Here is a 57,671-nt window from a genome sequence, read left to right as displayed (position 1 = left end):
CTTAATTTTAAAGAACATAGTCAATGATTCTATTATTTTAAGAAAGGCTGATATGTTTGTTGCTCCAAGATCTGATTTGATTTATGTTGGAAGATTAGTTGAGCAAAAAAATCCTATCATGTTTTTAGAGATAGTTAAATTAATTACTAAAGTTTTTCCTAATGTTAAGGCTAATATACTTGGGGATGGTCCTTTAAGAGAAAAGACTGAGAAATTTATATGGAATAATGAGTTAACTGATAACATTGAGTTAATTGGATTTACTTCTAACCCATACCCTTATATTAAATCTTCCAAGATAGGTGTGTCTACTTCAAAATGGGAAGGGTTTGGTCTTAGCATTCTTGAAGAACAGCTACTAGGAAATCCTGTCGTTGCAACACCAGTTGGTGGTGTTGTAGACTTGGTAAATGAGGATGTTGGTATGTTATCAAATTCAATTAAAGAAATGTCTGCTGAAATTATTCAACTGTTAAGTAACGAAACCTATTTAGCTAAAAAATCATGTATGGCAAAAGAAAACGTAAAAACGAAAAATAGTATTTCTCATTTCCAATCTATTTTAAGAGAGGTATACGGTGTTGAAAATAAATATTACAGTACTCACAACAACATATAATCGTGTTGAGCTTTTACAAAAATTATATGATAGTTTAGGAAAACAGTCAGACCAAGATTTTCAGTGGCTTATTATTGATGATGGGAGTACAGACAATACTTTTGAAGTAATTAAAAAAATTTCAACAAAACAAAATGCCTTTAGAATTAACTATTTTAGAAAAGAAAATGGTGGTAAACATACAGCTCTGAATTATGCGCATAGTTACATAACTGGAGACGTCATTACTATTGTAGATAGTGATGATATTTTGGTTCCTGATGCTGTAGCCGCTATTAGGCATTACTGGGATTCCGTGTATAAGAATAAAGAGTATGCAACAGTTGTATTTGAGCGAGTAAATCAATCCGGAGTTAAACTTGGTGAGTTTCCTAAAAAAATTTATTCTGGATCTGACTTAGATTACAGAATAAAAAAAGCTATTGCGGGTGACTTTGCTGAAACCATCAGGGCATCTGTTTTTAAAAAATTTCCTTTTCCGGTATATAAAAATAAGGAAAAATTTTTTCCAGAAGGTTGGCTTTGGACAAATGTGGCTCTACTGTATAGTACAGTAAATATATCATATACAATTGTAGTTGGGGGCTATCAAGATGACGGATTGAGCAAACGCGGGAGACTAATGAGACTTCAATCTCCGGTGGGACTAATGAAATATTATAGACTACTTGAAAATGTTAAAGTTATATCACTAAAGTATAAGATTAAAAACGCACTAGCTTTCAATGTCTATAAGTTGTCTAATCAAAAATTTATACATACTTTGACCGGTAATGAAATTAAAACTGAGTTTGGACATGATACACTTACTGAAAGACTTTTGAAATTACCAGCAATTATTATTTATTACTATTGGAAAAAAAGATGAGGGAAAAATATTGATTTTTTATACTTCAATACTTTGTATTTCCGGAATATTCATGATAATCTCTGGAATTACAAATATCGGCGCAATCAAAAATATTTTTGCTAGTATAGTAATTATCTTATTAGCCTTGTTATCGGGAACAAGGTACCATTTAGGTGGTTACGATTACAGTAATTACGAGTATATGTTCCAGTTGGCGCCAACCTTGAACCATTTAAATCTAGTTAACTATGTTCAACAAAATGGGTTAATAGGAAGTGATGTTGGTTGGACATTCATTAATTCAACCATTAAAAGCATGGGATTCAATTTTTATGGACTAACTGTTTTTGTTGCAATATTTTTTTGGTTTACGCTATATTTTGTTTTAAAAAAATATATGACAAACATTAATATCTTTATTGTTATTGCTGTGTATAAATATTTATTAGATGTTTCTTTTATATATATGCGTCAATCAGTAGCAGTCGCAATATTCGCTTTATCTCTGAGATACATTTTAAATAAAAAAATTGTTCCATACATGTTGTTAATTATTTTTGCAGCAACTGTACATTTTTCTGCTGTAATTTTAATACCGATATATTGGATTAATAGAATAAAAATAACTCAAAAAAGATTATTATGGTACACAATGTTATTTGCTTTCAGTTTTATTTTAGTATTTCTACACGTAGATGTTATATCGATGTTTGGCTTTTTTTCGAATATAGTATCTGGTTCAGGTGCTCAGAAAATTTCAGAAGCTTCAAACGGAACGTTGTATGGCGAGGTGGGTATTTTATCAAGCATTCTTCATTTTATAGAATTTTTAATTGTTGATTTTTTCTTAATTAAAAATTTTAACAAGCTGAAATTGAATGATGAAAAACAATTACTAATGATTAGGCTCTTTATGCTTTTGCTTCCAATTTATTCTGTATTTGCCACATCACCAATTATGGTTCGTTATGGCTTTTATTTTTTATTTACATATCCTGTGATTATTGATTACTTAATTGTAAAAATTAGTATAATCAATAAAATATTTTGGTATTCTTTATTGGTATTTGTGTCGTTCGTTGGGATGTATAAGTTTGTAATTGGATTTGATAATGGGGCTGATTTTTATTATGACAGCTTTATTTTTCATAATGAGTCTATTCGTAGTAATTCAAACGAGTAGTGGACAGAAAGAGAAAACGAATGAGTAATGATATAAATAAAGGAGCATTTTTTTCTATTATTGTGCCCATGTTTAACTCAGAGAGATATATAGCCCATACTATTAATTCCATAGTTGAACAGAGCTACTCTGATTGGGAATTGATTTTAGTAGATGATGGATCAACTGACGATTCATTTAAGGTAGCACGAAAATCTACTGAAAATGTAGGTCACAAAGTGAAAATGTATTCAAAAAGTAACTCAGGCTTAGCTGAGACACGTAATTATGGTACTAAATATATACAAGGAAATTACATTCTATTTGTTGATTCTGATGATTATATTGATGTCGACCTATTATTTATTCTAAACGAATATATTGTTAAACGTAATCAACCAGATATTTTGGTGTTTGATTACGGGGAATTTGACGATGGATCTAATAAAGTTAAATTGGTTACCCATTTTGATAAACAACTAAAACGTTATGGAGAAGTCATTTGGAACAAATGTTTTAATGTGTCTTTTTACATAAAAAATAATTTTCAATTTAACAAAGGTATTACTTACGAAGATACCGCAATTATACATGTTATTATGGCTTTGGCAAAAAGTATTGTTAAAGTTGAAAAAGTAGGCTATTTTTATCGACGTGAGAGGATTGGATCCATCACTTCTAATAAATTAGATGAAGAAGTCGATAATAGAATGTTAGCTTTAGATAAATTTGAAGAAAATATACAAAAGTATACGCAAAATTCATATATACTGAATAAAAAATTGAATAGGATGAATTATTTTCTGAGTTTATCATGGATTTATTTGTTATTAGACTATCAAAATGTATCAAATCATGATGATTCATATAAAAAAATAGTTAAAAAGATAAAAAAATCTAAAATTAGATTAGGAATATTTAAGTCAAGGATAGCTAAAGATATTATTCTTTACCTAATAGTAATAATAAGTTTAGATTTAAAATTTGATTTTATAATAAAAAAAATTAGTAGAATGCGTAGTCTTGGACAATGAATATTATCTATTTCAATTCAGTGGGAGAAAAATCATGAAAGTTCTAAAAAACTTTTTTTATAATATGACTTATCAAGTTTTATTAATTATTCTCCCTCTGGTAACTATGCCCTACGTGTCCCGTGTTCTTGGACCAGACGGATTGGGAAAATATTCATATACTAATTCAATAATGTCCTATTTTGTTCTATTAGGGAGTTTAGGTATATCATTATACGGAAGTAGACAAGTTGCTTATGTTCAAGATAGCAAAGAAAATCGATCAAAAGTTTTTTGGGATGTTGCTATTTTAAAGATTGTTACAACAGTCATATCTATTTTATTATTAGCTTTTTTTTTAACAATTTACAACGAATATACGAGTTTGATAATCGCGCAGTCTTTAACACTTGTTGCCAATATGTTCGATGTATCTTGGTATTTTATAGGCATTGAAGATTTTAAGAAGACTATTACACGTAATGTTGCAGTAAAGATTATTTCTTTAGCACTTATATTCTCATTGGTACATACTAAAAGTGATTTAACTATCTATATTTTAATTATTACAGGCTCTACTTTAATTGGAAATTTCATATTGATACCTTTTTTAAAGGGGCAGATTTATTTTGTTGATGTAAACAAGCTCCATTTTTCAAAGCACGTAATGCCTATTTTACTGTTATTTATTCCACAACTAGCTACTCAAATTTATTTAGTTGTTAATAAAACAATGCTTGGACAAATGGATTCTATTAAATCGGTTGGTTTCTTTAGCTCATCAGATACTCTTGTACGTTTAGCACTAACCATTGTGTCTTCAATATCAGCTGTATTAATGCCTAGGATTGCTAACTTATTAGCAAAAGGAGATAAAAAGGGCGTAAATCATTATATGGATAAATCTTTTCAATTTATTAACTTTTTGTCATTTCCGTTAGTATTAGGCTTAATAGCAATTTCATCAAAATTTGTTCCTTTATTTTTAGGAAAAGGTTTTGGCGTTGTAAGTAATTTAATTATTCTTGAAAGCCCTATTATTATATTAATTTCTTGGAGTATCGCCATTACAAATCAATACTTAATCCCATCAGGTCTTAACAAAGAATATATCGGATCAACTTTTGCTGGAGCAATTAGTAATATAATACTAAACTTACTTTTTATCCGAAATTATGGGGTTTATGGTGCAATAATCTCAACTTTAATTAGTGAGTTGATAGTACTTGCATATTTACTTTTTGGCATAAAGAACAAGTTAAACGTTAAAAAAATGTTATTTTCTAATATACATAAGTATTTATTTAGCAGTTTGGTTATGTTTCTAATTATAATTCTGGTTGATATTTGGTTGCCAAAAACTATATGTGCAGTTATATTGGAAATAACTTTGGGAATTATTGTGTATATTATTGCTTTGTTTTTTGTTAAGGCAGATATTTTATTAAAATGGGAAGTTTTTTTTGATTGATGTATATTTAAATATAATCATTAGGCAATAAATATTAATTAGCACAACGGCTAGGTGTGTTAGAAGTTGATAGTAGTGATACAGCAATTTACATTGTATAAAAGTCAGCACAACTAAAACCTAATTATGCCGTGACAGGTTTTTGTTTTTATGATACTGGGGCTGTCGATATTGCAGTCAATGTGAATTCTTCTGAACGTGGTGGTCTGTATATCTAAGTTCTGATTTACTTGTTCGTGATTGGATTCATACATATGATCACGCAACAGCTGTTTGGGCAATTTTAACAAAAGGTAAAATTGGTGAAACTTATTTAGTTGGTGCTGACGGTGAAAAAGACAATATTTCTGTCTTGCACGCTATTTTAAAGGATATGAATAAGTCCGAAGATGATTTTGAGTTTGTCCAAGATCGTTCAGGCCATGATCTGCGTTATGCTATTGATGCCACAAAGATTCGTGAAGAACTAGGTTGGACGCCAAAATATACTGACTTGCAACAGGTTTAGCTGACACAATCAAATGGTATGAAGATAACCAATCATGGTGGCAAGCAGAAAAATCTGAAGTTGAAGATAAGTACGCGCAAAACAACCAGTAAAGACGATTAAAAACTCACATCATGTGAGTTTTTTGTCTATGAGGGAGAGAAGTAAAATGAAGTTTTTAATCACAGGTGCAAACGGCCAATTAGGTCAAGAATTACAAAAGTTATTGCGTGAACGTGAACTAGATTTTGTGGCTTTTGACTCGACACAATTAGATATTACAAGCCGTGAAGCAGTACTTGCAACTTTTGAATCAGTCAAGCCAGATGTTATATTACATGCTGCTGCATATACTAAAGTTGATTTGGCAGAAGATGACGGCCGTGAAGTGAATTGGCAAGTGAACGTTAATGGCACTAAAAATGTCGCTGATGCGGTTAAAAAAATTGGAGCTAAGGTAGTAGCTGTATCCACAGATTATGTCTTTGATGGCACCCAAAATAATGATTATGTTGAAACAGATCCGGTGAACCCGCAAAACGCATATGGCCGTGCTAAGTTAGCCGGTGAATTAGCAGTCACGGAAAGTGGCGCTGATGCTTATATTGTACGTACCAGTTGGGTATTTGGTGAGTTTGGGAATAACTTTGTCTATACAATGCAGCGATTAGCCACAACACATCCTAGGTTAACAGTTGTTAATGATCAATTAGGCCGACCAACTTGGACGCGAACATTAGCTGAATTCATGTTACATTTAGTTGATGTTAAGGCAACTTATGGTGTTTATCATCTGTCTAATACGGGGACAACAACATGGTTTGACTTTGCCCGTGAGATTTTGAAAAACACTGATGTTGAAATTGCACCAGTCACAAGTGCCGAGTTCCCGCAAAAGGCTTATCGGCCAAGACATTCTGTCATGAGCTTAGATAAAGCTGAATCCACTGGATTTGAAATTTTGAATTGGCGTGAAGCTTTGAATGCGTTTTTGATGGGACTGGACTAAAAAAGCCCTATCTGAATAGCATTAGTCGCGTGTCATGTGACTGCCCCCATCAGTAATAACAGTGTGTGGACACATCAAAAAAAGGCCTGACTAGGGCCTTTTTTTTGGGAAATTGTTTGAATGGCATAATAACAATTATATTAAACACTAATATTAATCAAAGTGGCGCCAATTTTTGTCTAGCAGTGTACGTGCTACGAATAGACCAAGGGGTAAAAACATCATAATTAAAGCAGCTTTGGTCATCCAAAGCGCGCCAACTGCTATCTGATTTGTGCCAATATTGTAAATTGCGCGATAAATATATAAGCCAGGAACCATAATAACGATTGCTGGGACCGTTAATGAAATTCTGGGATAGCCGTTGTAACGTGTGACAATTGAAGCAATTAATCCAGCAACAAGTGCACCAACAAATGCCGCTGCTGCTGGTGGAATGGTTGTCAAATCGACCAATTCTAAGCGTAAAGTATTGGCAAGTGCACCAATAAAGCCAGCCACAATAGCCATCCTTTGTGAACTATTAAACATAATGGAGAAACCATAGACACCGCAAAAACTGGCCGGTAATCTGAGTAAGCCAATAACGATGGGGGATAGTCCGAGTGGTAAAAAGTTTTCAGGTCGAAAATCAAAAAATAACGCGACTAACCAACCAACTAGGGTTGCAACCAGAGTAATCATGATAGCATAGGTTAATCTTTCTAAGCCGGAGCGCATATCTAATTTTGACATATCTAACATACTGGTAATAAAAGGGAAACCGGGGACAACAAACAACATTGCGCCAATATAACCTGCTTCATGTTGGACTAAGACATGAAGATAGGTTTCAAATATTTTGAAGGCAAACATATAGACTAAGCAGGCAATGGCAACACTGATAGCGACACCAACGAGCGTAGTAATCGTGTGTTTTCCTAGGGTTGCGCGGACAAAATTACCAATACCGGCACCGATAAAAGAACAGATCATTTCTGGTATGCCACCACCAAGTAGAAAAATAAAGGCACTACATGCAAGAGCAGCTGCTAAGCCAGCGACTATAGGCGAATATTGTTTGGGCTTGTTTTGAATGTCGTTGATTTTGTTGTGAACCTGTCGTACGGTTAACGTCGAAAAAGTATCGCCTATATGTTTGACAAAGTTTTCTAGTGTGTTTAATTTGTCAGTATTTACACCAGTATTAGGTAATGATAGTTGTTGTGTATAGCTATGACCATCACTAAAACAAGTATATGTTAAATTAATTAAACCAATATCAGCAGAACAACTGAGATCTAATTTTCTAGCTATTTTATTCATTGCGTCTCGAACGCGCCATGCACCAGTACCACATGACAACATTTGGATGCCAATACGACCAACAATTGAAGCACGTTCTGGCAAACTGGCGTCTTTAGCTGGTTGCTTATCGTTTTGAATCAGACTTTGCCAAGGAATTGCCATGTGATGAGATTGTGAAAGAGGTGTTTGCTGTTTAATAAATTTATCCATTATTGCTTCCAATTTAAATGATATTAAATACCAAGATAGTATGAGTGGCGCGTCAGTGTGCATGATAGAATCATTATAACCTTGATTTTATTTTAAACCTTGAACGCATTTAATGCTACTTTTTGGCAGAGATAAAACGAAAGCAACTGTATTAAATTGTGAAAACGTTTACATTGCTTTTATGATATAATTATAGATGAAATATAAATCGAAGCAGGCAGAACAATGGAGGAACTTATGAAAAGTGTCTATTTAGAAGAATTCATGAAGAACGTGACTCAGCAAAGCAAGCACATTGACCGGACTGTTAGTATCTATTTTAGATCTAACGATAATTTTTCGGAGAACAAGTCGCGTTTAAATCAAATTCAGAAAAAAATCAGTGTCGATATTAATATAAAGTCATTTGAAGATGCCATGGCAAAGGACCGCTTAACTGAAATGCGACAGGTAACATCAGCTATCTTTGTGATGGGAGACGAGGTACACGTCTACACGAGTCCACACTTGGAGATTGAAGACGATGAGATCGTCATTGACAAAACGCCTCGCTTAGAAAGACTAGAAGCCTTGAGTCTTAAGTTTCCAACCAATTTAATTCTTGATGTTGATTATGAGACAATTACTGTTTATCTAGTAGATGACCGTGGTATTCAAGACATAACCAAAGATTTTGGTGAGTTAACATTACAGAAGTATCTGGGCACTGAATTTCGTATAGGTGAGAGCAATCATGTATCTGTAGGCAACAAATCTGTGTCAGTACATGGACACAATCCAGCAAAAGAAATAAAGAAGAACGATCAGATAAGATTTTACCAAGCTGCCTCGCCAGATATTGTCAGCTATATTGATACTAACTTTAAAGGCATGCCGATTATATTGGGCGGTGCATCTCAGAACATGAGTATTTTTACAGATGCGATTGGAAAAAACCTAAAAGTTAAACTCATTGATAAAAAAATTGATGGTCATTTCAATGCAACAAATGATATTTACGAAGCCTATCAGAAACTTTTTAAATAATGAGATGGTAGTCACCATTTAAAGATACGAATAAATGATAAGAAACTTGAAGTGAACCGCTTAATTTGGGAAAATCTGAATTAAGCGGTTCTTTTTATGGGGAAAATATAGTATAACAATATTTTAGCTGTGATTTTATTGATGAGGCACAAAATTTATCCGTTAAAAATGTTAATACCCTAATTCATTACTTTGAAAAAAGCGTCAAAATTTTTTTAGTAGGTGATCCAAATCCAAAAAAAGCGCGACACAAAACAAACTATGCTACTTTGAAACAGTATTTCGATTATTTTGGCATGTGAATTTATAAAAAATAGATTAAACAATATAAAAACAGTTACTTCTTGAATGCCATTCAAAAAGTAACTGTTTTTATATTTTGTTCAGATGATTTTTTCAGTCAAGAAAACATCTTTTTTGTTGCTCTAAGCAACGTTTTAATGTCATGGTCATATTTAGGGGTTTTAACCAGTTTGCTCATAGGTACACCTGCGAAATGATAGGCTGCAATTTCACCAGAACGAACCGCACTTTGTTCTGTGAACACCATTTGATAGGGTTGTTCAACAAATTCTCCAGTGAAGGCTAAATTAGTCGAATGGTCCGGAATGACTTCCGGACGATCTATTTTAGCACGATTATTAAATAGCGCTGAAGCATAAGGCATATAGACAGGAATATTATTGACAACACTGTCTAAAATTTCTGATTCACGATCTTTAATATTGATTGGACCGGAGTCGACTTGAGATAAGTGTGAAATTAATTCTAACACCATTTCTTTCCCAGTTAATTCTAAGTAAGGTTTTCCAAAAAGCAAGCTATCTCTTCTAGGATACAAGAAGTATCCCCAAATAACCGTTTCGTTGGGCTGTTGGCTCGTAAAATGAGGTTGATGGTGAGCGACAATTGACATATCAACGTCAATTTGTCCTAATGGTGTTATGGGCGTTGTAGACAAGAATGAATTTAGTGCGTTACCAGGTAATTGTGTTGTGATACGTGTAATTTCGTTTAATAATAAATGATTTTTGGTTGTCAGTGTAAAGCTAACCCATTCACTTGCGTCGCGATCTGCAAAAAATTTATCAGGATTTCCGAGATTATAGAAGTGCTTTGTTGCTTGTTTCCATAAACTAGATGCCGCACCATAATCCATATTTTCTGGCGCCGGTGTGTTGTAATCACCAAGCGTTGCGGAATCTGTAATAGATCCATTTGTAAATAAAACGCCAGTATCATCATCAATTGACACGTGTTCTTTTTCGTTTGTGGTTGTATTAATCATTTTTAAACCAGTTACGGTAATTTCGTCCGTCATCGATGTTTCTTTAAACTCGAATGCTGTCACGCGACGATCTAAAATAATTTGGCAACCTTGTGCCTTTAAATAATTAATCAGGGGCAACATGATGCTTTCATATTGGTTATAACGTGTGCGATTAACACCAACTAGATGTTCAATTTGTGAAAATTCATAGATCATTTGATGCATATAACGGCGTAGTTCTTGTGCTGAACTTTGTGTGCGGAAAGCAAAAGTTGTTTCCCACATAAACCAAAAATTTGTTTCGAAAAAGTGTGGGTCGTTTTCAAAATATTGTGCAATAGTGATATTATCTAGTTTTGTCTCATTTTCATCAGGCATTAAAATTAACTGTGTTAACAACTGCCGATCCAAACGATTGAAACCTAATTTACTGGCATTGAGAATACCGTGGCCAGGTTGCAGAAGGCGTGCTTTATCAAATGTTGGGTGTTTGGCATCAAAATCCCGTGTATCTTCTGCAGCTGTCATACCAGTTTCAGTTGTTGATGGGATACGATTGAGTAAGTCCATCAAGTCGACATATGTCCGGTAATTTAGCATACGACCACCTCGAGCAATATAACCTTTGTTGTTTTCCAAGGGGTGATTTTTATTCCAGTAATCATCAGTGGCAGACTCAGTTGTGTCACCATCATTAGAACCATGCTGATCAAGCGAATAAAAAGTGATATTCTCACCTGACCAATGACCTTCTTGAATCAAATAAACGGCAGCTGCCATATTAGCTATGCCAGCACCGATCATTACAGCTTTCTTTTTGCGCATTAGAAATCTCCTATTCATAAAATAGTTCTGAGTTAACAAGCCACAAATGGGTCATATTAACTTTCAAATTTTTTATAATCTTCTGAATCGTCACACTTAAAAAGTGACAATTTCTTTGCCAAATAGCCACCAATGATGACTAGTGAACCAGTAACAAATAATAGTGTACCTAAAGATTTATTCATGAACTCAAACCGCCTTTCAAAAGCAAGTATTGGATGATTGATCGCAATTGATCAAGCCTCCTTAACATCTATTATAACGCTTTCATGTCACAATACCTGGTTTGCGCTTTCAATAGATAGTATAGACAAAAAGGTGCTTTTAACTTAAAAAAGCGATGGTTAATCTAAACATGCCTGTCGAAAATATGATAAGCTAGAGATGTAATATTGATGATATTGTCACTGTTTCAATGAGTTAATCGAGACGAAGCTGACTTAAACGAAATGGAGGAAGCGTACGCAATCGTGTGCGCAGTATAATTAAGTATGAAAATAGCAATTGCAGGATTTGGTGCGCTTGGCTCACGGTTAGGCGTGAAGCTACAAACAGCTGGGCACGAAGTGACTGGCATTGATGGTTGGCCAGCACATATTGCTGCAATCAATACGAACGGTTTAACAGTTGTGCACGATGATTTACCACCCAAAAAATACTTTGTACCAGTGGTAACCCCAAAAGAAGTTACCGGTGAATTTGATTTAATTATTTTATTGACAAAGACCCCGCAATTAGACCGAATGTTGACAGATATTGCCCCAATTATTACTCAGAAAACACAACTGTTGGTTTTATCTAATGGTTTGGGTAACATTGAGGTAATTGAAAAGCACGTCGCTCGAGATCAAATTTTAGCTGGTGTAACACTTTGGACGTCTTCACTTGTTAAGCCTGGTGAAATACATACAACTGGGACGGGTTCAATTAAATTACAAGCGATCGGACATGCTGATGCTATTTCTGTAGCAGCAGCCTTAAACAAAGCTGGTTTAAATGTTGAAATTACGCAAGACGTTTTAACCGCTATTTGGCATAAAGCAGGCATTAATTCAGTTTTGAATCCATTATCCGTATTATTAAATGCCAACATTTCAGAATTTGGTACAGCAGGCAATGGTATGGATTTGGCATTGCATATACTTGATGAAATTCAAAAAGTTGGTGCAACGCAAGGTGTTAAGGTTGATATCACTGGTATTATGAATGATTTAACTGATCTCTTAAAACCCGAAAATGCGGGAAATCATTATCCATCCATGTATCAAGACATTCAAAATGGGAAGCGCACTGAAATTGATTTCCTGAACGGCTTTTTTGCTAAAATTGGTCGTCAGGAACACATTGACACACCATTTAATGCGTTAGTAACGGCGCTTGTTCATGCTAAGGAAGACATTGAACGTGTTAAATTGGCTAAAAAGCAAGAAACCTTTGAAATTTAATTTAGATTATAGTATGATGTGAAAAACTAACTGTTTATAATTTGTAGAATAGGATTAATGGAGGATAAATATGACACAAAAATTTGAGTCCGCGGTTTTTGCTGGCGGTTGTTTCTGGTGCATGGTACAACCATTTGATTCATTACCAGGGATTGAGAAGGTGCGATCAGGTTATACAGGTGGACATACTGTTAATCCAACATATGAAGAAGTCAGTTCACATACCACGGGTCACACCGAAGCTGTTAAAATAGTGTTTGATCCGCAAAAGTTAACGTATGCTGAATTAGTATCAATTTATTGGGAACAAACTGACCCGACCGATGCTATGGGTCAGTTTCAAGATCGTGGCGACAGTTACCGACCAGTCATTTTTGTTGCAGATGATACACAACGTCAAATTGCTGAAAAGTCACGAGCAGCGCTTGCCGCTTCTGGTCGATTTGATAAACCTATTTTAACGACAATTGAGGATGCTAAACCCTTTTATGAGGCCGAGGAATATCATCAGGATTTTTACAAAAAAGATCCGACACGTGAGGCCTTAGAAATGTCGCAACGTTTGGCGTTTCAACAAAAAAATTGGCATAAAGATTAAGCAGCGAAAGCTGTTTTTTATGTTGTATTTGGATTGTGACTTCATTAGAGGCTGTTATATGGTAAAATGGATAAGTTATAGATGATCCACATACATCTAATTGATTAGGAGAATACATTGCATCCGAAGGGTTGTTTTTTGTCGGATGCAACGATCAAAATACCATGCAGCTTGAATTCCTAGGGACTGGCTCAGGCCAACCATCAAAATTTAGAAATGTTACTAGTATTGCCTTGCGTTTACTTGATGAACGTAATGCGGTATGGCTTTTTGATGTTGGTGAAGCCACACAACATCAAATCTTAAAAACAACCATACGGCCACGTAAAGTTGAAAAAATATTTATATCACATTTACATGGTGACCATATTTTTGGGCTACCAGGTTTTTTGAGTTCCCGTTCTTTTCAAGGCGCTAATAAAAATGAATCACTAACAATTTATGGCCCAAAAGGGGTTAAAGAATTTGTGCAAACAGCACTACGCGTTTCAGAAACACGTTTGTCATATCCTGTGGTATATATTGAAATCGTTGAAGGTGTTATTTTTGAAGACAAAACATTCCGTGTGATCGCTGCAAAGATGCGACATCGTATTGAAACTTGGGGATATCGTATTGAAGAAAAAGATCATCCAGGTGAATTACTTGTTGATAAATTACGGCATGAAGGCGTACCCTCAGGACCAATATTTGGACAACTAAAGGCTGGAAAAAAAGTAACGTTATCAGACGGCCGTCGGCTAGATGGTCATGATTACATTGGCGCGGCACAAAAAGGGCGCGTTGTGACGTTTATTTTAGATACACGACCCAATGACAATATTGGTATACTAGCTCACCATGCAGATGTACTTGTACATGAAAGTACTTATGGTGCTGGAGATGAGGAAGCAAAATTAGCCAAATCTCATGCGCATTCGACGAGTGTTAATGCAGCTATGGCAGCGCATAATGCACAGGTTGATAAACTGGTGTTGACGCATTTATCAGCAAGATATATTGGCCCAATGGTCAAAACATTAATTACTGATGTGCGTCGTATTTTTCCAAATACAATCGTTGCCAGAGATTTTGATGTGATCGATATCCCATTTAAAAAAGAGGTGTAAGGCTGATCTTACACATTAAAGAAGGTTACAATGAGTCAAAACAATTGGCAAATATTACCACAGCCAACAGAAAAGACAGTACGTCAACTTACAACAAAACTAAATATTGATCCATTAACTGCAACCGTTGTCGCTCAAAAAGGCTTTATAACACCTGAATCCGCCTTTCAATACTTACAACCAAGTATTGATCAGTTACATGATCCGATGCTATTACATGATATGGATAAAGCATTTGAACGGCTTACCGAAGCAGCATTTGGTGGTGAAAAAATAGTTGTCTATGGTGATTATGATTTAGATGGCATGACAAGTACCGCAGTCATGGTTGAGGCGCTCGAAGTGTTAGGTGCTGATGTGACTGCATATATACCTAATCGTTTTAAAGACGGGTACGGACCAAATATTGATGTTTACAAACGTTTAATAACTGAAGGCGCGCAAATTATTGTCACAGTTGATAATGGTGTTAGTGGTCATGAAGCAGTTGCCTATGCAATGAGTCAAGGCGTCGATGTTATTATTACTGATCATCATGAAATGCCGCCATCCTTACCTGAGGCCTATGCTATTGTTCATCCAAGACACCCAGACGGTCATTATCCATTCGATGATTTGTCAGGTGTTGGTGTGGCCTTTAAGGTCGCACAAGCGCTTTTAACAGACGGCCAATCAATTACAGATAAAAGTGAACTACCAACGGAAATGTTGGATTTGGTGGCTTTAGGCGAAATTGCTGATATGGTGTCGTTGACTGATGAAAATAGAACCCTAGTATCATGGGGTCTGAAACAAATAAATGATAATCCACGTCCAGGGTTAGTCGCGTTACTTAAAAATGCTGGGCAAATGGCGAATCAACCAATTATTTCAGAAACGGTGTCATTCAAAATTGCACCACGTTTGAATGCTGTTGGTCGTTTAGGCGATGCCCAGCTAGCACTTGATTTATTGTTAAGCCAAGACTCTGATGAGGCCATTGAAATTGCCTCACAAGTGGAGGCAATCAACGCGCAACGTCAAGAATTTGTAGAAGAAGTGTTTGGTGCTGCCAAACAAATTGCGTTATCGGATAAACATGCTAACGATCAAGTGCTTGTTGTTGCAGGTGAAAATTGGCATCAAGGCATCTTAGGTATAGTGGCAAGCCGATTGGTTGAATTATTGCACAAACCAGTGATTGTGTTGAGCTTAATAGATGGGATTTACAAAGGTTCTGGTCGCACTTACAATAATTTTGATTTGTATACATTGATGGGTCAATATCGTGCGCTTTATGACACGTTTGGTGGTCACGCAAGTGCACTAGGGTTGGCAATATCTCCGGAAAACTTGTCTAAATTACGTGAGCAACTAGCAGAATTACCAACACTTGATGTGCCTGAAATATCAGTAGCTGTTAATATGATGTTACCGGTATCTAAAATGGCAATATCTGTCTATGATGGGTTGACACTATTAGAACCTTTTGGGACAGGAAATGCACAACCAACTTTTGGTGTACAAGAACCAACGATTGAAAAAGCTGTCACAATGGGATCAACAAACCAACATCTTAAGTTAACACTCGCTAATCAAATCGAAGCAGTTGGTTTTAATCATCCTGAGTGGACAACAATTGTTGCTCATCCAGCCAATATATCGTTTGTCGCAACATTGGGATTGAATTATTTTCGTGGTAAGAAAAGATTACAATTATTATTGACAGACGTTTCTATGCCAGCCGTGGTTGAAAATGATGCACATAAGAAATTTTTTGGTCACGTTTATAAATTTATTTATGCGCATCAGGACTTGAATTTTGCACAAAATTTGGATAAAATAGCAGGGCAACTAAATATTACTAAAAATGATCTTAATATTATGGTACAAGTCTTTATTGAATTAGGTTTTGTAAAAGTGATTGATGGCGGCTTTGTAAAAGTGATGCCAAATGCACCACAAAAAGCATTGACAACGTCAAAAACCTATCATAAATTTCTAGCAAACCGTTAATGATTAAACAGAAAGCATGAGTGTTGGACATGGAAACGTGTTCGTTAGCATTGCGCAGCACTCTGAGAGAAAAATGACAGTAGATTTACATAATTATGTTGCAACAGTCGAGAATTTTCCAGAAGATGGTGTAAGTTTTCGTGATTTATCACCATTAATGGGTGACGGCGTTGCATATAAACAAACGATTGATGCAATCGCTAATTTTGCTAAAGATTTAAAAATTGATTTAATTGCAGGTCCTGAATCGCGCGGTTTTATCGTCGGGTCACCGTTAGCATATGCGTTGAATATTGGTTTTGTGCCAGCACGCAAGGGTGGTAAATTGCCACGTGCGGCTGTGAGTGCATCTTACTCCTTGGAATATGGCGGTGAAAATGTGCTTGAAATTCATAAGGATGCGATCAAGCCTGGTCAACGTGTACTCATTGTTGATGATTTGTTAGCTACTGGGGGTACAATCAATGCCACGCGTGAAATTATCGCGGAACTTGGTGGTGTTGTTGCTGGGGTTGCTTTTATTATTGAATTAAAAGATTTACAAGGTCGTGAAAAAATCATGCGCGCTGGGGATGTACCATTTCTAGCTTTGATGACATATTAAAAAAAGAAACAAGAAAAGGCTTCAAAGCTGTTAGATTTTGTCTAACAGCTTTGAAGCCTTTTCGTTAATCATTTGACTATAAAAACTTGATCATGAATAAAATCAAATTGTTTATGATGTTGGTTCAGAGTTTTTGAGACAGTGAGATCAGCAATTTGCCAGAATTTTTTTGAATTAGTTGCTTGATTTTTTTCACCAATAACAATAAAGTCACCGGTGAATTGCTTGTCACGTAGTGCTGTCAAAATAGCTGCATCACTAGTATCTGTATCTGGCGCCCAACTCATAATAACGACATCAAACGGTAAGGTTTTGACTGCTGTTAGTCCTGATACTTTGGTTACTTTTGTCCAAGGTCTTGGGGTTTGTATATCTTGTCCTTGCCAGGTAAAATTATCGGTTGCGATAATTTTATCACCGAGTGCGCGTAGTGCATAGGTCATAATTGCATTACCACACATAATTTCAAGTACCTGTCGACCCGCGATGAAATGATGTAAATCTGTTATCCAACTTTGGTTTGGTAAATGCCAAATACCAAAATCAGTAATCAGTGTTTGTCGAAATTCAGAGAGCAAGTCATCAACTGGCATGAGCCGTAAATCTTTTAGAATTTGTGACTCACTAAAAATAAGTGAGGGTAGTGGTGTCAAGGGGAGTTGCTTTTTTTTAAGGGCATGTAATGTTGAAAGAGCAGCTATTATTTTTTGATAAGCGACCGGTTGATTCTGAAATTCCGTCGCATAATTGGTTAATTCGCTAATCATCATTTGTGATAGCACGTTGACCTCCATAGCATAAATATGTTAAATGTGAACGCCTATTTTTTAATAAGCATAAGATTTTAGGCTCTGTAATAAACTGTCTGTATCAACTGTTGGTGTTAAGTGCGGTGCAAATGCGAGTACTAGATCATTAACAGAAAAATCAGTTAATACTTGGGTGTCGTTTTCTTGGGAAAACGTCAAGGCAATGGTTGCACATTTTTTTTGCATGATTTTTTCGGCAAACTTTTGATCTTTAATAATCGCTGAAATTGTTTCCTTATTAGCGCGATTAATTAAAAAATTAGCATGATTGATACCAATTTTATCCAGAAGCTGAGCAACAAGTGTGCTTGTATAATTTTTTTGATTAATGAGTAATTCGTGTTGTAATTGAACCAAAAAGGTGCGTGCTTTTTTATTACCTTCAAGTTGAGCAGCTTTAAAGTCTAAAATAACATTAAAAAGTATTTCGGAGCTATCGGAAATACGATGGCTTTTTGAGGGAGTCAGTGCGTGATTTTCTAAATTTGCGATGAAATCCATATTGATGAGTGGGACAAAATGCAAATGCGCGTGTTGCGCGATGTCGCTGGTTATGTTTGTTAAACATTGTTCCGTTGTCAGACAATGTGTTGAAAGTGGTTTTGAAAAATGATAAATATCAATCATGATTGGTCTCCGTTAAGTTTGTTTGATAGGTTTTTTAATATCCAAATTGTAATTCTACCCGTAAAATGATTACTTGTCGACTGATATGCTCAAATCAACACCAAATATGTGTTAAAATTAAGCGTATGATATTAGATCGTTATACGCAGGTTGTTTATAACGGCTTAAAAATATTTTATTTTTGAACATTAATACACACATGTATAATTGTCTTATGGTCAAGGCCATGCGACAATTATATCTAGAAAGAGGTGTCGGCATGGATTGGGATAGGTTTTTCGTTCCGTACCAGCAGACGGTAACAGAATTAAAAATTAAATTACGCGGTTTACGTGATCAGTTCGAAAAAGATGGTAAAAATTCACCCATCGAATTCGTTACAGGTCGTGTGAAAACGCAAGAATCAATTGAAGAAAAAATTATTCGTCGCCATTTGGATGAAACGCGTTTGTCCTTAGATTTGCAAGATATTGCTGGTGTGCGTATTATGACAAAATACGTCGAAGACGTTTATACAGTTGTTGAATTATTGCGTGGCAGAACAGATTTTCAAATATTAGAAGAACGTGATTATGTTACCAATGCTAAACCATCGGGGTATCGATCATACCATATTGTTATTGAATATCCGGTTCAAATGTATAGTGGTGAACGTAAAGTACTTGCCGAAATTCAAGTACGCACAATTGCTATGAATGTTTGGGCAACAATTGAGCATGACTTACGTTATAAACATGGGGATAATTTGCCAGCGCCTATGGTCGAGCAGCTAACAATTTTAGCAGATGATAATTTTGAATGGGATCAAAGAGTCAGTGAGATTCGGGCATCAGAATGAAAATAGCAATTTTTAACAATGATGCTGTGAGTTCGCAAGCAATTACAAAAAAATTAACGTTGGCTTTAAAAAAAAATAATATTGTGATTGATAATAATGAGCCTGATATCGTTGTCACTGTTGGTGGTGATGGCACACTTTTGGGTGCTTTTCAACATTACGTTGATCAAATTGATCATATAAGATTTGTGGGTTTACATACTGGGCACCTTGGATTTTATACTGATTGGTTGAGTACAGAACTTGATGAATTGGTTAATAGTCTCGTTAATGACAACAGTCAAAGCGTGAGTTATCCACTATTAGATATGACCGTAGTTTATGACAGTGGGGAGCACTATCATTTTTTGGCTTTGAACGAAGCAGCTATTAAGCAACCAACTGGTACACTGGTTGCTGATATTTATTTAGGTGATCAAATTTTTGAACGTTTTCGTGGTGATGGTATTTCTGTTGCAACACCAACGGGTTCAACTGCCTATAACAAGGCGAATGGCGGCGCAGTATTACATCCTAGTTTATCCGCTATACAAATGTCTGAAATTGCATCTATTAATAATCGTGTGTTTCGGACTTTGGGTTCACCATTGATAGTACCGCAAGGTCAAGAGATTATTATGAAACCAAAAAGTGACCATTTTTTGGTCATGTATGATCAAAGCGACATTAAAGTTAAAAGTATTACAGAATTACGGTTTCGTGTGGCCGATAAACAAGTGCATTTTGCAGCATATCGGCATGTTGATTTTTGGCAACGTGTGCATCGAGCATTTATTAGTGATATCGAATGACATATTCGGGCATTTTTGATGCTGTCCGTTTTAAAATAATGAAGGGAAGCGTTTGATAATTTATCGTTAAACGCATGACATAGTAATGCAATTTACATGGACATATTCTGGCAGTGAGCAGCGTAAGGTACGAACATTTTTACAGGCACATGGCGTTTCACATCGTATGTTTAGCCAAATGAAACATAATGGTGGCGCGATTTTAAAAAATGACAAGCAGGTGTATACCTCTGACTATTTAGATGATGGCGATCAAGTGACCATTATTATGCCAACAGAAAAGAGTAATGATCTTGTTGTGGCAGATTACAAACCTTTGACTACTATTTTTGAAAATGAGCATTGGTTGGTTGTTGATAAGCCTTATGGTCTCACAACCGTGCCTGGACATGCTGACAGGCTACACACGCTAGTTAATCAGGTAAAAGGTCACTTAGAAGAGATAAAAGCCGAGGATTTAGTACCACATGTTGTGACACGATTAGATCGAGATACATCTGGCATTGTATTATTAGCTAAGCATCGTTTTGCTCACGCAGTGATGGATCAGCAGTTACAAGAACATACGGTTGAAAAGTTTTATGTGGCTTATGTCAGTGGTATTTTGTCAGAAGATCATGGCGATATTCATGCTCCTATTGGGCGTATGGATGATGATTTTATTAAACGCGAAGTACGAGATGATGGGAAACCATCGCGTACAGAGTATTGGGTAGAACGCCGTTATGATGAAGGTGGTGTGCAACCGATGACACGCGTCAAAGTGCAATTGCATACAGGTCGGACACACCAAATTCGAGTTCACTTTCAGAATCTAGGGCACCCATTGGTTGGGGATAACTTGTACGGTGGACCACGATGGTATGGTTTAAAACGGCAGGCGTTACATGCGTATCATATGAAATTTTATGATCCCTTTATAGAAGCGTATCGAGAATTTAACACAACATTACCGGAAGATTTAAAAGGCTTACACGATTTGACATAATTGGTGAGCAGTTTGATAGTTCAGACAAATAAATAGGCAATCTATTTGTCCAGAAATTATAATGTCAAAACAGTGGGGTAACTATGGCAGATCAAATTGAACAACGCTATCAAACCATTCAATTTTTATCTGATCTACTGCATTCAGGTCAAGATACTGAATTTATTGAAAGTTTTGAGTCATTACACGATTTTGAAATGGCACAGGTTTATGCCGATTTACCAGAACAATTTCGATCAGTTGCATGGCGATTGTTATCCATTGATATTTTAGCACGTGTGTTTGATAATTTAGACATTGACGAAGTAGATATTGTCAAACTCTTGCAAGAATTACCACCACAACGTGGTGTGCTTGTTTTGCAGGAAATGTATGCCGATAATGAAGCTGATTTATTGCAAGAAATGCCAGCAAGACTTGTTGCGACGTATCTGAGCTTAATGTCAAAATCTGAAGCTGATACTGTTCGTAAATTAATTGATTATGATGAACAAACAGCTGGTTCCTTAATGTCTACTGAATATTTGGCAGTAGAAGAGGATTTGCATGTTGATGAAGTCATGCGCTTGGTTAAAAAACAAGCGCTAGAGGCAGAATCTATTAGCTATGTTTACGTATTAGATTTGCAAGAACATTTGGCTGGCGTTATTTCACTTCGTGATTTGTTAACGCATCCAGATGATTTAGCAGTTTCCGAAATTACAAATGATCGTATTATTAGTGTTAAAGCAGGTGATGATCAAGAAGATGTCGCTCAAATTGTTGCTGATTATAATTTCCTTTCAATTCCTGTAACCGATGACGACAATCGTTTGTTAGGTGTTATTACTGTTGATGATATTGTTGATGTTATTGATGAAGAGGCAGTTGAAGATTATTCTGGTTTGGCTGCCGTTAACGTGAGTCAAATTAATGATACACCATGGCATTCTGCGATTAAGCGAATACCATGGCTAATTGCCTTACTTGTGCTTGGTATGGCAACAGCAACACTGATTAGTTCATATGATCAATTAGTGCAGCAGGCTTCAATCTTAGCGGCCTTTATTTCACTCATTACTGGAACTGCTGGAAATGCCGGTACGCAAGCACTTGCATTGGCGGTTCGTCGTATTGCGGTTGGTAGTGACAATAGTGGTTGGAAAAATTTTGTTAGTGAAATTCTTGCTGGTATTATTGTTGGGATAGCCACTGGATGCTCTGTTTTTGTTATTGTGGCAATATGGAAACACAATAGTATACTGGGATTGGCAGTTGGACTTGCAATGACAATGGCCATTATAGTAGCCAATCTAGCTGGTTATTTAATTCCGGTTTTAATTGATAAAATGGGATTTGATCCAGCTGTTGCCAGCGGGCCATTTATTACAACACTATCTGATTTAACCTCTGTTTTGATTTATTTTAATGTTGCACAGTTGTTTATTTCTCATTTTGTTGGGAGTTGACTTTTTAATCAGAAATTAATCTTTGTTATGTTAAAATAAATGATATAAATTATTGTAGGAGTGAATTAATATGCCAACACGTGAACAAATGCGATCGGCTAATAAGGGAAAACAGAATAGACCAAAAAAGCACAGAATTCGTCATACAATTTTGCTAATTATTGGCTTGTTAGTGTTAATTGGGTTAGGTACGGGTGGTTATGCCTACTACAACATGAATCGAACGATTACAAAAATACAAAATCCATCGCAAACGACTAAAAAAGCGGATAAAATAACGGCCAATAAAAAACCAGTATCTTATTTACTATTAGGTACAGATACTGGTGAATTAGGCCGTGATTACAAAGGCCGTACAGATACGATGATTGTTATGACGGTTAACCCAAAAACTAATGTGACTACAATGACATCTATTGCACGCGATACGTTAGCTACTGTCAATGGACAACAAATGAAAATTAATGCAGCTTATGCTTATGGTACAGCTGACTCTGCCATGGCAGCAGTTGAAAACCTCTTAAACATTAAAATCAATGGTGGCTATATTTTAGTTAACATGGGTGGTTTGGTTAAAATGGTTGATGCTGTCGGTGGTGTTGATGTGACATCTCCATTGACCTTCACAACAGAGGGGGATGACACGCAAGCAGATTCTAAAAGCCAGTATTCATTCACGGCTAACCAAACATATCATATGGATGGCAATGAAGCACTAGCCTTTTCACGTATGCGACATGAAGATCCAAATGGCGATTATGGTCGTCAAATGCGTCAACAACTTATTCTGCGAGGCGTATTAAAAAATTCAGCAAGTGTTGGTAGTTTGTTTAATGATTCACTACTAAACACATTATCAAATAATGTTCAGACAGATGTATCAACATCATCGATGAAGAATTTAGCATTAAGTTACCGCTCAGCTCTTGGGAATATTAAACAAGATCAGATGCGTGGTACGACACAAAATATGGGATCATTGGGTTCAGTAGAAGTGATGAACCAAACAGAAATTGATCGGGTTCATGACGCTATTTCAGAACAAATGACAGAATAGTAAACTAACAAGTAGCGATACTTGTTTTTATTTGCAAAAAAATACAAAAAAAAGATACATATACACTGTTTTGATGTATATAGTCAGTAAAGTATTGAATAAATAAACATTAAGCGGTAATATAATTACATAGCATAAATACGGAGGAAAAAAAATGACAGAAAAATTAGTATTAGCATATTCAGGCGGTTTAGATACATCGGTGGCGATTCCTTGGTTAAAAAGTAAAGGTTATGAAATTATTGCTGTTGTTTTGAATGTTGGTCAACATGGCAAAGATATGGACATGATTCAAGCAAAGGCACTACAGGTTGGTGCTACTCAGTCAATCGTGATTGATGCACAGGCAGAATTTGCTGATCAATATGTGGCACCAGTAATTAAAGCTAACATGTTGTATGAAGGTGAATATCCAATGGTATCAGCATTATCACGACCATTGATTATTAAAAAACTTGTTGATATTGCGCATGAAAATGACGCTGTTGCCATTGCGCACGGCTCAACAGGTCATGGCAATGACCAAGTCCGTTTTGAGGCAGCAATTCATGCTTTGGATCCAGATATGAAAATTGAAGCACCCATTCGTGAATTTCAGTGGTCTCGTGAAGAAGAAATTGCCTATGCTGCTGAACACAATGTGCCCGTACCAGTCGGTTTGGAATCACCTTATTCTATTGATGAAAATCTTTGGGGTCGCGCTAATGAAGCTGGTATTTTGGAAAATCCTTGGAACCAGGCACCAGAAGGTGCGTATGCTTTAACAACACCAATTGAAAAAACACCAAATGAAGCAGAATTTATTGATGTGACGTTTGCCGCTGGTGTACCAGTTGCACTCGATGGTATTGATATGCCATTAGCTGATTTGATTATCAAATTAAACGAACTTGCTGGGGCGCATGGCATTGGTCGGATTGATCATATTGAAAACCGTTTAGTTGGTATTAAGTCACGTGAAATTTATGAAGCACCTGCTGCAGCCGTATTGATGACAGCACACAAGGATCTAGAAGACTTGACTTTAGAGCGTGATGTTGCTCATTTTAAACCAATGATAGAACAGCAATTAGCTAATTTGGTGTATGAAGCTAAATGGGTATCACCTTTGTTTGATAGTTTAATGGCATTTATAGATGAAACACAAAAGAATGTTAATGGTATTGTAAAAATGAAAATGTTCAAGGGCAATGCCATTGCTGTTGCACGTCAATCAGAACATAATTCATTATATGATGAAGATTTAGCAACTTATACGAGTGCCTCATCGTTTGATCAAGAAGCAGCAGTTGGCTTTATTAAGTTGTGGACATTAAGCAATACCGTTTATGAGCAAGTTAACCATGTCCATTCAGTAGATAAGAAGAATAAAATTAAGTAAAGAAAAGGCGTTTTCGCCGTACATAAGGGAGAGTAACTATGGCAACAACGAAATTATGGGGTGGTCGTTTCACTGCTAAAGCAGCTGAATGGGTAGATGAGTTTGGGGCATCAATTCATTTTGATCAACAAATGGCAGCAGAAGATCTTGAAGGATCAATTGCTCATGCTAAAATGTTAGGACAGCAAAGTATTATTGCTTCTAATGAATCAGAACAAATTGTTGCTGGTTTAAAAGCACTGCAACAAGATTTAATCGCTGGGAAATTAACATTTGATGTCAAAAATGAAGATATTCATATGAACATGGAATCTTTGTTAACTGAAAAAATTGGTGCAGTTGCTGGAAAGCTACATACGGCGCGCTCACGAAATGACCAAGTCGCAACTGATTTTCATTTGTGGGTTAAACATCGTTTGCCACATGTACTGGATGTAATAACTGATTTACAACAAGAATTACTAACATTAGCCACTAGGCACGCAGGGACAATTATGTCTGGGTATACGCATTTACAACACGCGCAACCAATAACATATGGTCATTATTTATTAGCCTATTTTGACATGTTCCAAAGAGATTATGATCGTTTTGAATTTAATCAGTTACATACTGATATCTTACCTTTAGGGGCAGCAGCCCTTGCGGGAACCACTTTTCCTATTGATCGTGAATTTGTTGCAGATGAATTAGGATTTGGTGATATTTACCATAACTCACTAGATGCGGTGTCAGATCGTGATTTTGCTTTAGAGTTTTTGTCAAATGCAGCAATTTTGATGATGCATCTATCACGAATGGCTGAAGAATTGATTCTCTGGTCGACATATGAATTCAACTATATTGAACTATCAGACGATTTTTCGACGGGCTCATCGATTATGCCTCAAAAGAAAAACGCTGATTTTGCGGAACTTGTTCGTGGTAAGACGGGACGAACTTATGGCGCTTTAATGGCTTTATTGACGACAATGAAATCATTGCCGCTTGCATATAATAAGGATATGCAAGAAGATAAAGAGCAAGTCTTTGACGTGATGGATACAGTGATTGCATCTATCAAAATATTTACCGGTATGTTAAATGGCTTAAAAGTCCATGAAGAACGCATGCTAGCTAGTACACAAGATGATTTTTCTAATGCCACAGAGTTAGCTGATTATTTAGCCACTAAGGGTGTCCCTTTTCGTGAAGCACATGCCATTGTCGGTCAACTTGTATTACAAGGTTTGCAGACACACACACCTTTACAAAAGACACCACTGGCCACTTTACAAGCAGCGGCACCGCAAATTGAGGATGATATTTATCACGTTTTGCAATCAGAAACAGCAGTTAATCGGCGCACGTCTATTGGTGGTACAGCAGTTGAAAATGTCAAAAAAGAAATTGCACGACATGAAAAAGAATTGGAGGCGCGTTAATGAATTCACATTTTCAAGGAAAATCATTTTTGAAGGAAAGTGATTTTACAAAAAAAGAATTAGAAACGCTGATTGATTTAGCGGCGCATTTTAAATACTTAAAGCAACATAATATACAACATCATTATCTTCAAGGTAAAAATATTGCGTTACTTTTTGAAAAGTCATCAACACGAACCCGTTCAAGTTTCACCGTAGCCGCTAATGATTTGGGTGCTCATGCCGAATTTTTAGGTAAAAATGATATTCAATTTGGTAAAAAAGAGTCATTAGAAGACACAGCAAAAGTATTTGGGCGTATGTATGACGGCATTGAATATCGTGGCTTTTCACAAAATGTGGTTGAAGGATTGGCAAAATATTCTGGTGTGCCGGTTTGGAATGGCTTAACAGATGAATGGCATCCAACACAAATGTTGGCCGATTTTTTAACAATTAAAGAACAGTTTAAACGATTAGAAGGCGTGACACTGGCTTATATGGGGGACGGTCGAAATAATGTGGCTAACTCTTTACTGGTTACCGGTGCCATTTTAGGCGTTAATGTGCATATTGTGGCACCTAAAAGTTTACAGCCAACAGCAGAGATTCAGTCATTGGCAGCACAAAAAGCAGCCATGTCTGGCGCAAATCTTTTGGTGACCGATGATGTTGCCAAAGGTGTTGCTGGGGTTGATGTACTTTATACAGACGTTTGGGCTTCTATGGGCGAAGAGGAGACATTTGAAGCGCGTATTAAACTGCTGACACCTTATCAAATTAACGGGCAGTTGGTAGCAATGACTCATAATGATGACGTCATTGTGCTACATGATTTACCAGCGTTTCATGACTTAAATACCACAATGTCACAGGAAATATATGATAGATTTGGTATTTCGGAGATGGAAATTACAGACGAAGTATTTCATGCAGCTTATGCACATCAATTTGAACAAGCAGAAAATAGATTACATACGATTAAAGCGGTAATGGCAGCAACATTAGGCAATATGTTTATACCAGAAACGTGAATAAAAAAAGATGACCAAAAGGTCATCTTTTTTTTATCGATCACTAATTTTGGTGACGCAGTATTTTAGCATGTTGATAATGAGAGTCTCTTATTTTCGATGTCTATTGACAGCGATGAACAAGATAAGTGATATCATAATCAAAATAGTTAAACCGCCAATGCCTTGTTTGGAACCGATTATCATACCATTTATTGGATTTTTATGCATGGCAGTCGTAATCACCTGGGCCACAATAGCTGTTGCCGTTGCGCCAACAAATTGTTGTGTCGTGTTTAAAATACTATTGCCATCAGCTGTTTCATTTGCAGGTAATGTTGCCAATGTCACAGTCATCAAGTTAGCATATGATAAACCAATACCAACCATCAATAACATATGGCTCAACATTAACGTCCAAAAATTAAGTCTAGGGAAGTAAAGGAACATGAGACCTAGCGCAACTGTCGATATAACGAGACCTAATAAAATGGGACGATACTGACCAATTCTGTCCAGCAATGAACCAGATACGGGTGCCAAAACCGCACTAATAAGCGCACCTGGAAACATAAATGCGCCCGCAGCAGCTGCACTCACGTGTAAATTTAATTGTAAATAATTTGGTAAAATAAACGATAAGCCTAACAAAATGGCTTGGTAGGTTAAGAAGCCATACATATAAAAATTAAAGCGATTATTTTGAAATAGTGTGAGTTGTAATAACTTTTGTTTTTGATTAATGATATAAAAAATAACGAGGGAAAAAATACCAACTATTGCCATTAAAAGTGACATTTTTTCAATTGATAATAGCACGAAACTTAAACCAAGTCCCAAAAAGATAAATGTTTTGAAAGGAAATTTTTCTGTCCGTTGTACTTTTTCGGATGGGATACTGTTTAGTCCAATGACTAAAGAAATGAGAATTAAAATAATTAAAAACCAGAATATTGATCGCCAACCCAATGTATTCAGTAAAACGCCGCCATATGTTGGGCCAATTGCTGGTGCAAGGGATGTGATCATACTGCCAATCCCCATCATCATGCCACGACTTTTAATTGGCGATTTAGTTAAAATAATATGAAACATTAAAGGTAATGCAATACCTGTACCGATTCCTTGCAATATACGGCCAACTAACAGTAGTGTGAGTGAAGGAGAAAAGCTGTCCAGAACTGTACCAAAGAGAAACAAAAAATTTGATAAAATAAATAATTCTTTAGTTGAAAAATTACGAATTAAAAATGCTGAAATTGGGACAATTATGGCAATCGCCAGTAAATAACCGGTGGTTACCCATTGTACGCCGTTGGCATTCGTACTGAACTCCGACATTAACTTAGGAAAGGTAACATTCATTGAAGTTTCAATTAAAACACCACTAAAGCTTAGAATACCTGCTGCAATAACGGCTGGAATAACGCGCCAATTTTTTGTTTTCATTGTGATTTTCTCCTTAACTAAATAAAAAGAGGTGTGACATTATCAAAAAATGATAATGTCACGCCTCTTTTGTCGGCACGAATTTAATCCGCGCTATCTGTACGAAACAACTTAAATAAATGTAACAGAAACGAAGCTAGTTTGTCAATAAGAAACTCAAATAAATGACGATTTTGATCAAAAAGAATATGATTATCACACGCGTACGCCAATAAATACAACAGTAATAACTCATGAGTTATGTTATTATTGTACTAGAATAAATTGGAGGTATCATGTTATGGATAATGATGAATTAGTTTTGCAGGATCTCGTTCGAATTAATACTACTGGAAAAAATGAAGTGGCGATTGCTAAATATTTGAAAAAGTTACTTGATGAGCATGATATTACCAATGAAATAATTGAATTCGACGATGGACGAGCAGGTCTCATTGCTGAAATTGGCAATGGACATGGCCCAATTTTAGCTTTTGATGGGCATGAAGATACAGTTGCTTTGGGAGATAAAACGCGTTGGCAAACAGACCCATTAAGTGGCATTAAAATTGGTGACAAAATATTTGGCAGAGGAATCACTGACATGAAATCAGGTTTAGCGGCCGGGGTGTTAGCGATGATTCGATTAAAGAGAAACGAACAGTTGTTAAATGGTACGTTTAAATTATATGCAACTGTTGGTGAAGAAACTGGTGAATTAGGTGCCAAGCAAATGGTTGAAGCTGGGTTGGCTAATCATATTGATGCATTATTAATTGGTGAACCTAGTGGCATACAGCTAGACTATATTAAATCACTACCAGTAGAACAATCGTTACCTGGCATTGTAATGGCAGAAAACATACATGACATCAGTGAGAAAAACAAAACAACTGAGCAACATTTTTTAGAAATTGCACACAAAGGTGCAATTTCTTATCGTATTACGAGTCAAGGTATTACGGCACATAGTTCAATGCCTGAACTTGGCGTCAATGCCATTGACGCTTTGTTAACATTTTATAATAAGCAACAAGAACTATTTAACGATATCTCTAAAATTCAAAACAAATTACTGGGCAAAACGACACCGGTTGTGACACAAATAGCTGGTGGAGAACAACCCAATACTGTACCTGGTTGTGCAACAATGGGTGTCTTTGTGAGGACAATTCCAGAAGTACCCCATGAAAAAATAGTATCAGAAGTTGAAAAAATCATTAATGAAATAAATGCTAGTGGGAAAGCTGTACTAAGTTTGACGATTAATTTTAAAAATCAGCCTGTTTACTCTAATCCGAATGGTAGATTAAGCCAAATTACAAAAAAAATTGGCGAAAAGTTAATACACCAATCATTACCATTTATTGGTGTTTCTGGCGGTACTGATGCTTCACAATTTATTAAGGCTAATCCAAATATGGAAGTTGTTATTTTTGGACCAGGAAACATTACAGCACACCAAGTTGATGAATTTGTTGATGCCGGTATGTATCATTCATTTATAGATATTTATGAATCAGTGGTACATCAATATTTGAAATAAGTGGCAGAGCCGACAAAGGGCCCCAAACAGTTAGTTTATAACTAACCATTTGAGGCCCTTATTTTTTCTAAATAAGAATAAAAGAAGCGGAGAAAAAATCAGTGTGACATTATTTAATTTTTAAACGAGAGACCAAATTTGCGTCTGGTGTCACATACATGGTTTGTTGTCCTTCAAAAATGACAAAACCAGGTTTTGAACCATTTGGTTTACGCAATTTGCCGGCTGGCAAATAATCAACTGGAATATTGGCGGAGTCACGTGCCTTACTAAAGTAACCAGCTAGCTTTGCAGCTTCGACTAGTGTTTCATCTGAAGGATTTGCTGAGTGAATAATAACATGGGAACCAGGTATTTTTTGAACATGAAGCCAAATATCACGACGATCAGCTTGTTTTAGAGACAGACGTTCGTTTTGTAAATTATTTTTACCGACTTCAATTAATGTACCGTCTGAACTTTCAAATTTATCTGGTTTTGAAACTTTTGGTTTTTGTTTGTTCTTTTTATTAGCACGAATATAACCACCGTTGGTTAATTCCAAGCGAATATCTTCAACGTCTTTTGGCGAAGCAACATCAAGTTGTGCGACAATGTTATTAAAATAGTCAATTTCAGCATCTGTCAAGGTCATTTGTTCATTCACATAGGCCACAGCTGTTCGTAATTTACGATATTTGGTAAAATATTTTTCAGCATTCTTCAAGCCATTTAATTTAGGATCTAGTGAGATTTTAAGTAAACGATTGTTATCATAGTAATTTTCAATTTCAATTGATGTCATGCCTTTTTTAACGAGATGAGGGTATGTAATCAACAAATCTCCCATAACTTTAAGGTCATCAGCGTTTGTTGCATCATCAAGTGTTCCCAGTAGTTTTTTTCGTTTTGAGTTGTTTTTTTTGAGTTCATTTTTGACAACACGAACTAGTGAACCAGCTTGTTGGTTGACACGTTCACGTTCTGCTTTTCCAATATAGTAAGCATCTAGCATATCACCAAGTGTATGAAAATGTTCACTAGTCGCATAATCTTGCAACCAGTCAAAAGCAGCATAACTTAGGGTGCCATTTTCGGCAGTGAAAAGTGTTGGCTTTAAATCATTAAAACGTGCTAACCAATTGTTAGCGTGTGCTAAATGATCACCATCTTGATTAATGGTTTGAGCCAAAACCTGAGCGGAATCACGACCAAATCCTTGGTATGTAGATTGAATAAACTTGGACCAGTCATCAAAAGGTGTATCCAAAATCATCGGTGCTAATGCTTCTAAGGCGCCTGTGATAAACGGATTCTTGAGATTTTGAGCTGGAGGCAACACGTACGTAGCACCAGGCATTAATGAGCGCACACGGTTTTGATCTGCGGGTACGTGTTTAATAAGTTCTAAAATGCGAGAATCAGTCTCACGAATTAAAAACAAATTAGAATGACGTCCCATCATTTCAAGGGTTAAACGAATTTGTTGTATATCTCCTAATTCGTTACGTGCATTGACATAGAAGTTGATGATACGGTCATTTTCTACTTGTTCAATCTTTTGTAGCTTAGCACCTTCTAAATAGCGTCGCAAAAACATGACAAAATTGGGGGCAGTTTGTGGATTTTCATATGGAATGTGTGTGATTTGCGTTCGTGCATAAGTCGGATGTGCACTTAAAAGAACAGGGTAGTTAACACTGTTATTGCGTACAACTAGGACAATTTCATTTGGATAAGGTTGGTGCACTTTTGTGATACGACCACCAACGATTAGTTCATTAAGTTCATGCACCAGTGCATGTGTGAAAAGGCCATCTAATGGCATATATAGTACCTCGCTTATTATTCTATTGTATCGTAACGCGGAAATAATAACATATAATTCAATCTGCTTATTAAAAAAGCCTTTAACTATATTGTTAAAGAGACCATTTCAAAATTAAATAATTTTAGATCCGTGCACTTCAGTGACACCGAGTGTATCAGCAATGGTTTGTGAATTGGCAACTGTAATACCACCACCAGGTAAGATTGTTAAATTCGCTGGTGCTGCGTTCACAAGCACTTGTAGATGCGGTAATAAGATCATAATTGGTGTGGTGAGATCACCACCGTGTGTCAAAATGCGACGAACATTATGATCTGATAACCAATACATAGCCTGTTGTTGTTGGTCTTGATCAATGGCATCAAATGCCATGTGCATAATAACTTGTAAATTTAATTCAGTAGCACGCATAATTAATGTAGACATGGCTTCTTTGTCTAAAAGACCGTCACGAACAACACCAAATGTCACAAATTGACCACCAAGATCAGCAATTTGTTGTAAACTATCTTGCATTTGTTGCAATTCAATGTCAGAATAGGCAAAATCACCACCACGAGGACGCACCATAATAATGACTGGCACATCGTCAATGGCAATCAGGGTATCAATGATTGTGCGCGTGTCTGGTGTGAGTCCACCTAAGTCTAACCGACTATTTAGTTCAATACGATTAGCGCCTTTTTGACGCATTTGTTTGGCAGTTTCGACAGAATCAACCGCTGCTTCTCTAATTGTAATTGTCATGTCACCATTTTACCATAAAATTGCAAACAAAAAACCTGTGCCACAATGGTACAGGTTTTCATGTGTGATTACTTCTTTTCTATAACTTGCTTACCGTTATAAACACCAGAAGGTGAGACACGGTGAGCTACACGGTACTCACCAGTTGTTTGATCCAACATAATGTTAGGAACATTCAAACCAATGTGTCCGCGGCGGTTACGTTTGTGAGACTTTGAGTTCTTGTTTGATGGGGTAGCCATAAATGGCACCTCCTTTCGTTTCAATTTATCAACTAGTCAAGTTTACCGAAATTTAACACTTTTGTCAATAGGTTTGTTAAAAACAATGTCAAGGTATTTTACTTGACATGTCGTTGTGCTAGCTGTGCCGTGATTTCTTTATGATGAAACCATGATGATTGGACAATAGCTAGAACATCATTTGCAAAATACATAAGATAAGTGACTAAAATAACCAAGGCAGAGGCGCCTAGTGCACCACCGGCCGCAACTGTCAAGCCCCACAAGGCAATTTGCATAATACCTTGTAGTAGCCAAGCAAACCAGCTTTCAGAAAAGCGAAAAGTTGTTAAGACAGCACCAACTAACCCAGTACCTAATACTAATGAATCTGATATTGGGCGTGGTGTATGGAGCACTTGAGTTTCAAATAGGTAAGCAGCAACAAAAGCGACAACAGCCACGATCGCAATAATAGTGTACCAAAACGATTTACCATGTTTTTCGCCGCGAATATCTGTTTCATGAATAAAGCGGACATGTTTGTCAGTATCTTTAACCCATGATGGCATGACTAAGACAGGTATGTCTAGCAAGATAACATAGGTTAATTGTAATACCGCGTCAGCCGGATTACTGTGTAACCACGCAACATAAATATAGATAGCGGCCGATAATAGACCAAAAAGGCCATTCATAGGCTTTGCCTCTTTTAAACCGAGGACAGTTGTCCAACCAAATGCTGCCGCAAAAAATGTGGCAAAAGTCATGCCACTAATTGGTGCACCCATGCCAAAACTAGTGTAGGCAATAATTAGTAAACCAATAATTAATAGTGTGTAAGATAATCGTGTCCAACCCTTGAATTGTTCAGCATACCAAAGGGGGTTGATCAATTGCCAGTGAGAAATTTGTTTAGATGAGGCGTTTTGCATAGTTTTATGTTTGCCAAGATTAAGGCACTCTGGATGGTCTGCAACTTGACAGTACTTTGAGAGAGCGGCTTGGCACCTTTCTTATTATAAGTGAACTATTAAATTAAATGAGTTTTCCCATATATTTATTTGGTGTAATATCAAAGAAATCATAATTTGCTAATTCAGCAGTTGATGTGACGTGAGCATCTGTACCAAATGATAGCATAAGGTTGATTGGATGTTGGTCTATATTACCAGAAAATACTGACACAATAGGCGTGTTTGAGGCTACCGAGTAACCTAATTCCATTGCCGTACCTGTGTCGGCATCTTCTGCCTCAAAAACCGCAACAGTGAGATCAGAATTATCAATTGCTTTGATGTCTGCTTTGTAAGTCATAGCGCCCCATTCAAAATCTGGTTCGCTATTGGCATCACCTAATGCCATACCACCATATTGATGCAACAGTGGCACGTGAATGTGTGCAATTGTTGGATTAGCACTGAGCTGAATAAAAGCATCCTTCAATAATGCTTCTTGTGTATCTGAGAACCAGCCCGCTGCCAAATAAATGTTTTTAGCCCCGGGTAGCTTTTTATCATTGTCAACATGACGATTGATTTCTTCAAGATCAGCAATAAGCTTTGTTTCGTTCATATGTTTTCTCCTTTGATTTGCAACATAATATAACTGTACAACAGATTATTTTGTAAGTGTTGTAATATCCAGTAAACGGACAAATTTTGTCTAAAATCTATTTTATCATGTATTTAAAAGACATTGTGTCGTTTGTATATTATGTTTGACATAAAAATTGTGGTACACTAATCTTATTCAAAAAAATTAAGTTAGGGGAACGTGTTTCTCGCAAGCCTTGTTTGGTTTGACGAAATACATCAATCATATGTTTTTAATAGATTTCATCCTCCATATTGATGCGCACATCGCTAGTCTGGTGACACAATTTGGACCATGGACTTACCTCATTTTATTTGCCATTATTTTTATAGAGACAGGGATTGTCATCATGCCATTTTTGCCTGGTGATTCATTACTTTTTGCCGCTGGCGCGGTTGCGGCAACACCAGCTGGCCTACATGCTGGTTTAAATCATTGGGTATTCATGGTCTTGTTCTTCGTTGCCGCAGTGACAGGCGATTCCTTGAATTTTTGGATTGGTCGTACGGGTGGCTACAAGCTTATTAGACATCCAGTTATTGGTCGTTTTATCAAGGAAACTCATATTCATGAAGCAGAGGCTTTCTTTGAAAAACGTGGGGCAGCAGCGATTATTATTGGTCGGTACATGCCCATTGTGCGGACATTTATTCCTTTTGTGGCTGGTATTAGTCAGTTTCCATATAGTCATTTTTTAAGAAATAATGTTATCGCCGCTTTTTCATGGAGTCTGATTGCAACAGGGGCAGGTTATTTATTTGGTAATATTCCCTTTGTCAGTGCACATTTTTCAGTGATTATTTTAGGAATTGCTTTAATCACACTGTTGCCAACAATTATTGGAATTATTCGGTCGGTGATTATTAGCCAACGTGCCAAAAAAATAACAAAATCAAAAAAATAAGGCTGCCTTTGAGGTGGCTTTTTTAGTATAATAAAGTTATGAATAATTTAAAAAAACTACAACAATTAACTGGCATATCTGCCGAAGAAATTAGCGATGCTTTGGACATTGATTTGGCCTTAGTTAAATCGTTTGAGAATGAAGAAAATATGCCAACGGTTGGTGAATTAGAGGCGTTAGTTGGTATCTTCTCTAGCCAACTTGATGCACAAGGCATTGAAACACAATCAGAAAAGCATCCAATACATATTCGTTTGTCATTGGATTATTTGATGAATCTTGGTATCACAACTTCTGACTGGATCACGCTCAAATGGGCATTTGAAGGAAAATGGCAAGGTGATAAGCTGGCTGTTGGTTTCTTCGATCAAGGTCAATTAACACGAGTTGTGACGTCTAGTATGGATTTTGTTACTGCTTTTGCTGGTTATTTAATCTTACAAACAGAAGGCGAGTTTGAACCATACATTGACGAATTTGATGATGACAAGGAATATGATTGGCGTTTGTTGCGTATAAATGAAGATCACTTCACAGATGTGACGCAAACAATAATTACAACGGACTTACCGGTGATAAGTTAATGATGGAAAATTTAATTTTGGCAACAGATGCCTACAAGCTAACACACCATTTACAGTATCCAACAAATATTACAAAACTCTATTCTTACGGTGAAGCACGTGTGGGTGGTCGTTTTGATACAGTCAGCTGGTTTGGCATGTCTATGATTTTGCATGATTATTTTCATAACCCGATTACAGACGCTATGATTGATGAAGCCGAGCAAGTATCTAAAATGACGTTTAACACATCGGCTTATTTTAATCGTGCAGTCTGGGAAAAAGTGCGCGATTTAGGCTATTTTCCGGTTAAAATTAAGGCATTACCTGAAGGGCTTGAAGTACCAACTGGTAATGCACTGTTCACAATTGAATCAACAGCTGACTGGTTTGCAACGAGTTTGAATGCGTTAGAGGTTGTGCTGATGCATGTTTGGTATCCAACGACGATTGCTACAAACTCTTTGTATATTAAAAAGCGTTTGCTACCATTGTTTGAAAAGTCAGGTACAATAGCTGGAATATCACTAGCTGTTAATGATTTTGGTTTACGTGGTGCGACATCGCTTGAATCCGGTAAACGTGGTGGTTCTGCGCATTTATTACATTTCCAAGGATCCGATAACATGGCTGCATCACAGTATTTTAATGATGTTTATGGTATTTCAGGGCGTGCTTTGTCAGTTTGGGCGACTGAACATTCAGTCGCAACTGCTTATGGTGTGGGTCAAGGCGAGTTTGACTACGTTAATGCGCAATTGGATCGTGCACCCGATAGTGCTATTTTGTCGATTGTGATTGATTCATATGATGCATTGAATTTTATTAAAAAAGTTATTGGCTCCCCAGAAATTAAAAATCGTATCATCAAACGCGCCGGACGAATTGTTTTACGACCTGACTCCGGTGATCCAGAAACGATTGATTTACAAGTATTATCATTATTAGAGGATATTTTTGGCACGACAACCAATGATAAAGGCTATAAGGTATTGCAACATAATGTTGGTGTGATTCAGGGGGATGGCATGAAAGCAGACACGATTGTGTCACTTTATGAAGCAATCATGCAAGACGGTTGGTCAGTAGACAACTTGGTCGTTGGTTCAGGCGGTGGTTTGTTACAAGAAGGCTTTACCCGAGACACTGAAAGATTTGCGATTAAAGCAGCCTATGCTGAGAATACCGCCGGTGACAAAATCGACATCCAAAAAAAGCCTAAAACTGATGTTGCAAAAACATCAAAAGCTGGACTACTTAAGGTTGTTTTACGTGATAAGAACATCGTGACTGTTTCTCAAAATGAACCTGGTCAAGACTTATTACAAACAGTATATGAAAACGGTAAGATACTATCTGTTAATGGCAATGATGTCATTGATCGAACACTTTTTTGAGGTATTGACATGAATTATCAATTTAAAAAAGAAGCTGCGTTAAAAGATGAAGTTGAAGTGACAATGCTTGATGTCAAGTCTGCTGCACAGGCCTACCGTGACCGTGAAAAACGAGATAAAAAACCAGACAGTGAGCCTGAAAATGATGTTGTGGGACATGGCCTTCGGGCGCTTGCAACCGAGTCTGCTATTGGTAAAGATGAACGTAAAATTAAAGTAGCTGCCTTGTTTAATGCTGGCATGACGAGTTACATTGATTTGTCCTTTGAAATGAATTTGGCAGAATCAACCATTCGACAGTACGGTAAAGAACTTGGTCTAACTTTTATTGATACAGAATACTAGATTAAAGGTTTGACATTTTTTACTCAATAAGTTATGATTACTACAATATAAAAATTTAATTTCACATAGAGGTCGCGATTGACATGAGTCGCTTGGTTAAACTGTTATAACAGTTTAACCAAGTAAAAGGGGATATCGCCGAAATGAATCGTCTTCAAAGGAGATATTTGTTGGGCTAATAGCTAATAACTATTAGACTGTCGTTAGAAATAACGGTGAGCTATGGAAACAGTCAAAATTGCTAAACACAAAAGCCTTTTGTCCGTGACCTAGTCTCGAACAAAAGGCTTTTTATGTGAAATAAAGGGGAATTGTTAGTTTGTGTACAATTGTTGACACAAATAGAACTTAGGAGAGTATATGAGCTACCCAGTAAATACGGCACAACATTTGACAATCGGTGAGGTTGACGCAATTGAATTAGCAAAAACTTATGGGACACCATTATATGTATACGATGTTACTAAAATTCGTCAAACTATGCGTGATTTTAAGGCTATTTTTGAAAAAGAACATGTTCCTTATGTCGTGAGTTACGCGTCTAAAGCATTTGCTACCAAAGCCATTTATCAAGTGGCACAGCAAGAAGGAATCCATGCTGATATTGTCTCCGGTGGTGAACTCTACACGGCATTAGCAGCTGGCTTTGATCCTAAACATCTAAGTTTTAATGGTAACAATAAAAGTTGGGAAGAACTCACCATGGCAGTTACCGAGGGTGTCGGAACAATTATTGTCGATAATTTCTTGGAATTACAATTATTGTCAGAAATTACTACTGAAAATGGTGTGAAACAAGATATATTATTGCGAATTTCACCAGGCATATCGGCCCATACACATGAATTCATTAGTACTGGGCAACAAGATTCTAAATTTGGATTTGATTTGTTAACGGGACAAGCTAAGGCAGCTTATGACATTGCTAAACAGAATGAAAATTTTAATCTGCGTGGACTCCATGCACACATCGGATCACAAATTTTTGATGTGACCGGTTTTGAAAAAAATGCTGCACTACTCGCAGAGACGGCTGAAAGTTGGGGATTTCAACCAGAAGTTATCAATGTTGGTGGTGGTTTTGGTATTCGTTACACGTCAGAAGATGAACCATTACCTGAAAGTGAGTATGCAGATGCGATTATCCGTACTTTGAAGGGTAAAGCAGCCGAGTATGATTGGAAAATGCCGGAAATTTGGATTGAGCCAGGGCGTTCAATTGTCGGTCCAGCAGGGCAAACACTTTATACGATTGGGTCAAGGAAGGATATTCCTGATTTACGTCACTACTTAGCAGTTGACGGTGGTATGGGGGATAATATTCGGCCAGCGTTGTATCAGGCAAATTATGACGCAATATTAGCCAATAACCCCAACGCATCAACCCAAGAAGTTGTGCGTGTGGCAGGTAAATATTGTGAATCAGGGGATGTGTTAGTATGGCAACAAGCGTTACCGAAAACCAAACCTGGCGATATTTTATCTGTTTTGGCAACTGGCGCGTACGGATATGCTATGGCGTCAAATTATAATCGTAATCCAAGACCAGCTGTCGTATTTGTTGAAAACGGCAAGCATCAATTAATTGTTACGCGTGAATCATATGCGCATTTAATAGCCTTGGATCATGATTATATGTTGAAAAAAAGCGATAAGTAATACGCTGTTTATAGGGCAGTAAAACTAAAACAAACAAAAGGGAACTAAGGACTCATGACAGAAATTCAAAATGATGCGCAACGATTGATCGATTTTATTGCCAATGCTAAAAAGGTGACACCGGTAAAGGTTACTTATAAAGGTGTTTTAGATGGTGAGATTCCAGCCAATGTGCAACAATTTGGTGGTGTCTCATTTGGTCAATTGATTGGTGATTGGTCTGACGTACAACCCCTGATTGCTAGTCTACCTAGTGAAAATGTTTATATTGAAAATGAGTCACGCAACTCGGCTGTACCTCTGCTTGATAAGTTGAACATTAATGCGCGTATTGAACCCGGTGCTATTATTCGTGAACAAGTTGAAATTGGAGATAATGCTGTCATTATGCTTGGAGCAGTCATTAATATTGGTGCTGAAATTGGCGCTAGCACAATGATTGATATGGGTGCAATACTGGGGGGGCGTGCAATTGTGGGCACCAATTCACATATTGGTGCGGGCGCTGTTTTGGCAGGTGTTATCGAACCAGCCTCTGCGCAACCAGTTCGTATTGGCAATAACGTCTTGGTTGGTGCTAATGCTGTGGTCATAGAAGGCGTTCAAGTAGGTGATGGCGCGGTTGTTGCAGCAGGTGCCATTGTGACAAAAGATGTGCCATCTAATACTGTTGTGGCCGGTGTGCCAGCCAAGGTGATTAAAAAAATTGATTCAAAAACACAGCAAAAGACTGCCTTAATTGACGCCTTACGAGGATTATAATGGCTGAGATAACTTTTGAAAATTTACAACAGTATCGTCGAGATTTGCATTTAATTCCTGAGCTGGCGTTGGTTGAATTCCAAACACATGCTTATTTAATGGACAAAATAAGAAGTTGGCAAAACGATACGATGACTATTCGTACAGTAGCAGAATTGCCAACCGCCATTTTGGTACGTTTTGAAGGTAGTGACCCAAAGCGAACGATTGGTTATCGCTCAGATATTGATGCTTTGCCAATCACAGAACAAACAGATCTGCCATTTCAGTCAATTCATGCCGGTGCCATGCATGCTTGTGGACATGATGTGCATATGAGTTTGGCTTTGGGAATGGTGCAATATTTTAGTCAGCACCAACCTAAGGATAATTTTATTGTGTTCTTTCAGCCGGCTGAAGAAGCAAAGAGCGGTGGCAAACTGGCTTATGATTTAGGACTTTTTGAAGATGAATGGCGTCCAGATGAATTTTATGGTATTCATGATCAACCAGATTTACCAGCAGGAAAATTGAGCACACTAGTTGGCACTTTATTTGCTGGCACTGCTGAATTGGTAGTTGATATTCATGGTCAAGGTGGGCACGCGGCTTATCCACATTTGGTTAAGGATCCTATTGTTGCAGCTGCGGAATTAATTATGCAGCTGCAGACTGTTGTTTCCCGTTCAGTTGATCCGATTAAAGGTGGCGTGGTTAGTATTGGGGTTATTAACGGTGGACAAGCTAATAATGTGATCCCTGATAATATCCATTTAGAAGGAACTGTCCGTAGTATGACACGTACTGACTTGGATATTATGCTAACCCGCGTTCGTCAAATTGCAGCGGGCGTTGCGTTGTCCAATGATATAACAATTGATGTTGTGTTAGAAAGTGGTAGTTACTTACCAGTTGAAAATAATCCAAAGTTGGCAAGTCAATTGATTGATTTCATGCAATCGCGTGATGATATTGCTTTTGAAATTGCACAGCCAGCGATGACTGGCGAAGATTTTGGTTATTTGTTACAACAAATTCCAGGGGTCATGTTATGGTTAGGTGTCAATGATAAGCACGCATTACACAGTCCTAAGTTAAATATAGATGAAGCTGCGTTATTACCTGGTTTTACAGCATTAAGGGATTTTATTGAATGGCGAATGAATCAGTAGATCAGCTATATTATTGCAGGTAAACAAATAAATATAATTCAGAGGAAAAAGCGATGTATGAGAACATTAATTTAATTACGGCTATTATTACGCCTTTTGATGAAGCAAATGAGATTGACTATTCAGCGTTAAAACAGGTGATTGATTATTTGTTATCTCATGGTACGCAAGGCCTTGTTATTGCTGGGACAACTGGTGAATCACCGACATTGACACACTCAGAAAAGTTAACATTGACGCAATACATTGCGGACTATGTTGGAGATAAAGTGCTATTGATAGCTAATGCTGGAACAAACAATACAGCAGAGTCTATCAAAAATGCGCGTGAATTGAGTGCTATTACTCACGTTGATGGTATTCTAGCTGTGACACCGTATTATAATAAACCAAGCCAGAGTGGTATGATCGCACATTTTACAGCAATTGCAGATGCATCTAATAAGCCAGTGATGCTATATAATATTCCAGGTCGTTCGGCAGTAGGACTTACTCTTGACAGTGTTGTAAAGTTAGCACAACACAAAAATATTAATGCAATTAAAGAGACAACTTCAGCGGAATTTATAGGTGCTGAAATTGAACGCACACAAACAGAAAACTTTGCTGTTTATACAGGTGAAGATGCACAAACACTAGCTGCTTATGCGCAAGGTGGTGCCGGAACTATTTCAGTTGCATCACACCTATACGGTGAGGAAATGACTGCTTTATTTGCTGCAATGAATACTAATAATTGGCGTGAAGCTGGTCGTATACAACGTTACCTCACACCACGTATGAACGCTTTATTTGCATTCCCATCACCATCACCGGTCAAAGCAAAATTAAGCGAAAAAGGTTTGGTTAAAAATATTGCAAGATTACCAATTTTGCCGTTGACAAAACAAGAAAATAAAACGCTTGATGAACTTTTGGAGACTAATTCATGACAAAAATAATTTTGGCTGGTGGTTTTGGTAAATTAGGCTTGGCCATTCAAGAAGGTTTAGCAGCAACCAATTATGAAATTGTCGGTATTTTAAGTGGCCATAACCATGAAAGTCAGTATCCGGTTTGGACAACACGTGATCAAATAACTGAAACAGCGGATATTTTTCTAGATGTTAGTACACCAGCTACTGTATTTGAAAACGCGCAGTGGGCTATAAAACATGATATGGCTATTGTTATTGGTGCCACTGGTTTGACTGAGGCGCAAGTGACACAATTACGTGATCAATCAGAACATGGTATTTTAATTGTACCTAACTTCAGCCTTTCCGCTGTATTGTTAATGCAGTTTGCACAACAAGCTGCGAAATATTTTCCTGATGTGGAAATTGTTGAGACGCACAATCCTAAAAAAATTGATGCACCCTCAGGAACTGCTGTACAAACTGCTAAATTGATTGCAAACGAACGGATTAATTCAGCACAAAAAACAAGTTATGGTGAGGCACGTGGGCAACGTGTTTCAGATATTCCTGTTCATGCGCTTCGCTTGCCAGGGTATATCGCACAACAAAGTGTTTATTTTGGTGGTATTGATGAACAATTAACATTAACACAAAGTACAACGAGTCGATTGGCGTTTGTACCAGGCGTTTTGCGCTCATTAGCTGGTGTTGAAAAAATAAATGATTTAAAGATTGGACTTGATAGTGTTTTATAGTAGTCAAAAAATCATTCATCTTTCCTTGGCAGCAAATACCTGACTATTTTCAGAGCCTTAATTTATAGTGGTGGAATCCACTTTTTTGTGCTCTTATTTTGATATATTGACAAGATTAAAGATAGTGATAACTGTTTTTAAAACATAAAGCTAATGATTAATAAAATCACCATGATGTTGGATATATTTATACCTTATCAACATTAAAATTAACTATAATTGGTAAAAAACAAAAAAATAGCTAGTTTTCATTAAAAAATTATAGAATACTTTCTTTCATCTTTGAATGATTAAATAGAAGATTAGAACCTCATGGGTAACAAGTCATCTGTTTTAATCTAGAATTTTTACAATGTGTGCGTCAACTTAATACACAGGTTACCAACAAAATAAGCACGTTGGTCTTTTTTTGCGTACAATAGAAATATGAAAACGATTACGAAAATTGCAACACAAAAAAAATCAGGACGTTACAGCATTGATTTAGATAAACAATTTGCGTTTGGTGTGTCTGAAAGTGTGTTAATTAAATATGGCTTGGCAAAAGGTCGTGAGCTTGATGATACGTTAATTGAACAAATCAAGCATGACGATGAAATTGCTAAAGCGTTTAATACGGCAATAAATTATTTAGGCCATGCTTTACGGACAATTAAACAAGTGAAACAAAAATTAACTGAAAAAGAGATTTCTGAAGATATACAGGCCCAGGCGATTGCACAGTTAAAAGAATTAGGGTATCTTGATGATGCCAATTATGCCATGCACTATGTGTCAACAAAGAAGTTAATTAGTCCTAAAGGGCCAAATACTATAAAAATGGATTTGAAGCAGGCCGGAATATTAGAAGACGATATTGAGGTGGCACTTGCGTCTTACACTTATGAAGAACAAATTGAAATTGCTCAAAAAATGGCGATTAAATTTGCCAATACTTACAAACGTGAGTCCACACGCGCTAAGCAACAAAAAATTATCCAAGCCTTAGCGAATAAAGGTTTTTCATTTGATATTGGTCAAACTGTTGTATCAGAACTTGATGTTGGGAATGATGATACAACTGAGTTAGATAATGTTAAAAGGCAAGCAGAAAAGCTCTGGCATCGTTATCGAAATGAGCCAGTGAGTCAACGACAGTATAAGACAAAAAGTCATCTTTATACCAAAGGTTATAATCGTGAAGTTATTGATATCATCATGCTAGCACTTGAAAGTGAGTCTTAATCATGCAGATTTATGATTCAAAAGTCATACAAATAAAGCTGTCGGCGGCAGAGCAACAAGCGGGTAAGATAGCACAAGAATTACAAAGTTTACAAAAAGCAGACAGCATTGATAATTATATGCAGCAGCAAATCAAGACATTGGAAAATCAACTGCCAAATTTAAAATTAATTATTATACAGTTAAAAAAACAGCTTATTTCTGCTAAAAAGTCTAACCAAAAAACAAACACGCAACATTTTGTGCGTAGTAATAACCATCGCAATGACTTGTAGTCTATCATTTGATCGTGAAATTTGATACAATTAAATAGAAATTCGGTGTCAGAAGAGTAGGTACGATCATGAGCTTTGATAAGTCGAATCGCGGGCCACGCGAGGGTGATTTCATCACGATCAAAAGTTACAAGCATGACGGCTCGTTGCATCGAACTTGGCGCGATACCATGGTTTTGAAAACCAGTGAAAATGCTATTATTGGATTAAATGATCATACTTTAGTAACGGAAGATGATGGTCGTCGCTGGGTGACTAGGGAACCGGCGATTGTTTACTTCCATAAGAAGTATTGGTTTAATATTATTGCAATGATACGTGATAATGGTGTGTCGTACTACTGTAATTTAGCATCACCTTATGTTCTAGATAAAGAGGCGCTAAAATATATTGACTACGATTTAGATGTTAAAGTTTTTCCAGATGGGGAAAAGCATTTACTTGATGCAGATGAATATGCTGCTCATAGTAAAAAATGGCATTACCCACCAGAAATCGATCAAATTTTGAAAGCACATGTCAAAATTTTAGTGGACTGGATTAATGAAGGCACAGGACCTTTTTCACAAGGTTATATTGATGTGTGGTATGCAAGATATCAGCATTTGATGCAGCAGCGGCTTAAAGATCGTCGTTGAAAAGAAAGGCACGCAAATATTTGTGTGCCTTTTTGTGTGATAAAATATAGAAAGAATAAACGATGTGTGAGATAATGTACTAATTTTTGGGCACATATGAAAAGAGGGTCAAATGGCACTAACAATTTATATGAATCATGCACGCACTGATCTACGGCATGCCTTATTACAAGATGTGCAGACGAAAACGCAACAAGATAAAACGTTAACAGTTTATTATATCGTACCAAATCATGTTAAGTTTGATAGTGAGGTCGATGTTCTAAGACAATTTGCAATAATAAATGGTCAAAATCCTAAAAAAGAATTATATGCACAAAGTCGCTTACAAGTATACTCATTGTCACGATTGGCGTGGGCGTTGTTAAAAAATTTGCCTGATATACAACCAAATATCATACAAAATACAGGTTTATTTATTATGGTATCAGATATATTGCGGGACTATGCAGGACAATTGCCCATTTTTGCGCGTATGCAATCTAAAAGTGGATTCATATCAGCACTAGTCAAACAGTTAGTAGAGTTACGTGCCAGTCATATTACACCACAAGATTTATTGCAAATTTTAAATGATACGAGTCATGATGCAACTTTTTTACACCAAACACTTGGCAGCAAGTTACGTGATTTAGCAATTGTTGCGGATGCCTTAGATAGAAAAATAGGGCAGGAATACATAACTGCGCAGGAAGTTTTGCCTTTTTTTGCTATGCAGTTAGCAAAATCATCCCTAAAAAATGTGGCATTTTATTTTGATGGTTTTAATGGCTTTACGAGTGCTGAGATGCAAGTGATCACGCAATTGGTTGCAAAATATCCGGTGTCAATTGCACTTTTAGGGCAGGCTGATAGATTAGGAAAACAACAAGATGGCGATGTCTTTAATAAACCGATGTATACAGCGCAACAACTCATACATACTGCTCAAACATGCGATCAAAAAGTGCAGATAAACGCGCCAAAACAGTTACGTCATCTAAGCCAAACAACAAAACAAGTTTTATTGGCTTGGGAAAGTTTAGGTGAATACCGCGCTTTTAATGGTGAAAAAGAGCATGTTAACTTACAGACATTTGCTGCCAAAAATACAATTGTTGAAATACAAGAAGTTGCGCGACGCGTTCGACGGTTACTAGTTAATGAACCTGAACTGCGCTTACGTGATATTTTAATTTTGGCGCGTGATTTAACACCATATACTGCACATATACCAGAAGTGATGGCACAATTTGACTTGCCTTACTTTCTAGATAATGATCAACCAATGGCTAATCATCCATTGGTTGAGTTACTATTGAATTTGTTATTACCTCAAAAAGATAGATTTCAATATCAAAATGTGATGGCTATTTTGAAAACAAGTTTGTTACGTCCTTACTTGGATGGTGTATTAGTTCCTGAAAAAGAATTTTTCGATGTGATGGGTTATTTTGACAATTATCTTTACGCAAATCGACCGTATGAAACAACTTGGCGTAATTTAGATAAACCATTTGAACTATTCACAGTTGTTGATCAAGTAGACGAGGATGATGTAACAATTACTTCAGATGACAGTATAGTCAATCGACGAATTGAAACCATGCGTCGATTTATATTGTCAGCATTTGACGATTTACAACGACAATTGGATCAAGCAAAAACAATGCGGCAAGCAGCGACAAATTTGGTATTGTGGCTGGAAAAATACCATGTTGTCGATGCTATTTTAGAGCAACGTGATGTCTTACTTGCGGCAGGTGAATTAACACGTTCACGTCAAGGGGAACAGGTTTGGCAACTATTTATTCAAACACTTGATGATATTGTAGCAATCAATGGTGAACAAACATTTGATCTGACAGTATTTAAAGAAGTATTGCGCACTGGTTTTTCTGCGGCAAAATTTTCTGGAATTCCTAATAATTTGGACCAATTGACAATATCTGAAGCAGGTATTGTTCAAAGCAATCATTATAAACAACTTTTTTTTATTGGTGGTACACGCACAAATTTACCAGCACAAACAAAAACAAATGCGTTAATTAATGATGCTGAAAGATTAATTGTACAACCAGCTTTGCAAGAAGCTGGCACAGCAAAGTATTTACAGAATACAGCACAACAACAAATGGCAGAAGAAAACCTACTATTTTATGGTGCCTTGGCTACAACAACAAGTGGGATAACATTCTCATATCCTATTTTAGATGCAACTGGTAAAATATCAGAAATATCGCCTTTTTTCAAAAGATTAACAGATACTTTTGATATTACGATTGAAAAAATTAGTAATGTCCCACATAGCAGTGTTGATTTGTTAAAGCATTATATTGGTACACCTAGAGCGACGTTGTCTGAATTAGTGAAAATCATACCAACACAACAAACAACAGCAGCTTTTAAAGCAGTTCAAAATGCTATTAGTCAGCAACAAAAAGAGCGTTTGATACGTGTTTTACAGGCGCCAAACTATCGCAATACGATTCAGACTTTAAAACCGGAATTTGTGCAGGCGCTATTTGGTGAACAATTAAATGTTTCCATATCTCAACTAGAAAGTTATTATAATAATCCCTTAGGCTATTTTTTGCAATATGGTTTGAAATTAAAAGAACGTGTGACCAATGAGTTGAACGTGTCCCAAACAGGCACACTTTATCATGCAGTGCTTGAAGGTGTCCTGCAGCGATTAATTCAAGAAAATATTAGCTTACGAGATATAAAAACATCAGCCTTGATAGTGTTATTACAGCAAGAGCTGGCTTCTCAACTCATGTTACCAGAATATAACTTGTTACAAGAAAACGGTAAAATGCGTGCGATACGAGATTATTTGCAAAAAGTGAGTGAAACATTGTTAACCAATTTGCAGCGTGCTGCTCGTGTTAATATTGCGCGACCTAGTGCCGTCGAAAAATTATTTGGCTTTCCGGATAAAAATGCGTTACCAGCTTTAAAATTTTCTCGAGGAAATTTTAATATGCAAGTACGTGGTAAAATTGATCGTTTTGATATTCAAGATAACACACAAGTATTTGGTACAATTATTGATTATAAATCGAGTGGGAAACAATTTGATTGGGGACAAGCATTTGATGGGCTACAAATGCAATTATTAACATACTGGCAGGCAGCGCAAATGAATGCTGAAGCACTTGGTGTCGAAGCCATTGGAGGTGCATTTTTTGCACAAATAGCCCCACAAAAGCGACTGATATCAGATTTCAAAGGCGATGTTAGTGCACTTTTAGATGGGCAAGTGAGACCAGATATTTTTAAATATCGCGGTCTATTTGTTTCAGAAGAAGATTATATCGATAGTTTAGATAATTTATCTGACAGTAACAGCTCACAATTTTATCAACTCAAGAAGAAAAATGATGGCGAACTTTACGCCAATAGTGACTTTGTAGCTGCGCAAGATTTTGCATTATTATTAAAACGTAATACTGATAATATTATGTTTGCCGGAGAGAGAATATTGGCGGGTCTTTTTCCTTTAAAACCTACGGCAGCAAGCTTACAGTACACACCATATGTTGATATTTTACGGTTTGATCGATCATTAGGTGATACTTATCGACCAGAAGCACCTAAAGGCAAGGCCAATATTTTAAAAATTTTACAGGAGGCAGATGATAATGGCGACAACATTTACAATTAATCAGCAACGTGCAGTTGAAGAAACAGGTCATAATATTTTAGTTGCAGCCTCAGCTGGTTCTGGTAAAACAACTGTTTTAATTGAGCGTCTCATTCAAAAAATTTTATCTGGAACCAGTGTTGAAAAATTTTTAATTGTGACCTTTACTAATGCAGCGGCTAAGGAAATGCGAGAACGTTTGGAGACAGCGCTTGAAAAACGTATGCAAACGGCTGATAACCAGACGAAACGTTTTTTACAAGAACAACTGTTGTTACTACCGGCGGCTAATATTTCAACAATAGATGCCTATGCATTACGTTTAATTGAAAACTATTATCATGTGATTGGCTTAGATCCACAGTTTCGCCTACTTTCAGATACTGCGGAACGCGATCTATTGCGCCAAGATGTGTTAGACGAAGTATTTGCGTCATTTTATGAAGAATCTCACGAAAATCATGCAGATTTTTTGGCGCTGGTCACTAATTTCAGCAGTCCAAGTGATGATACGCAATTGAAACAAATTGTTTTAAAATTAGCAGATTTTGCAGAAGCACGACCAGATGGTGACGCGTGGTTGCAACATTTAAATGATAATGAGATGTCAAAAAATAGTGATATCACACAGTCAACTATGTATCAAAATGACGTGTTGCCAATTGTATCTGATATGATTAACCACCTTTTAGATTCAGCAACGGCTGCACAATCTTTAGTTGAGGGCATACCCGAGTTTAAAAAAACACAAGCAGGGTTCATTACCATTATTGACTATTTGCAGCGCATTCAGCTAGATTTGATGGATGTAACATGGGATAACTTACGTGACAAAGTGATTCAAATGCCAAAAATAAGTATTGAAACTCGGGCAAGCAAGGGGATAAAAGACGAACCAGACATGTTGTCTATTTTAGCTCAGGTGACAGCGGTTAAAAATAAAATTGTTGGTTCCAAATCTGATTTAAACCAATTAATAGACTCATTTTTTAGATTTGATCAAGCGAATTGGCAAAAAATACAATGCGCAACGGACGAATTAGTGCACACACTCATTGTCGTTACACAAACTTTTCGTGTAGCCTTTGCGCAATCTAAGCGGGAAACCAAACTGGTTGATTTCCCGGATTTAGGTGCGTTAGCATTACAAATATTAGCCGATGAGCCAACACGAAAAACAGTTAATGGACAATTTATTGAAATATTAGTTGATGAGTATCAAGATATCAACCAGTTACAAGAAACACTACTATCTCAAGTATCAAACGGGAAAAATATGTACATGGTTGGGGATGTCAAGCAGAGCATTTACGGCTTCCGTCAAGCAGATCCCACGTTGTTTACAAGCAAGTATAAGCAATTTGCCACGACAGAAAATGACGATAGTCGAATTGAATTAGCTGATAATTTTAGATCACAAAACAACGTGACACGAATGACAAATTTGCTATTTACGCAATTAATGGATGAAAAATTAGGGGATATTGCGTATGCTGGTGAGGCGAAATTAGTTCCAAAAGCGACGTATCCAACTGCAGTACCGGCGGTATTTGATATTGACATCATAACAAAACAGGATTCGAATCTTGTAGTGAACGATCAAGAAGAGACACAGGTATTTGAAAAACGCCAAGCACAGTATGCACACTTGGCTGATAAAATTTTGAAGTTACGGGAAACAATGCTATTTGATCGTAAAATGACGCCAGCAGGTATGCGGCCTGTGAATTATGCTGATATCGCAATTTTAACCCGATCAAAATCTGGTTATATAGACTTAGTGGCTACTTTGCGAGAAGCAGGTATTCCTGTCCAAGTGGAATCTGTGGGTAATTATTTTCAAACCATGGAAGTTTATTTAATTCTTGATGTTTTACGTGTGATTGATAATCCACATCAAGATATACCATTGGCTGCTGTACTACGTTCACCACTATTTGATTTTACAGAAAATGATCTTGCAGCTGTGCGTTTAGCAGATCAGAAGCATGATTATTGGTCAGCATTACAAAAATTTTCTAAAAACGATACACATAGTAAAAAAGTTATCGCTTTGTTTGATAAATGGCATTTACTGGCTATTCAAAATGATTTGGTCACTTTAATTTGGACCATATTTGATGATACTGCCTGGCTGGATTATGTTGCAGGTATGCCTGGTGGGACACAGCGGCAGGCTAACTTGCATGCTTTGTATGAATATGCACGCACTTATCAAAACAATACGAATGCTGGGCTGTTTAGATTTGTGCGTTATATCGAACAGTTGCAAGAAAATGATGGTCAATTAGGTGAAGCGCCACAAGAATCTGATGTACAAGCAGTTCGTCTGATGACGATTCACGCCTCAAAAGGACTAGAATTTCCAATCGTAATTTTACCAGAATTTGATAAGGCATTTAATACAAAAGATTTGACTGGTAAGGTCTTACTTCAAAAAGATGCAGGCATTGGTATTGATTACTTACAACCTGACGCGTTGGTGTCTATGCCAACCTTACAAAAATTGACAGTGCAACAAGCTATTAAACGGCAAAGTTGGTCGGAAGAAATGCGGTTGCTTTATGTAGCATTGACACGTGCTGAACAACAAATATATGTCATTGGCACGGTTGCAATTGATGAGAATGGGCAAAACAAACAGCTATCTGACCTATGGCAACGTGCTAAAAACACTGTCGGACAATTTTTAAATGAGGATTTACGTTTGACGGCCAAATCTTATTTGGCATGGTTAATCATTAGTTTAGCACGTACTAAAAATGATGTCCTTGAAAATTGGTTAGGTGATGGCGATGCACCACGTTTATTAGGTTCAGAAACGGCACTGGATGCCGAATTAACTGTGAATTTTATATCTGAAAACGACATTGTTTTACAACAATCATCAGATACATTCAGTGCTGATGAAAAGACAATAAACGCATCCTATGATGCAAATGACTATGTGCAAGCTCAAAAAATTTTGGCTTATGATTATGAAAACAAAGCTGCCAGTAACACAGCGGCTTACCAATCTGTTACTGAAATGAAACGCTTGTTTGAAGATCCAGATCGTCTTAACTTGAAGACCTTAGACATCAATGAAGATGGTGATTTCAAACCTGCTAATGAATTGGTTAACCAAAGTTTAATGCTACCGGGATTTATGACCGATGGCTCGCATAAACCATCAAGTGCTGCAATTGGTATAGCGACACATCTATTATTACAACTCATTGATTTTAAGCAAATACAAACACAGCAAACAATAGAAAAATTACGTGATAATTTAGTCAATAGTAAACGCATCTTGCCACAAGTTGCAGCATTAATTAATATTGAACAATTAATGGCTTTTTTAAACACATCATTCGCTAAGCGTTTGAAACAGCATGCAGATACATTGCAGCGAGAAGCGACATTTGCGATGATTATGCCAGCTAATCGTATTTACCATACATTGACTGATGATGCCCCGGTATTAGTTCATGGTATTATTGACGGCTATTTTATTGATGAAACAACACAATCAATTACTATTTTTGATTATAAGACAGACTTTATTAGGCATGATCGTGTGATAGAAGAGTTACAAAAAATGCAAACGCGGTACCAAGGACAGCTAAGACTATATCGGCAAGCCTTGCAGCAAGAATTTCCAACATATACTTTTCATGACCCACAAATTATAGCCTTAAGTGTTGGTCAAGTTATCAGTGTGACATCACCTCATGTGACTGGATAGATGCAGTCAGACCGTTTGATTTATCTTTCTTGTCAAGAATAGTGTAAAATAAAGACTATGTTATTAACTCTGAAACAACAATTTAAAAATACACCAGTGACAATTAGTATTTTTGTCTTAACTGTCCTTGTTTTTTTCGCCGAATTTCTTATTGGACGGGGACAAACCGATAATGGCAGCCTGCTAGTCGCTTTTGGTGCAAAATGGGGACCATATATTAAAGCGTATGATCAATATTGGCGACTAGTGACGCCAATATTTTTACATGCGGGAGTTATGCATATACTGACCAATATGCTGACGTTATGGTTCATTGGTCCCATTGCTGAAGAAACATTTGGGAGTCGTAAGTTTTTAGGATTGTATTTATTTGGCGGTATTGTCGGTAATATTATGTCTTATTTATTTGCACCCTTGACAGTTTCCGTCGGTGCCTCTTCGGCACTTTTTGGCATGTTTGGTGGATTGATATTATATGCTATACAGTTTAAGCACGACCCTCGTATCCGTGCGCAAGGCACAATGATGGGACTTTTTGTCGTTCTAAATTTAATGTCTGGTTTTTTTTCAACAGGTATTGATATGTGGGGACATATTGGTGGTCTAATCGGTGGCATGATGTTTGCTGTTATGTTTGGTTTCTATGGCCGTTCTGGAAAATATCCAATGGCTTGGCGACTGACAGTGGCTGTGGTAACGGTTTTGATACTTGCACTCGCTTTGATTGCAAAAGGAGGCGTTTCATGAAAAGTTTTTATGACATACTAACCTATTTAAAAACGTTTGGGGTTTATATTCATGTTGGCAAACGGCTGTGGGATATTGAGATAGCTGCATTAGAGGTTGATAATTTAAAAAAAGCAGACGTTATTGATAATAAAAAATATGCCGTAATGAAGTTAATATTGGCACATGAACATCGGTTGGAAGAAGAAAATCCAAGTGATTAATTCTGATAAACAATTGTTTACTGAAAGTTATGAAAACGCTTGCAATTTGCAGGCGTTTTCTGTTAAAATGAGTTGGTAATCAACTTACTAGGAGGAAACGTGTGCTGTACCGTTTGATAGAGATTTAATCTCGTCTATGGCGGTACGTTGCACTTTTAAGATAATGGCTAAAGATAAATTAATCGGTGTTGACCTTGGTGGCACAACAATTAAGTTTGCTATTTTGACTGAAGCTGGCGAAATTCAACAAAAATGGTCAATTAAAACGAATGTTTTTGATGATGGTGTACATATTGTACCAGATATTATTGAATCAATTAATCATCACCTTGACTTATATCAATTAGATCCAAAACGTGTGATTGGTATTGGTATGGGCACACCTGGGACGGTAAACCGGACAACTGGCACTGTGACTGGGGCTTATAACTTAAATTGGAAGACAGAACAAAGTGTTAAAGCAGACATTGAATCTGGTACTGGGTTTTCGTTGACACTGGACAATGACGCTAACGCTGCAGCACTTGGTGAGGCTTGGAGAGGTGCTGGTAATAATGATGACGAAGTATCATTTATCACACTTGGTACCGGTGTTGGTGGGGGCTTAGTGTCCAATGGCCAACTGATTCATGGAACTGCCGGTGCAGGGGGTGAAATTGGGCATGTTGTTGTTGAGCCCAATGGTTACTTGTGTACTTGTGGGAACAAAGGTTGCTTGGAACAATATACTTCGGCGACTGGTGTTGTACACTTAGCACAAGATTTTTCTGAAGAGTATGTTGGTTCATCAAAGCTAAAACAATTAATTGCCGATGGGGATGAAGTCACTTCAAAAATTGTGTTTGATTTAGCAAAAGATGGTGATTTTTTGGCTAATAAGGTCATTGATAAAGTGGCATATTACTTAGGCTATGCTACAGCAGCTATGTCTAACATATTAAATCCATCAGCCGTTGTTATCGGTGGTGGTGTGGCCGCAGCGGGTGAGTTTTTACGTGCCCGTGTAGAAAAAAATTGGCAAACATTTGCATTTCCAACAGTCAGAAGTACAACACGTGTTAAATTAGCCGAATTAGGTAATGATGCTGGCGTCATTGGCGCAGCATCATTGGCACGTGTTAACACTAATTAAATAAGTAGGATTAGTAACAACCACCTGGTTGTTTTTTTTTGACGCGTTTTTTAATAAATAACATTTTATCAGCTAAAAAAGGTATAATGTAAGGTATTGTTAATTAAATAATAAGCTATAATCGACTTGTTTTACAGAAAGAAGATACAACATGATTACTTTAAAATCACCAAGAGAAATAGAAGCAATGCGCCAATCCGGCGCAATTATTGCTGGTATGCATCATATGTTACAAGACTTAATTAAACCTGGGATTGATACATGGGAAATTGAAACAAAATCACGTGACTATATTGAAAGTCATGGTGCCGTACCTTCACAAGTTGGATTTGAAGGCTTTAAATATGCAACAACAATTAGTGTTAATAATGAAGTAGCTCATGGCTTGCCTCGTAAAGGGTTACATTTAAAAAATGGTGATTTGGTCAAAGTAGATACAGTTGTTGCGCTTAAAGGCGCTGTGTCGGATTCAGCATGGTCTTATGCTGTGGGCGAAGTAACGCCTGAAATACAAAAGTTAATGGCTGTGACAAAAAAGGCCATGTATTTAGGAATTGATCAAGCAGTTATTGGTAATCGCATTGGCGATATTGGCAATGCAATTCAGCAATATACTGAAGTTGAAAATCATTATGGTGATGTACGCCAATATATTGGTCACGGTGTTGGGCCAACAATGCATGAAGAGCCACAAGTACCACATTATGGTAAACCAGGCCATGGCATTCGTTTACGCGAAGGCATGGTTATCACTATTGAACCAATGATTAATATTGGCGGCTGGGAAGTTGATACTGATGATACGGCTGAAGATGGTTGGACTGTTACAACTAGTGATGGCTCATGGTCAGCGCAATATGAACATACACTAGCAATTACAAAAGAAGGACCAAAAATACTAACAAGTCAAGATGCAAAATTCGATGCAAAATATTTGTAAAAGTAGGTTAAAAATTTGAAAATCAAGCCAAAACACAAATCATATTTAATTACTAAACGACTCATTGATGTGGCTTTTGCGTTACTTGGATTAATTGTGTTATCTCCCATATTTGTGATCGTATTTGTGATTTTAAAAATAGATAGTCCAAAATCATCGGCATTATTTGAACAACAACGGATTGGTAAAAATGGTAAACCGTTTCACATTTATAAATTCCGATCAATGGTGCCAAATGCTGAGGAAATTTTAAAAGCAGATAAGGTATTATACGAAAAATATGTTACTAGTGGCTATAAACTGCCAACAAAAGAAGACCCACGAATTACAAAACTAGGTTCCTTTTTGCGTCGTTCAACAATTGATGAATTACCACAATTTTGGAATATGTTGATTGGTGATATGAGTTTAGTAGGGCCACGTCCGATCGTTGCTGAAGAGTTAAAAGAATACGGTGATCAAAAGGATATATTTTTGTCAGTTAGACCTGGTGCATTGGGTCTATGGCAAGCTAGTGGCCGGTCACTAATTGAGTATCCAGAACGGACACAGATAGAATTAGAATATGTTGCAAATGCAGGTTTTTTTTATGATATTAGTATTGTATTTAGAAACGTGATTGCAATTTTTAAATCTAAAGGGGCCTATTAACTGATGAAAGAATTAAATAAGTCAACGCTGCTTTCATACAAAAAATAGGTAACGCTAAAATAAAATATAGTCTCTACTAGCTAATTCGATATTGTAGAGCTAGATGATTTGGTAAAAAATTATGGTTGATAAAATTCAAATCTTGGTAGCAGCACACAAAAAAGCACCAATGCCTCAAAAAGAATGTATGTATACACCGATTCAAGTTGGATCAGCACTTGCTTCTGAAAGATTTGCTGGATTTTTATTCGATGATAATGGAGTCAATATTTCTGCTAAAAATCCATATTTCAATGAATTGACGGCTTTATACTGGGCAAGACATAATTCTGATGCAGACGTTATTGGACTTGTACATTATCGCCGGTTTTTTTCAATTTCGAAGAAAAAAAGTTTAAGTGCAATTTTGTCTGAGCCGGATTTACGTGAGTTGTTAAAAACAACCACTGTTATCGTACCTAAAAAGCGACGATACTGGATTGAAAGTAGTCAGTCACATTACCGTCATGCACATCATGGTGAATCATTAGATGTGTTACGTGCTGTAATTGCAACACGTCAACCAGAATATTTAGATGTTTACGATCGAAATATGGCACGTAGCTGGGCACATATGTTCAATATGTTTATTATGAAGCGAAATGAATTTGACGCGTATATGGACTGGTTGTTTGATATACTATTTGCAGTTGAAGTGCAAATACAAGATGATGTTGTGCAGTGGGATAACTATGAACAAAGAGTTTACGGATTTTTAAGTGAGCGTTTGTTGGATGTTTGGTTGGATAAAAATCATATCAATTATCAAGAAGTTCCCGTGATTTTTATGGAAAGACAAAATTGGCTGCTTAAAGGGGGAAAATTTTTGGCACGAAAGATTGGCATAGGACGAATTGTATAAAGAGTTGGGAAATGTTTTCATAAAAAATGAATTTCATGTTAAATCGCATATAGTTTGAGGTTAAACCAATATTGTATATTTTTAACATTTTTTGGTATTGTTCATTCAGAGTCGCGCATAATTTGGGATAGTAAATAATTTAATTATTTTTAATGAAATAAATTTTTTAATAGTTTAGTTTACTGAAGTTAACTGTTTTTAGCTTTAACGTTTTATACTCAGCAACAGCATAATATACACGTAAATGTTTTTCTAAAAAGAAAGAAGAAATAATGAGTAGAAATACTTTTTTAAAAATTATAATGATACCATTTGTTTTAATTACTATTATGATCATTAAGGAAACAACAGTTTCTGCTAATATAAATAATCAAGAAATTGTTAATGAACACGGTGCACTGTTAAGTCAACTGGTTTATGGTGATAGTAATACATTTGTGAGCAATGATGTTCAAAATGGATTTATAAATAACAATAGTCAAGTATA

At 36.6% G+C, this 57,671-nt stretch carries 52 protein-coding genes, 2 pseudogenes and 1 riboswitch (1 of these 55 running past the window's edge); of the genes and pseudogenes, 43 read left to right on the top strand and 11 right to left on the bottom strand.

Annotated elements, in window-relative coordinates:
- From EUI_RS0106245 to rfbD, 7 genes and pseudogenes are all read left to right on the top strand, one after another.
- Window positions 1–619 carry the 3' portion of a glycosyltransferase gene (locus tag EUI_RS0106245; RefSeq protein WP_010016855.1) on the top strand. 500 nt of this gene lie to the left of the window's left edge, so 619 of the gene's 1,119 nt are visible here — the last part of the coding sequence; its start codon lies beyond the left edge, outside the window; the stop codon is at window positions 617–619.
- Complete coding sequence (locus EUI_RS0106240) at window positions 579–1,487, top strand: glycosyltransferase family 2 protein (protein WP_010016854.1); 909 nt, start codon at window positions 579–581, stop codon at window positions 1,485–1,487. Before EUI_RS0106245 ends, EUI_RS0106240 begins: the two co-directional genes overlap by 41 nt.
- A gap of 10 nt (window positions 1,488–1,497) precedes the next feature.
- On the top strand, window positions 1,498–2,652 hold the full coding sequence (locus tag EUI_RS0106235; RefSeq protein WP_013231430.1) for an EpsG family protein: 1,155 nt from the start codon (window positions 1,498–1,500) through the stop codon (window positions 2,650–2,652).
- A gap of 20 nt (window positions 2,653–2,672) precedes the next feature.
- Window positions 2,673–3,665 carry a glycosyltransferase family A protein gene (locus EUI_RS0106230; protein WP_010016850.1) on the top strand — a complete coding sequence of 331 codons (993 nt, stop codon included), beginning with the start codon at window positions 2,673–2,675 and terminating at the stop codon, window positions 3,663–3,665.
- 34 nt (window positions 3,666–3,699) lie between these two features.
- The gene (locus tag EUI_RS0106225) at window positions 3,700–5,115 is read left to right on the top strand and encodes a flippase (protein WP_010016849.1); all 1,416 of its coding nucleotides are present in this window, start codon (window positions 3,700–3,702) and stop codon (window positions 5,113–5,115) included.
- Between the two features lie 232 nt (window positions 5,116–5,347).
- A pseudogene (locus EUI_RS10110) lies at window positions 5,348–5,715 on the top strand (GDP-mannose 4,6-dehydratase); the annotation flags it as partial.
- Between the two features lie 56 nt (window positions 5,716–5,771).
- Window positions 5,772–6,611, top strand: coding sequence for a dTDP-4-dehydrorhamnose reductase (gene rfbD / locus EUI_RS0106215; RefSeq protein WP_010016847.1), 840 nt, complete (start codon window positions 5,772–5,774; stop codon window positions 6,609–6,611).
- A 153-nt stretch (window positions 6,612–6,764) separates the two neighbouring features.
- Here rfbD and EUI_RS0106210 read toward each other — a convergent pair whose 3' ends face one another.
- On the bottom strand, window positions 6,765–8,108 hold the full coding sequence (locus EUI_RS0106210; RefSeq protein ID WP_010016846.1) for a threonine/serine exporter family protein: 1,344 nt from the start codon (window positions 8,106–8,108) through the stop codon (window positions 6,765–6,767).
- Window positions 8,109–8,345: 237 nt separating this feature from the next.
- Between EUI_RS0106210 and EUI_RS0106205 the strand changes: the two genes are divergently transcribed.
- A complete protein-coding gene (locus EUI_RS0106205; protein ID WP_010016844.1) occupies window positions 8,346–9,134 on the top strand; it encodes a baeRF6 domain-containing protein in 789 nt (262 codons plus the stop codon).
- 400 nt (window positions 9,135–9,534) lie between these two features.
- Here the strand turns inward: EUI_RS0106205 and EUI_RS0106200 are convergent, their stop codons facing one another.
- Together EUI_RS0106200 and EUI_RS10905 are read right to left on the bottom strand one after the other, a co-directional pair.
- Window positions 9,535–11,229, bottom strand: coding sequence for an oleate hydratase (locus EUI_RS0106200; RefSeq protein WP_010016842.1), 1,695 nt, complete (start codon window positions 11,227–11,229; stop codon window positions 9,535–9,537).
- Window positions 11,230–11,285: 56 nt separating this feature from the next.
- The gene (locus EUI_RS10905) at window positions 11,286–11,414 is read right to left on the bottom strand and encodes a hypothetical protein (protein WP_010016841.1); all 129 of its coding nucleotides are present in this window, start codon (window positions 11,412–11,414) and stop codon (window positions 11,286–11,288) included.
- Window positions 11,415–11,720: 306 nt separating this feature from the next.
- Here EUI_RS10905 and EUI_RS0106190 point away from each other — a divergent pair, with 306 nt between their 5' ends.
- The 5 genes from EUI_RS0106190 to EUI_RS0106170 all read left to right on the top strand — a co-directional run bounded on the left by EUI_RS0106190 (window position 11,721) and on the right by EUI_RS0106170 (window position 16,980).
- Window positions 11,721–12,674, top strand: coding sequence for a ketopantoate reductase family protein (locus tag EUI_RS0106190; RefSeq protein WP_010016840.1), 954 nt, complete (start codon window positions 11,721–11,723; stop codon window positions 12,672–12,674).
- A gap of 70 nt (window positions 12,675–12,744) precedes the next feature.
- On the top strand, window positions 12,745–13,272 hold the full coding sequence (gene msrA / locus EUI_RS0106185; RefSeq protein ID WP_010016838.1) for a peptide-methionine (S)-S-oxide reductase MsrA: 528 nt from the start codon (window positions 12,745–12,747) through the stop codon (window positions 13,270–13,272).
- A gap of 164 nt (window positions 13,273–13,436) precedes the next feature.
- On the top strand, window positions 13,437–14,381 hold the full coding sequence (gene rnz / locus EUI_RS0106180; RefSeq protein WP_010016836.1) for a ribonuclease Z: 945 nt from the start codon (window positions 13,437–13,439) through the stop codon (window positions 14,379–14,381).
- A 30-nt stretch (window positions 14,382–14,411) separates the two neighbouring features.
- Window positions 14,412–16,376 (top strand): single-stranded-DNA-specific exonuclease RecJ, encoded by a 1,965-nt coding sequence (gene recJ, locus EUI_RS0106175; protein WP_010016835.1) that lies wholly within the window; start codon window positions 14,412–14,414, stop codon window positions 16,374–16,376.
- Window positions 16,377–16,449: 73 nt separating this feature from the next.
- The gene (locus EUI_RS0106170; RefSeq protein ID WP_010016834.1) at window positions 16,450–16,980 is read left to right on the top strand and encodes an adenine phosphoribosyltransferase; all 531 of its coding nucleotides are present in this window, start codon (window positions 16,450–16,452) and stop codon (window positions 16,978–16,980) included.
- Between the two features lie 68 nt (window positions 16,981–17,048).
- Here the strand turns inward: EUI_RS0106170 and EUI_RS0106165 are convergent, their stop codons facing one another.
- Together EUI_RS0106165 and EUI_RS0106160 are read right to left on the bottom strand one after the other, a co-directional pair.
- Window positions 17,049–17,762, bottom strand: a complete 714-nt coding sequence (locus EUI_RS0106165; RefSeq protein WP_010016833.1) for a methyltransferase domain-containing protein — start codon at window positions 17,760–17,762, stop codon at window positions 17,049–17,051.
- Window positions 17,763–17,807: 45 nt separating this feature from the next.
- A complete protein-coding gene (locus EUI_RS0106160) occupies window positions 17,808–18,416 on the bottom strand; it encodes a DsbA family protein (protein ID WP_010016831.1) in 609 nt (202 codons plus the stop codon).
- A 259-nt stretch (window positions 18,417–18,675) separates the two neighbouring features.
- Here EUI_RS0106160 and EUI_RS0106155 point away from each other — a divergent pair, with 259 nt between their 5' ends.
- The 8 genes from EUI_RS0106155 (at window position 18,676) to argF (ending at window position 27,356) form a co-directional block, all read left to right on the top strand.
- The gene (locus tag EUI_RS0106155) at window positions 18,676–19,254 is read left to right on the top strand and encodes a GTP pyrophosphokinase (protein ID WP_010016830.1); all 579 of its coding nucleotides are present in this window, start codon (window positions 18,676–18,678) and stop codon (window positions 19,252–19,254) included.
- On the top strand, window positions 19,251–20,045 hold the full coding sequence (locus EUI_RS0106150) for an NAD kinase (RefSeq protein WP_010016829.1): 795 nt from the start codon (window positions 19,251–19,253) through the stop codon (window positions 20,043–20,045). The genes EUI_RS0106155 and EUI_RS0106150 overlap by 4 nt, the downstream gene beginning before the upstream one ends.
- An 85-nt stretch (window positions 20,046–20,130) precedes the next feature.
- The gene (locus tag EUI_RS0106145; protein WP_010016828.1) at window positions 20,131–21,033 is read left to right on the top strand and encodes an RluA family pseudouridine synthase; all 903 of its coding nucleotides are present in this window, start codon (window positions 20,131–20,133) and stop codon (window positions 21,031–21,033) included.
- An 83-nt stretch (window positions 21,034–21,116) separates the two neighbouring features.
- Window positions 21,117–22,481 (top strand): magnesium transporter, encoded by a 1,365-nt coding sequence (mgtE, locus tag EUI_RS0106140; protein ID WP_010016826.1) that lies wholly within the window; start codon window positions 21,117–21,119, stop codon window positions 22,479–22,481.
- Window positions 22,482–22,551: 70 nt separating this feature from the next.
- Window positions 22,552–23,538, top strand: coding sequence for an LCP family protein (locus tag EUI_RS0106135; RefSeq protein WP_010016825.1), 987 nt, complete (start codon window positions 22,552–22,554; stop codon window positions 23,536–23,538).
- 154 nt (window positions 23,539–23,692) lie between these two features.
- Window positions 23,693–24,919, top strand: a complete 1,227-nt coding sequence (locus EUI_RS0106130) for an argininosuccinate synthase (RefSeq protein WP_010016824.1) — start codon at window positions 23,693–23,695, stop codon at window positions 24,917–24,919.
- A 38-nt stretch (window positions 24,920–24,957) separates the two neighbouring features.
- Window positions 24,958–26,343 (top strand): argininosuccinate lyase, encoded by a 1,386-nt coding sequence (argH, locus tag EUI_RS0106125; RefSeq protein ID WP_010016822.1) that lies wholly within the window; start codon window positions 24,958–24,960, stop codon window positions 26,341–26,343.
- Entirely contained in the window at window positions 26,343–27,356 is a 1,014-nt protein-coding gene (argF, locus tag EUI_RS0106120; RefSeq protein ID WP_010016820.1) for an ornithine carbamoyltransferase, read from the top strand. Before argH ends, argF begins: the two co-directional genes overlap by 1 nt.
- 90 nt (window positions 27,357–27,446) lie before the next feature.
- On the opposite strand, the gene EUI_RS0106115 is transcribed toward argF, so the two are convergent.
- The gene (locus EUI_RS0106115; protein ID WP_010016819.1) at window positions 27,447–28,784 is read right to left on the bottom strand and encodes a DHA2 family efflux MFS transporter permease subunit; all 1,338 of its coding nucleotides are present in this window, start codon (window positions 28,782–28,784) and stop codon (window positions 27,447–27,449) included.
- Between the two features lie 280 nt (window positions 28,785–29,064).
- Here EUI_RS0106115 and EUI_RS0106110 point away from each other — a divergent pair, with 280 nt between their 5' ends.
- Complete coding sequence (locus EUI_RS0106110; protein ID WP_010016818.1) at window positions 29,065–30,309, top strand: ArgE/DapE family deacylase; 1,245 nt, start codon at window positions 29,065–29,067, stop codon at window positions 30,307–30,309.
- A 109-nt stretch (window positions 30,310–30,418) separates the two neighbouring features.
- Here the strand turns inward: EUI_RS0106110 and EUI_RS0106105 are convergent, their stop codons facing one another.
- The 5 genes from EUI_RS0106105 to EUI_RS0106085 form a co-directional block, all read right to left on the bottom strand.
- Complete coding sequence (locus EUI_RS0106105) at window positions 30,419–32,116, bottom strand: NFACT RNA binding domain-containing protein (RefSeq protein WP_010016816.1); 1,698 nt, start codon at window positions 32,114–32,116, stop codon at window positions 30,419–30,421.
- Window positions 32,117–32,230: 114 nt separating this feature from the next.
- Complete coding sequence (locus tag EUI_RS0106100) at window positions 32,231–32,866, bottom strand: copper homeostasis protein CutC (RefSeq protein ID WP_010016815.1); 636 nt, start codon at window positions 32,864–32,866, stop codon at window positions 32,231–32,233.
- Window positions 32,867–32,934: 68 nt separating this feature from the next.
- The gene (gene rpmF / locus EUI_RS0106095; protein WP_010016813.1) at window positions 32,935–33,108 is read right to left on the bottom strand and encodes a 50S ribosomal protein L32; all 174 of its coding nucleotides are present in this window, start codon (window positions 33,106–33,108) and stop codon (window positions 32,935–32,937) included.
- Between the two features lie 98 nt (window positions 33,109–33,206).
- Window positions 33,207–34,022: a nicotinamide riboside transporter PnuC gene (pnuC, locus tag EUI_RS0106090; protein ID WP_010016812.1), complete on the bottom strand. Its 816-nt coding sequence runs from the start codon at window positions 34,020–34,022 to the stop codon at window positions 33,207–33,209.
- A 103-nt stretch (window positions 34,023–34,125) separates the two neighbouring features.
- Window positions 34,126–34,662, bottom strand: coding sequence for a nucleoside 2-deoxyribosyltransferase (locus tag EUI_RS0106085; RefSeq protein WP_010016811.1), 537 nt, complete (start codon window positions 34,660–34,662; stop codon window positions 34,126–34,128).
- 247 nt (window positions 34,663–34,909) lie between these two features.
- Here EUI_RS0106085 and EUI_RS0106075 point away from each other — a divergent pair, with 247 nt between their 5' ends.
- From EUI_RS0106075 to EUI_RS10105, 21 genes and pseudogenes are all read left to right on the top strand, one after another.
- Window positions 34,910–35,587: a VTT domain-containing protein gene (locus tag EUI_RS0106075; protein WP_014947540.1), complete on the top strand. Its 678-nt coding sequence runs from the start codon at window positions 34,910–34,912 to the stop codon at window positions 35,585–35,587.
- Between the two features lie 38 nt (window positions 35,588–35,625).
- The gene (locus tag EUI_RS0106070; protein WP_010016809.1) at window positions 35,626–36,171 is read left to right on the top strand and encodes a helix-turn-helix domain-containing protein; all 546 of its coding nucleotides are present in this window, start codon (window positions 35,626–35,628) and stop codon (window positions 36,169–36,171) included.
- Entirely contained in the window at window positions 36,171–37,547 is a 1,377-nt protein-coding gene (locus EUI_RS0106065; RefSeq protein WP_010016807.1) for a nicotinate phosphoribosyltransferase, read from the top strand. Before EUI_RS0106070 ends, EUI_RS0106065 begins: the two co-directional genes overlap by 1 nt.
- Before the next feature lie 9 nt (window positions 37,548–37,556).
- The gene (locus EUI_RS0106060) at window positions 37,557–37,892 is read left to right on the top strand and encodes a hypothetical protein (RefSeq protein ID WP_010016806.1); all 336 of its coding nucleotides are present in this window, start codon (window positions 37,557–37,559) and stop codon (window positions 37,890–37,892) included.
- Window positions 37,893–37,950: 58 nt separating this feature from the next.
- Window positions 37,951–38,123, top strand: a riboswitch (Lysine riboswitch).
- Between the two features lie 129 nt (window positions 38,124–38,252).
- The gene (gene lysA, locus EUI_RS0106055) at window positions 38,253–39,551 is read left to right on the top strand and encodes a diaminopimelate decarboxylase (RefSeq protein ID WP_010016805.1); all 1,299 of its coding nucleotides are present in this window, start codon (window positions 38,253–38,255) and stop codon (window positions 39,549–39,551) included.
- A 54-nt stretch (window positions 39,552–39,605) separates the two neighbouring features.
- Complete coding sequence (gene dapD, locus EUI_RS0106050) at window positions 39,606–40,313, top strand: 2,3,4,5-tetrahydropyridine-2,6-dicarboxylate N-acetyltransferase (RefSeq protein ID WP_010016804.1); 708 nt, start codon at window positions 39,606–39,608, stop codon at window positions 40,311–40,313.
- Entirely contained in the window at window positions 40,313–41,464 is a 1,152-nt protein-coding gene (locus EUI_RS0106045; RefSeq protein ID WP_010016803.1) for an N-acetyldiaminopimelate deacetylase, read from the top strand. Before dapD ends, EUI_RS0106045 begins: the two co-directional genes overlap by 1 nt.
- 53 nt (window positions 41,465–41,517) lie before the next feature.
- On the top strand, window positions 41,518–42,396 hold the full coding sequence (gene dapA, locus EUI_RS0106040; protein WP_010016801.1) for a 4-hydroxy-tetrahydrodipicolinate synthase: 879 nt from the start codon (window positions 41,518–41,520) through the stop codon (window positions 42,394–42,396).
- Window positions 42,393–43,118 carry a 4-hydroxy-tetrahydrodipicolinate reductase gene (dapB, locus tag EUI_RS0106035; RefSeq protein ID WP_010016800.1) on the top strand — a complete coding sequence of 242 codons (726 nt, stop codon included), beginning with the start codon at window positions 42,393–42,395 and terminating at the stop codon, window positions 43,116–43,118. Before dapA ends, dapB begins: the two co-directional genes overlap by 4 nt.
- A 426-nt stretch (window positions 43,119–43,544) precedes the next feature.
- Window positions 43,545–44,342 (top strand): recombination regulator RecX, encoded by a 798-nt coding sequence (recX, locus tag EUI_RS0106030; RefSeq protein WP_010016799.1) that lies wholly within the window; start codon window positions 43,545–43,547, stop codon window positions 44,340–44,342.
- 2 nt (window positions 44,343–44,344) lie between these two features.
- Window positions 44,345–44,617 (top strand): hypothetical protein, encoded by a 273-nt coding sequence (locus EUI_RS0106025; protein ID WP_010016798.1) that lies wholly within the window; start codon window positions 44,345–44,347, stop codon window positions 44,615–44,617.
- Window positions 44,618–44,685: 68 nt separating this feature from the next.
- A complete protein-coding gene (gene ntdP / locus EUI_RS0106020) occupies window positions 44,686–45,255 on the top strand; it encodes a nucleoside tri-diphosphate phosphatase (protein WP_010016797.1) in 570 nt (189 codons plus the stop codon).
- A gap of 112 nt (window positions 45,256–45,367) precedes the next feature.
- Window positions 45,368–48,904, top strand: coding sequence for a PD-(D/E)XK nuclease family protein (locus tag EUI_RS0106015; protein WP_010016796.1), 3,537 nt, complete (start codon window positions 45,368–45,370; stop codon window positions 48,902–48,904).
- Window positions 48,882–52,610, top strand: coding sequence for a helicase-exonuclease AddAB subunit AddA (addA, locus tag EUI_RS0106010; protein WP_010016795.1), 3,729 nt, complete (start codon window positions 48,882–48,884; stop codon window positions 52,608–52,610). The genes EUI_RS0106015 and addA overlap by 23 nt, the downstream gene beginning before the upstream one ends.
- Before the next feature lie 57 nt (window positions 52,611–52,667).
- Window positions 52,668–53,357 carry a rhomboid family intramembrane serine protease gene (locus EUI_RS0106005; RefSeq protein WP_010016793.1) on the top strand — a complete coding sequence of 230 codons (690 nt, stop codon included), beginning with the start codon at window positions 52,668–52,670 and terminating at the stop codon, window positions 53,355–53,357.
- Window positions 53,354–53,560, top strand: coding sequence for a YqgQ family protein (locus tag EUI_RS0106000; RefSeq protein WP_010016791.1), 207 nt, complete (start codon window positions 53,354–53,356; stop codon window positions 53,558–53,560). The genes EUI_RS0106005 and EUI_RS0106000 overlap by 4 nt, the downstream gene beginning before the upstream one ends.
- Window positions 53,561–53,723: 163 nt before the next feature.
- A complete protein-coding gene (locus EUI_RS0105995) occupies window positions 53,724–54,692 on the top strand; it encodes an ROK family glucokinase (protein ID WP_010016790.1) in 969 nt (322 codons plus the stop codon).
- Between the two features lie 151 nt (window positions 54,693–54,843).
- Complete coding sequence (gene map, locus EUI_RS0105990) at window positions 54,844–55,632, top strand: type I methionyl aminopeptidase (RefSeq protein WP_010016789.1); 789 nt, start codon at window positions 54,844–54,846, stop codon at window positions 55,630–55,632.
- Window positions 55,633–55,647: 15 nt separating this feature from the next.
- Entirely contained in the window at window positions 55,648–56,283 is a 636-nt protein-coding gene (locus tag EUI_RS0105985; RefSeq protein WP_010016788.1) for a sugar transferase, read from the top strand.
- A 121-nt stretch (window positions 56,284–56,404) separates the two neighbouring features.
- Window positions 56,405–57,184: a DUF4422 domain-containing protein gene (locus EUI_RS0105980; protein ID WP_010016786.1), complete on the top strand. Its 780-nt coding sequence runs from the start codon at window positions 56,405–56,407 to the stop codon at window positions 57,182–57,184.
- 272 nt (window positions 57,185–57,456) lie between these two features.
- Window positions 57,457–57,671, top strand: a pseudogene (locus EUI_RS10105) (CHAP domain-containing protein); the annotation flags it as partial.

Origin of the sequence: Leuconostoc gelidum subsp. gelidum KCTC 3527 (assembly GCF_000166715.1) — a bacterium.
Lineage (GTDB): Bacteria > Bacillota > Bacilli > Lactobacillales > Lactobacillaceae > Leuconostoc > Leuconostoc gelidum.
This window is presented reverse-complemented; position numbering and strand designations above follow the sequence as displayed.

Bases quoted from the DNA above. Each gene is read 5' to 3' on its own strand.
- EUI_RS0106230 (WP_010016850.1), top strand. From the start codon at position 2,673: ATGAGTAATGATATAAATAAAGGAGCATTTTTTTCTATTATTGTGCCC.
- EUI_RS0106225 (WP_010016849.1), top strand. From the start codon at position 3,700: ATGAAAGTTCTAAAAAACTTTTTTTATAATATGACTTATCAAGTTTTA.
- rfbD (WP_010016847.1), top strand. From the start codon at position 5,772: ATGAAGTTTTTAATCACAGGTGCAAACGGCCAATTAGGTCAAGAATTA.
- EUI_RS0106210 (WP_010016846.1), bottom strand. From the start codon at position 8,108: ATGGATAAATTTATTAAACAGCAAACACCTCTTTCACAATCTCATCAC.
- EUI_RS0106205 (WP_010016844.1), top strand. From the start codon at position 8,346: ATGAAAAGTGTCTATTTAGAAGAATTCATGAAGAACGTGACTCAGCAA.
- EUI_RS0106200 (WP_010016842.1), bottom strand. From the start codon at position 11,229: ATGCGCAAAAAGAAAGCTGTAATGATCGGTGCTGGCATAGCTAATATG.
- EUI_RS10905 (WP_010016841.1), bottom strand. From the start codon at position 11,414: ATGAATAAATCTTTAGGTACACTATTATTTGTTACTGGTTCACTAGTC.
- EUI_RS0106190 (WP_010016840.1), top strand. From the start codon at position 11,721: ATGAAAATAGCAATTGCAGGATTTGGTGCGCTTGGCTCACGGTTAGGC.
- msrA (WP_010016838.1), top strand. From the start codon at position 12,745: ATGACACAAAAATTTGAGTCCGCGGTTTTTGCTGGCGGTTGTTTCTGG.
- rnz (WP_010016836.1), top strand. From the start codon at position 13,437: ATGCAGCTTGAATTCCTAGGGACTGGCTCAGGCCAACCATCAAAATTT.
- recJ (WP_010016835.1), top strand. From the start codon at position 14,412: ATGAGTCAAAACAATTGGCAAATATTACCACAGCCAACAGAAAAGACA.
- EUI_RS0106170 (WP_010016834.1), top strand. From the start codon at position 16,450: ATGACAGTAGATTTACATAATTATGTTGCAACAGTCGAGAATTTTCCA.
- EUI_RS0106160 (WP_010016831.1), bottom strand. From the start codon at position 18,416: ATGATTGATATTTATCATTTTTCAAAACCACTTTCAACACATTGTCTG.
- EUI_RS0106155 (WP_010016830.1), top strand. From the start codon at position 18,676: ATGGATTGGGATAGGTTTTTCGTTCCGTACCAGCAGACGGTAACAGAA.
- EUI_RS0106150 (WP_010016829.1), top strand. From the start codon at position 19,251: ATGAAAATAGCAATTTTTAACAATGATGCTGTGAGTTCGCAAGCAATT.
- EUI_RS0106145 (WP_010016828.1), top strand. From the start codon at position 20,131: ATGCAATTTACATGGACATATTCTGGCAGTGAGCAGCGTAAGGTACGA.
- mgtE (WP_010016826.1), top strand. From the start codon at position 21,117: ATGGCAGATCAAATTGAACAACGCTATCAAACCATTCAATTTTTATCT.
- EUI_RS0106135 (WP_010016825.1), top strand. From the start codon at position 22,552: ATGCCAACACGTGAACAAATGCGATCGGCTAATAAGGGAAAACAGAAT.
- EUI_RS0106130 (WP_010016824.1), top strand. From the start codon at position 23,693: ATGACAGAAAAATTAGTATTAGCATATTCAGGCGGTTTAGATACATCG.
- argH (WP_010016822.1), top strand. From the start codon at position 24,958: ATGGCAACAACGAAATTATGGGGTGGTCGTTTCACTGCTAAAGCAGCT.
- argF (WP_010016820.1), top strand. From the start codon at position 26,343: ATGAATTCACATTTTCAAGGAAAATCATTTTTGAAGGAAAGTGATTTT.
- EUI_RS0106115 (WP_010016819.1), bottom strand. From the start codon at position 28,784: ATGAAAACAAAAAATTGGCGCGTTATTCCAGCCGTTATTGCAGCAGGT.
- EUI_RS0106110 (WP_010016818.1), top strand. From the start codon at position 29,065: ATGGATAATGATGAATTAGTTTTGCAGGATCTCGTTCGAATTAATACT.
- EUI_RS0106105 (WP_010016816.1), bottom strand. From the start codon at position 32,116: ATGCCATTAGATGGCCTTTTCACACATGCACTGGTGCATGAACTTAAT.
- EUI_RS0106100 (WP_010016815.1), bottom strand. From the start codon at position 32,866: ATGACAATTACAATTAGAGAAGCAGCGGTTGATTCTGTCGAAACTGCC.
- rpmF (WP_010016813.1), bottom strand. From the start codon at position 33,108: ATGGCTACCCCATCAAACAAGAACTCAAAGTCTCACAAACGTAACCGC.
- pnuC (WP_010016812.1), bottom strand. From the start codon at position 34,022: ATGCAAAACGCCTCATCTAAACAAATTTCTCACTGGCAATTGATCAAC.
- EUI_RS0106085 (WP_010016811.1), bottom strand. From the start codon at position 34,662: ATGAACGAAACAAAGCTTATTGCTGATCTTGAAGAAATCAATCGTCAT.
- EUI_RS0106075 (WP_014947540.1), top strand. From the start codon at position 34,910: ATGTTTTTAATAGATTTCATCCTCCATATTGATGCGCACATCGCTAGT.
- EUI_RS0106070 (WP_010016809.1), top strand. From the start codon at position 35,626: ATGAATAATTTAAAAAAACTACAACAATTAACTGGCATATCTGCCGAA.
- EUI_RS0106065 (WP_010016807.1), top strand. From the start codon at position 36,171: ATGATGGAAAATTTAATTTTGGCAACAGATGCCTACAAGCTAACACAC.
- EUI_RS0106060 (WP_010016806.1), top strand. From the start codon at position 37,557: ATGAATTATCAATTTAAAAAAGAAGCTGCGTTAAAAGATGAAGTTGAA.
- lysA (WP_010016805.1), top strand. From the start codon at position 38,253: ATGAGCTACCCAGTAAATACGGCACAACATTTGACAATCGGTGAGGTT.
- dapD (WP_010016804.1), top strand. From the start codon at position 39,606: ATGACAGAAATTCAAAATGATGCGCAACGATTGATCGATTTTATTGCC.
- EUI_RS0106045 (WP_010016803.1), top strand. From the start codon at position 40,313: ATGGCTGAGATAACTTTTGAAAATTTACAACAGTATCGTCGAGATTTG.
- dapA (WP_010016801.1), top strand. From the start codon at position 41,518: ATGTATGAGAACATTAATTTAATTACGGCTATTATTACGCCTTTTGAT.
- dapB (WP_010016800.1), top strand. From the start codon at position 42,393: ATGACAAAAATAATTTTGGCTGGTGGTTTTGGTAAATTAGGCTTGGCC.
- recX (WP_010016799.1), top strand. From the start codon at position 43,545: ATGAAAACGATTACGAAAATTGCAACACAAAAAAAATCAGGACGTTAC.
- EUI_RS0106025 (WP_010016798.1), top strand. From the start codon at position 44,345: ATGCAGATTTATGATTCAAAAGTCATACAAATAAAGCTGTCGGCGGCA.
- ntdP (WP_010016797.1), top strand. From the start codon at position 44,686: ATGAGCTTTGATAAGTCGAATCGCGGGCCACGCGAGGGTGATTTCATC.
- EUI_RS0106015 (WP_010016796.1), top strand. From the start codon at position 45,368: ATGGCACTAACAATTTATATGAATCATGCACGCACTGATCTACGGCAT.
- addA (WP_010016795.1), top strand. From the start codon at position 48,882: ATGGCGACAACATTTACAATTAATCAGCAACGTGCAGTTGAAGAAACA.
- EUI_RS0106005 (WP_010016793.1), top strand. From the start codon at position 52,668: ATGTTATTAACTCTGAAACAACAATTTAAAAATACACCAGTGACAATT.
- EUI_RS0106000 (WP_010016791.1), top strand. From the start codon at position 53,354: ATGAAAAGTTTTTATGACATACTAACCTATTTAAAAACGTTTGGGGTT.
- EUI_RS0105995 (WP_010016790.1), top strand. From the start codon at position 53,724: ATGGCTAAAGATAAATTAATCGGTGTTGACCTTGGTGGCACAACAATT.
- map (WP_010016789.1), top strand. From the start codon at position 54,844: ATGATTACTTTAAAATCACCAAGAGAAATAGAAGCAATGCGCCAATCC.
- EUI_RS0105980 (WP_010016786.1), top strand. From the start codon at position 56,405: ATGGTTGATAAAATTCAAATCTTGGTAGCAGCACACAAAAAAGCACCA.